Source organism: Desulfovibrio oxyclinae DSM 11498 (assembly GCF_000375485.1).
GTDB lineage: Bacteria > Desulfobacterota > Desulfovibrionia > Desulfovibrionales > Desulfovibrionaceae > Pseudodesulfovibrio > Pseudodesulfovibrio oxyclinae.
Genome location: NZ_AQXE01000003.1, coordinates 227327 through 268064, shown reverse-complemented (window position 1 = coordinate 268064; position 40738 = coordinate 227327). Strand labels below are relative to the sequence as shown.

37 protein-coding genes (1 of these 37 only partly in view) are annotated in these 40738 nt (G+C 57.2%); 28 read left to right on the top strand and 9 right to left on the bottom strand.

What is annotated here, in order from left to right:
* A partial coding sequence (locus B149_RS0105320; protein WP_018124138.1) for an integrase core domain-containing protein occupies positions 1 to 235 on the top strand: 235 nt, incomplete at its 5' end.
* A 53-nt stretch (positions 236 to 288) separates the two neighbouring features.
* Here the strand turns inward: B149_RS0105320 and B149_RS0105315 are convergent.
* The 4 genes from B149_RS0105315 to B149_RS0105300 all read right to left on the bottom strand — a co-directional run bounded on the left by B149_RS0105315 (position 289) and on the right by B149_RS0105300 (position 4712).
* Complete coding sequence (locus B149_RS0105315; protein ID WP_018124137.1) at positions 289 to 798, bottom strand: hypothetical protein; 510 nt, start codon at positions 796 to 798, stop codon at positions 289 to 291.
* A gap of 477 nt (positions 799 to 1275) precedes the next feature.
* Complete coding sequence (locus B149_RS0105310; protein ID WP_018124136.1) at positions 1276 to 2847, bottom strand: 4Fe-4S binding protein; 1572 nt, start codon at positions 2845 to 2847, stop codon at positions 1276 to 1278.
* Between the two features lies 1 nt (position 2848).
* A complete protein-coding gene (locus B149_RS0105305) occupies positions 2849 to 3781 on the bottom strand; it encodes a DUF362 domain-containing protein (RefSeq protein ID WP_018124135.1) in 933 nt (310 codons plus the stop codon).
* 46 nt (positions 3782 to 3827) lie between these two features.
* Positions 3828 to 4712 (bottom strand): AraC family transcriptional regulator, encoded by an 885-nt coding sequence (locus B149_RS0105300; RefSeq protein ID WP_026167464.1) that lies wholly within the window; start codon positions 4710 to 4712, stop codon positions 3828 to 3830.
* Between the two features lie 175 nt (positions 4713 to 4887).
* On the opposite strand from B149_RS0105300, the gene B149_RS0105295 reads away from it, so the two are divergent.
* The 10 genes from B149_RS0105295 to B149_RS0105245 all read left to right on the top strand — a co-directional run bounded on the left by B149_RS0105295 (position 4888) and on the right by B149_RS0105245 (position 13064).
* Positions 4888 to 6075 carry an iron-containing alcohol dehydrogenase gene (locus B149_RS0105295; protein ID WP_018124133.1) on the top strand — a complete coding sequence of 396 codons (1188 nt, stop codon included), beginning with the start codon at positions 4888 to 4890 and terminating at the stop codon, positions 6073 to 6075.
* 38 nt (positions 6076 to 6113) lie between these two features.
* Positions 6114 to 7151, top strand: coding sequence for an alpha/beta hydrolase (locus tag B149_RS0105290; protein ID WP_018124132.1), 1038 nt, complete (start codon positions 6114 to 6116; stop codon positions 7149 to 7151).
* Positions 7152 to 7251: 100 nt separating this feature from the next.
* Positions 7252 to 7659 carry a cupin domain-containing protein gene (locus B149_RS0105280; protein ID WP_018124130.1) on the top strand — a complete coding sequence of 136 codons (408 nt, stop codon included), beginning with the start codon at positions 7252 to 7254 and terminating at the stop codon, positions 7657 to 7659.
* Positions 7660 to 7699: 40 nt separating this feature from the next.
* The gene (locus B149_RS0105275) at positions 7700 to 8182 is read left to right on the top strand and encodes a (R)-mandelonitrile lyase (protein WP_018124129.1); all 483 of its coding nucleotides are present in this window, start codon (positions 7700 to 7702) and stop codon (positions 8180 to 8182) included.
* A gap of 10 nt (positions 8183 to 8192) precedes the next feature.
* Positions 8193 to 8930, top strand: coding sequence for a carboxymuconolactone decarboxylase family protein (locus B149_RS0105270; RefSeq protein WP_018124128.1), 738 nt, complete (start codon positions 8193 to 8195; stop codon positions 8928 to 8930).
* A 109-nt stretch (positions 8931 to 9039) separates the two neighbouring features.
* Positions 9040 to 9576 (top strand): flavodoxin family protein, encoded by a 537-nt coding sequence (locus B149_RS0105265; RefSeq protein ID WP_018124127.1) that lies wholly within the window; start codon positions 9040 to 9042, stop codon positions 9574 to 9576.
* Positions 9577 to 9593: 17 nt separating this feature from the next.
* The gene (locus B149_RS17810) at positions 9594 to 10451 is read left to right on the top strand and encodes a cyclophilin-like fold protein (RefSeq protein ID WP_018124126.1); all 858 of its coding nucleotides are present in this window, start codon (positions 9594 to 9596) and stop codon (positions 10449 to 10451) included.
* A 112-nt stretch (positions 10452 to 10563) separates the two neighbouring features.
* On the top strand, positions 10564 to 11655 hold the full coding sequence (locus tag B149_RS0105255; RefSeq protein WP_018124125.1) for an MBL fold metallo-hydrolase: 1092 nt from the start codon (positions 10564 to 10566) through the stop codon (positions 11653 to 11655).
* 206 nt (positions 11656 to 11861) lie between these two features.
* On the top strand, positions 11862 to 12581 hold the full coding sequence (locus B149_RS17805; protein ID WP_018124124.1) for a class I SAM-dependent methyltransferase: 720 nt from the start codon (positions 11862 to 11864) through the stop codon (positions 12579 to 12581).
* Between the two features lie 147 nt (positions 12582 to 12728).
* Positions 12729 to 13064: a zinc ribbon domain-containing protein YjdM gene (locus B149_RS0105245; RefSeq protein ID WP_018124123.1), complete on the top strand. Its 336-nt coding sequence runs from the start codon at positions 12729 to 12731 to the stop codon at positions 13062 to 13064.
* Between the two features lie 120 nt (positions 13065 to 13184).
* Here the strand turns inward: B149_RS0105245 and B149_RS17800 are convergent, their stop codons facing one another.
* On the bottom strand, positions 13185 to 14078 hold the full coding sequence (locus B149_RS17800; RefSeq protein ID WP_018124122.1) for a glycosyltransferase family 2 protein: 894 nt from the start codon (positions 14076 to 14078) through the stop codon (positions 13185 to 13187).
* Positions 14079 to 14677: 599 nt separating this feature from the next.
* On the opposite strand from B149_RS17800, the gene B149_RS0105235 reads away from it, so the two are divergent.
* The 14 genes from B149_RS0105235 to B149_RS0105170 all read left to right on the top strand — a co-directional run bounded on the left by B149_RS0105235 (position 14678) and on the right by B149_RS0105170 (position 32607).
* Positions 14678 to 15544 (top strand): exosortase/archaeosortase family protein, encoded by an 867-nt coding sequence (locus B149_RS0105235; RefSeq protein WP_018124121.1) that lies wholly within the window; start codon positions 14678 to 14680, stop codon positions 15542 to 15544.
* 87 nt (positions 15545 to 15631) lie between these two features.
* On the top strand, positions 15632 to 17044 hold the full coding sequence (locus B149_RS0105230; RefSeq protein ID WP_040372197.1) for a mannose-1-phosphate guanylyltransferase/mannose-6-phosphate isomerase: 1413 nt from the start codon (positions 15632 to 15634) through the stop codon (positions 17042 to 17044).
* A 19-nt stretch (positions 17045 to 17063) separates the two neighbouring features.
* Positions 17064 to 18275: a glycosyltransferase gene (locus B149_RS0105225; protein ID WP_018124119.1), complete on the top strand. Its 1212-nt coding sequence runs from the start codon at positions 17064 to 17066 to the stop codon at positions 18273 to 18275.
* Entirely contained in the window at positions 18272 to 19573 is a 1302-nt protein-coding gene (locus tag B149_RS0105220) for an O-antigen ligase family protein (protein ID WP_018124118.1), read from the top strand. Before B149_RS0105225 ends, B149_RS0105220 begins: the two co-directional genes overlap by 4 nt.
* Positions 19570 to 20790 (top strand): glycosyltransferase family 4 protein, encoded by a 1221-nt coding sequence (locus tag B149_RS0105215; RefSeq protein ID WP_018124117.1) that lies wholly within the window; start codon positions 19570 to 19572, stop codon positions 20788 to 20790. Before B149_RS0105220 ends, B149_RS0105215 begins: the two co-directional genes overlap by 4 nt.
* Positions 20787 to 22043: a glycosyltransferase family 4 protein gene (locus B149_RS0105210; protein WP_018124116.1), complete on the top strand. Its 1257-nt coding sequence runs from the start codon at positions 20787 to 20789 to the stop codon at positions 22041 to 22043. Before B149_RS0105215 ends, B149_RS0105210 begins: the two co-directional genes overlap by 4 nt.
* A complete protein-coding gene (locus B149_RS0105205) occupies positions 22030 to 23064 on the top strand; it encodes a glycosyltransferase (RefSeq protein WP_018124115.1) in 1035 nt (344 codons plus the stop codon). The genes B149_RS0105210 and B149_RS0105205 overlap by 14 nt, the downstream gene beginning before the upstream one ends.
* Complete coding sequence (locus B149_RS0105200; protein WP_018124114.1) at positions 23061 to 24227, top strand: glycosyltransferase family 4 protein; 1167 nt, start codon at positions 23061 to 23063, stop codon at positions 24225 to 24227. The genes B149_RS0105205 and B149_RS0105200 overlap by 4 nt, the downstream gene beginning before the upstream one ends.
* Positions 24228 to 24232: 5 nt before the next feature.
* The gene (locus B149_RS0105195; protein WP_245533191.1) at positions 24233 to 25675 is read left to right on the top strand and encodes a lipopolysaccharide biosynthesis protein; all 1443 of its coding nucleotides are present in this window, start codon (positions 24233 to 24235) and stop codon (positions 25673 to 25675) included.
* Between the two features lie 81 nt (positions 25676 to 25756).
* Positions 25757 to 28195 carry a DUF4091 domain-containing protein gene (locus B149_RS0105190; protein WP_018124112.1) on the top strand — a complete coding sequence of 813 codons (2439 nt, stop codon included), beginning with the start codon at positions 25757 to 25759 and terminating at the stop codon, positions 28193 to 28195.
* Positions 28196 to 28231: 36 nt separating this feature from the next.
* The gene (locus B149_RS16495; RefSeq protein ID WP_169332905.1) at positions 28232 to 29215 is read left to right on the top strand and encodes an acyltransferase family protein; all 984 of its coding nucleotides are present in this window, start codon (positions 28232 to 28234) and stop codon (positions 29213 to 29215) included.
* 65 nt (positions 29216 to 29280) lie between these two features.
* Entirely contained in the window at positions 29281 to 30120 is an 840-nt protein-coding gene (locus B149_RS0105180) for an acyltransferase family protein (RefSeq protein WP_018124110.1), read from the top strand.
* A 453-nt stretch (positions 30121 to 30573) separates the two neighbouring features.
* Positions 30574 to 32097 carry a sigma-54-dependent transcriptional regulator gene (locus B149_RS0105175; protein WP_040372195.1) on the top strand — a complete coding sequence of 508 codons (1524 nt, stop codon included), beginning with the start codon at positions 30574 to 30576 and terminating at the stop codon, positions 32095 to 32097.
* Between the two features lie 39 nt (positions 32098 to 32136).
* The gene (locus tag B149_RS0105170; RefSeq protein ID WP_156816748.1) at positions 32137 to 32607 is read left to right on the top strand and encodes a hypothetical protein; all 471 of its coding nucleotides are present in this window, start codon (positions 32137 to 32139) and stop codon (positions 32605 to 32607) included.
* A gap of 1 nt (position 32608) precedes the next feature.
* Here B149_RS0105170 and B149_RS17795 read toward each other — a convergent pair whose 3' ends face one another.
* Positions 32609 to 34216 (bottom strand): GGDEF domain-containing protein, encoded by a 1608-nt coding sequence (locus B149_RS17795; protein ID WP_169332904.1) that lies wholly within the window; start codon positions 34214 to 34216, stop codon positions 32609 to 32611.
* 332 nt (positions 34217 to 34548) lie between these two features.
* Here B149_RS17795 and B149_RS0105160 point away from each other — a divergent pair, with 332 nt between their 5' ends.
* From B149_RS0105160 to B149_RS0105150, 3 genes are read left to right on the top strand one after another with little or no spacing between them, the layout of a single operon-like run.
* The gene (locus B149_RS0105160) at positions 34549 to 34908 is read left to right on the top strand and encodes a PilZ domain-containing protein (protein WP_169332903.1); all 360 of its coding nucleotides are present in this window, start codon (positions 34549 to 34551) and stop codon (positions 34906 to 34908) included.
* 32 nt (positions 34909 to 34940) lie between these two features.
* Positions 34941 to 35843, top strand: coding sequence for an N-acyl amino acid synthase FeeM domain-containing protein (locus tag B149_RS0105155; protein ID WP_156816747.1), 903 nt, complete (start codon positions 34941 to 34943; stop codon positions 35841 to 35843).
* 27 nt (positions 35844 to 35870) lie between these two features.
* Positions 35871 to 37889: a ThiF family adenylyltransferase gene (locus B149_RS0105150; RefSeq protein WP_018124104.1), complete on the top strand. Its 2019-nt coding sequence runs from the start codon at positions 35871 to 35873 to the stop codon at positions 37887 to 37889.
* Between the two features lie 285 nt (positions 37890 to 38174).
* Here the strand turns inward: B149_RS0105150 and B149_RS0105145 are convergent, their stop codons facing one another.
* The 3 genes from B149_RS0105145 to B149_RS0105135 form a co-directional block, all read right to left on the bottom strand.
* Positions 38175 to 39029: a PEP-CTERM sorting domain-containing protein gene (locus tag B149_RS0105145; protein ID WP_018124103.1), complete on the bottom strand. Its 855-nt coding sequence runs from the start codon at positions 39027 to 39029 to the stop codon at positions 38175 to 38177.
* Positions 39030 to 39186: 157 nt separating this feature from the next.
* Complete coding sequence (locus B149_RS0105140; protein ID WP_018124102.1) at positions 39187 to 39855, bottom strand: CAAX prenyl protease-related protein; 669 nt, start codon at positions 39853 to 39855, stop codon at positions 39187 to 39189.
* A gap of 22 nt (positions 39856 to 39877) precedes the next feature.
* On the bottom strand, positions 39878 to 40738 hold the 3' portion of the coding sequence (locus tag B149_RS0105135) for an HlyD family secretion protein (RefSeq protein ID WP_018124101.1). It continues 213 nt past the right edge of the window; the window shows 861 of its 1074 coding nt (coding positions 214–1074); its start codon lies off the right edge, out of view — the gene reads right to left on this strand; it ends in the stop codon at positions 39878 to 39880.

Sequence of the window (40738 nt, the reverse complement as noted above, 5' to 3'; positions counted from 1 at the left end):
CTCCCCGTCATTCGTCCGTGAGCCCCAAGGCAATGGCATCGCGGAACGATTCGTTCGCATCCTCAAGGAAAATCTGCTTTGGGTCAGGCGATTCAACACGGTCGAAGAGTTGAGGAAGGCCCTGCTGAAATTCAAGGAAACCTACAACCGGCAATGGATCATCGGCAGGCACGGCTACAAGACGCCGAGCCAGGTCCGCGAAAGGCAGATCGTGCTCACTGAGTGCGCGGCGTGATTAAGGACAAAATTGTGTCCAGAAAACCCTGGACCGCTACACTTCGTCTTAACTCAACTGCCGTCCGTAAACACGGCAGTCTCCACCTTGTCAGCGCAGATTTGCCGAGCAGCTTCAAAGGCTGCTTCTTTCGTTTTCTTGGTTATGATGATTCCTTCGTCTCCACGGAAGTTGTCCCTGGTGGGATCAGCGCTCTCGATGAGTATCTCCTTGGCCATTATTTGCACATGCTGAATGAGGAATTTACAATCATCAACCATAAATGGAGTTTCTTCGGTTGAGTCATAAACCTGCTTCACGCGCTTCTGAGCTTCCTTCGTCAGGTAGATTATGATTGGATAGTGATACCCATCTCTGCTGCCTCCATCGTTGGGTGGACAACGCCAAGCCCTTCCTCGGAAACGCCACACCTCGATTTTGGTGATATCGCCACACGAAAGCTTCAGTACAGATTGCGCCCAAGTGTTCGTGGGTACGAGTGAGGCGACAAGCAGAATAGCAATTGCGAACTTCAATTCAACCTCGAATAAAATATTGAATATTCGAATTTTCGGCTCCGTCATACATGATCATTACTTTCCATGGCAACGGTATTTCTCCGAATTTCGTGAACTCAAAAGACCTGGACTGCCCAGGGAACATATGCCCCGTGCTTTCCCATACGTCTCCGACAACTTGAATTCTGGCTTCAGCAGCAAAGGGGCCAAGGTTCCTCACTTCGACAGTGATCTTCTAATACCCTTTCGAGTCTTCACTGCCTGACGAGAAATAAGCCACGGATACCCCCTAGTGCTCAATACTGGTGCCGTGTCACAGCTTCAGTTTCGCTTCAGATGACACGAAGTTCTTCAGGCACACCTTCCAGCTTGTGCGGGGGCTTTCACTCGTTCCCTTGCCCTGCAAGTGGTGTCCGAACAGACGGAATTACGTTTTTCTGCGCGGTAGTGTGCCTTTCTTTCTTCCTAAAAATATTCCTGTGGTTCAGTAGGGAGTAGGAAAATAGGTTTTTCCCTATTCATCGAAAGCATGTGCTTCAAGCATCAGAAGGGAAAATCTTCTTCCATGTGAGGTGCTGGTTCCAGCTTTTTGATGACGGGTTTTTCCGCGCGTTTGTGTACAGGGTTTCCATCCACGTAAATGGCCCTGTAGGGCCGGGTGGGGCAGGCGTGTTCGCAGCCTCCGCAGCCGACGCATATCTTCTGGTTCACTTCGGGAATGACGAGTTTGCGGCCCTTGGTGTTTTCATAAGGCACCATGCGTACCGCTTTGGTGGGGCAGTGCTCGGAGCAGGCGCCGCAGTTGGTGTTGTCGGTATATACCACGCAGTTTTTCTTGATGAAGTGCGCCTTGCCGATCTGAGTGCGGTGCTTTTGCTTTTTCGTCAGGGGCAGAATGGCGCCGCTGGGGCAGATTTGTGAGCAGACGGTGCAGTCGAAATTGCAATGGGCGGAGGCAAAGCCCATTTTAGGCTGCATGATGCCGGACGGCCCGTAGTCGAACAGTGAAGGGACCAGTACCCGCGATGGGCAGGCGGAAACGCAAAGGTGGCACGCCGTGCATTTGGCGGTGAAGTGGTCTATTGATACCGAACCGGGCGGCGAGGCCGGGCTGGTTCGGTTCTCGGGGATTGTCGTGGGGCGGCTCGGGACAAAGCCGGGCGGCAGGGCGGCTTTTGCGTTGGTGGCGGCAAGTCCCAGCCCGCCGGTCGCCAGTGTTATGATGAATTTCCTTCTGCCGGAATCCGCCTTGCCTGCCCGACCTTTGGGGAGCGTGGTTCTCAGGTGAAGGATGCTGTCCGGACAGGCGCTGAGGCAGTTGTAACAGGCGACGCAACGGCTGACGTCTACCTTCTTTCTCTTGAAATCAATACAGCTTGCCTTGCAGACGCGCTCACAGCGTCCGCACTCTCGGCATGTGTCCGCGTCAAAGCGGATGCGAACCGGTGAAAGATTTGAGATCAGCCCCAACAACGTGCCGACAGGGCAGAGCGTGTTGCAGTATAGGCGCCCGTGCCGGAGGCTGAGCCATGCCACCAGCAAAAGCATCGCCATGGCTGCTCCGATGGAAACCGGCGCGATGACCGGCCACTGGACCCTGTACAGAGCGTGAGACCCGAAAGCTTCGAAAATGGGGGCCACGGCATTGTTGGCTGCGATGAGAGCGGGGCGGGCGAGGTTGGATAGAATGCGTCCGAGATTGCTGAAAGGATCCAGAAGATTGACCAGTAGCCCGCTTCCGCCGAGAAACACCAGCAGGGTCACGGCCAGCACGGAATACCGCAAAACATTGTGCGGTTTGGTGAAGGCGAATCTGCGACGCTTCCGGCTGGCAGCACGACTGATTGCATCCTGCAGGGTCCCGAACGGGCAGACCGTGGAGCAGTATATGCGTCCGAAAAGGATTGTGACGAGCAGTACCGCGAGAAAGCCCCCTGTCGCCAACGTCGCCTGTTCAAGGAAACTGAATAGCGACGGGACGAATTGCAGGTACAGGACGGCGTCGGCAAGCTTTATGGCCCCTGCTTCCCTGAAATCCAGGAAAAGAAGCGAGGTCGAGACCAGAAAGACGAGGGCGGCTGCAACCCGCAGCGTTTTCAGGTTGCGCTGTCGCATTCTACCCGAGTTTGATGCGATTGATGGACAGGTTCTTGAGATCCATCCTGCCAAGCTGCATCTGGGAAGCGAGCTTGATGTGGCGCACCTCGTCGGGGTCCACCCCGTAAAGGCGTGCACCGGCGGCGTCCGCGGCCACGAAATCCGTCGAGAGCACCTGTGCCTTCATCTGCACCACATCTTCCACCGAGACTCCGCGTGGACCGTTTCGCATCATGACGTGGTACGCATCCAGAATGGTGAGGTCGGGCCTGCGGAAGGAAGCCATGTCCGCGATGCACTGGTGCAGGTCGTTGCGGTGGAAGTACCAGCGATCCCAGACCACGCCCATGAGATTTTTCATGCTGGCCGTGATCAGCGATGAACTGTGATCCTTCAGGACCGGAACGTTAAAGAACACGTCCGCGTCCAGCAGCGCCTTGTGCACCTGAGCCGTTTTCAGGCGACGGCCTTCGGGTATCGAGACCTCCCTGTAGTAGCCTTCGCTGTCCGCCGAGACCATCTTGCCGCCGACGGCCTCCACGGCGTTTTCAATGCCGCTGTTCAGGTAGCACTGCCGCCAGTTGTCGCAGGAGTGGTCGAAGACGATCACCTCCGCGGCCCCGGCGTCGAAGCAGTGTTCAACGATGCGTCCGACTAGCTTGGGGTTGGTGTTGCCGCCACGTTCGGGGGAAACGTCCCAGCCGATGTTCGGTTTGACGACGACCCTGTCGCCTCGGGATACGAAAGATTTCATGCCGTTATAGGCACTGATGGCGCTATCGAACATTTCATCCGGCTCGCCGCCTCGAATGGCCACCAGGTCCCATGGGTTTTCCGGGCCTGCGGCAATGGCGGGCGTGCTCCAGAATGCGCGCACGCCGCCGAAAGCGAGGATGGATCCCGCAACGATTCCGCCCCTGATGGTTTGTTTCAGAAAATCACGGCGATCCATGGCTCTCCCTCCAGTGTTAGATGGTATTCCATGTTGCTCGACTGCGTTATGCCGACCGTATCTCCCGCATGACGTCCGCAGGACTCTGGCCGAAGTGGCGCTTGAACTCGCGGCTGAACTGCGAGGTGCTCTCATACCCCACGGCATCGGCGGCGAGGTAGGCCTTCATGTTTTTCTGGATGATGAGGTCGCGTGCGCGTGCCAGTCGGATCTTCTTGAGATACTGCAGGGGAGAGTCCGCGGTGATTTCCTTGAAGGCCTTGTGAAAGGCCGAAACGCTCATGTGGGCCGAATCCGCCATCTGCTGCACGTCGAACCGTTCGGAATAGTTTCCTTCCAGCAGACTGATGACGCGGGCCACCTGCGAGAAGGAGCTTTTTCCTCTTGCCAGTGAATATAGCACCGGCGCCTGCGAGCCGCAAAGGGCGCGGTAATAAATTTCACGTACCAACCCCGGAGCCAGAATTCTGGTTTCCTTTTCCGAACGTAGGGCCTTCAGCAGCTTGACTGCCGCGTCCTCCATGTCTTCGCCCATGGCGGACGGGCCTATGCCCAGAGGATAATCCTTGCCATCCAGTTCCGCCAGTTCTGATTGCAGATCCATGTCGTTGATGAGCGAATTCAGCTGGCCCATGTCTATGTCGATGTACATGCCCAGCAGCGGGCAGTTCTCGCCCGGAAACGATTCGCATTCAAAGGGCATGGCAACGGAAGTGACCAGATAATTGTTCGCATCGTAGCGAAAGGACTGGCCGCCCAGCGAGCCTTCCTTGTGGCCCGAGGCAACGATGCAGATTCCAGGATTATACAACATCGGCCTGCGCCGAACATGTTTGGTGTCCTTGAAGAAACGTACGCCCTTGAGTCTCGATTCGACGGCATCGCCGTCTATGGTTGCGAGATCAGTAAGTAAATCAGTCATTTTAGACATTCGTGCGCCTCCAGAATGTTCAACCTTATTATGGACACTATTCTCGCGTATATTTCAATAGCGGAACGATCTGTTTGGAGGAATGGGCAAGGTTTTGAGAGAAATGTGTGTTCAAGCCCGTCCGCGAACTCCTTAAAAAGGTTTCATCGACGAATGAAAACTAAAGGAGTGCATAATGAACTTCGAATTTCAGAACCCGACCCGGATCGTATTTGGCGCCGGGAATCTTTCCCGGCTCGGTGAACTGACGGGAGAATACGGCCGCAAGGCTCTGCTCGTTACCGGCGGCGGCAGCGTCAAGCGCAACGGGATCTTTGACCGGGCCGTGGAAAGTCTGAAGGCTGCGGGGATCTCTTATGTGGAATGCGACGGCATAGAGCCGAACCCGCGCATCGCTTCCGTGGCACGCGGGGCGGAAATCGTCGAAAGGGAATCCTGCGATGTGATCGTCGCCCTTGGCGGCGGCAGTGTCATGGACGCTTCCAAGGTCATCTCCGCCGCGGCGCTCTATGACGGCGACCCCTGGGACATGATTCATCACGGTCAGGAAAATGTCTACGTTCCGACCGAGGCGTTGCCCGTGATCACGGTCCCCACGCTGGCCGCCACCGGCTCGGAAAGCAACTGCGGCGCGGTCATCACCAAGGAGAACGACAAGGTCAAATCCTTCATTCAGATTCCGCTGCTCTATCCCAAGACCGCGTTGGTCGATCCCGAGCTGACCGTAAGCGTCCCACAAGACCAGACTGCCTACGGCGTCTGCGATCTCATTACCCACGTGACCGAAGCCTATTTCAACGGCATTGACACGACTCCGGTGCAGGACCGGTTCGCCGAGGGCGTCATTTTGACTGCCATGGAGTGGGGACCGAAAGCCATTGCCGATGGTACGGACCTGACGGCGCGTGCCCAGGTGCAATGGGCTGCCCTCGTGGCCCTCAACGGCTGGCTACAGGCGGGCACCGACGCACCGTATCCCGTGCACATGATGGAGCACACTCTCTCCGGCCACCACGACGTGACCCATGCGGCGGGTCTTTCGGTCATCAATCCCGCGTGGATGCGATTTGCCGCCAGAAGCAACACCGCCAAGTTCGTGCAGTTCGCCGAACGCGTCTTCGGTCTCAAGGCTGATTCTCCGGAGGACCTGAATTGCGCTCTGGCGGGGATTGACCGCTTTGAGACCTTCCTGCGCTCCATAGGCTGTCCGACACGTTTCTCAGAGCTGGGCATAGGCGACGAACTGTTCGAGACCTATGCAAAGGATACGCTGAAGATCGTCAGCGATGGAAATGGCAACCTGCCCGGACGACCGTCCATGAGCGTCGAGGATATGGTCGGGATATTCCGTTCCGCGCTTTAGCGCGGAGAAACGTAAACGCCTTCTCACTGGAGGTCGCAATGAAAAATAGCGTTTCGATGATCAAGATGATGAAGACCATTATGTCGACCCTGACTCTGGTCCTGATTGCAACCATAGCCTGCGCGGAGAACGATATGTACTGGGATAAGACATACCCACTGAGCGATAAGGTGATTCACGAGAAAGTCGAGTTTCACAACAGGTTCGGAATCTATATTTCGGCCGACATGTTCAAACCCAAGGACTTTGATGCGTCCAAGGACTATGCCGCGCTCATCGTGGGGACGCCCTATGGCGGCGTCAAGGAGCAGGGCGCCGGCATTTATGCGCAGGCCATGGCGGAAAGAGGCTTCGTCACCATCGCCTTTGACGAGTCCTATAACGGCGAGAGCGGCGGTTTTCCGCGCCAGATTTCGTCGGTAGAGGGATTCGTGGAGGACTTCCACGCAGCCGTGGACTACATGGGGACCCGCCCTTACGTGAACCGTGAAAAGATCGGGATCATCGGCATTTGCGGCAGCGGCGGTTTCTCCCTGAGCGCGGCGCAGGTGGACCCCCGCATCAAGGCCGTGGCCACGGTGAGCATGTACGACATGAGCCGGGTCAAGGCCAATGGCTGGAAGGATTCCTGGACCGAGGAAGAGCGCAACGCCTACCTCGAACAGCTGGGTGAACAGCGTTGGAAGGAATACGCCGGGGCCGAAACCAAAACGCTCGGCCTGCCTGAAACCATTGACGAGGACACCGACCCCATCACCCGCGAGTTTTACGGGTACTACAAGACGGATCGCGGCCATCATCCCCGCTCCACGACCCACTTCACCATGACCAGCGACATGGCCTTCATGAACTACAAGCTGCTGGACCGCATCGAGTCAATCTCTCCGCGTCCCATCCTGTTTATCATGGGTGAGAACGCTCACTCACGTTACTTCACCGAGGATGCGTATGAGGCGGCGGCCGAGCCGAAGGAGCTGGTGGTCGTTCCCGGAGCGAATCACGTGGATCTTTACGATCGCGTGGACCTGATCCCTTGGGACAAGCTGGACGGCTTCTTTACCAAGGCGCTGAAATAGTCCCCCCTAGCGTCGTTTGCCGTCCCTGGTGTTGCCGGGGGCGGCAAGCGGCATTTCGTGGCAGTCTCTGAAATATGAAAACCGGTCCGGGAGAATGGACATGAGTAATACGTTCGATGGAGAAGGACTTTTTCCCAAAGGCGAAAAGAATGAGGCCTTTGCAAAATATTTTACCGGCACCAGCTACCTTGAAATGCTCTCCACCGAGGGCGTTTTCATAGCCAATGTCACCTTTGAGCCGGGGTGCCGCAACTGGTGGCATATCCATCATGAAGGCGGACAGATACTTTTGGTGACCGGGGGGCGCGGCTGGTATCAGGAGGCCGGAAAACCTGCCCGGGAGCTTCATCCCGGGAACGTGGTCAACATCCCGCCTGAAACCAAGCACTGGCATGGTGCTGCAAAGGATTCGTGGTTCGCGCACGTGGCCGTCGAGGTCCCGGCCGAGGACCGCTCCAACGAATGGGTGGCCCCGGTCACGGACGAAGAATACGACGCGCTGGATTGATCCTGTGCGATACGAAAACGGCAATACCAAGGAGTCTTCGATGAAAAGAGTGTTCTTTATGCTGGTCGTTCTGACGCTGGTCGCATCCGCCGCCTACGCGGGACAGGAGGCTGATTCAAAATCTCAGGTGCTTTACGGCCAAGGGACGCAGAAATCCTTCAAGGGCCCTGCGGAGTACTTCACCGGTGACGTTCAGGTGGACATGCTTTTCCCGAAGAACGATACGGCCTCGTACTCCGGTGCGTATGTCACTTTTCAGCCCGGTGCTCGCACCGCATGGCACTGGCATCCGGCGGGGCAACATATGATCGTCACCGAAGGCACGGCCCTGACCGGAACGCGCAACGGAAAGGTCATCAAGTTCAATGAAGGCGAGACCGTCTGGTGTCCGGTGGGCGTGGACCACTGGCACGGGGCGACTCCCGATGCCCCCATGACCCATCTCGTGGTTACCGGGGTCAAGGACGGCAAGGCCGTTGTCTGGAAGGAAAAGGTCACGGATGAACAATACATGAAGCGCTAGGAGGCCGAGCATGCATCTGAAGAAATGCACCGCGATCCTTATCGCACTCGTTATGTCCCTCGGTCTTGCTGCGGCATCGGAGGCAGCTGATATGCAAAAGAAAACCACACTCGACGTCCGGCAGCGGTCAATTGTCACCATTGCCGCCTTTACGGCAAGCGGAGAAATCGAACGCCTGAAGCCAGAATTGGCTGAAGGGCTGGATTCCGGGTTGACCGTCAATGAAGTCAAGGAAGTCCTAGTCCAGATGTACGCATACGCGGGATTCCCCCGCAGTCTCGGTGGCATATGGGCTTTCATGGATGTCATGGAACAGCGCAGGGCCCAAGGCATCGAAGATGAAGTCGGCAGGGAAGCGTCGCCGATTCCCGAGGATCTGGACCGGGACACATACGGCGCCCGAGTGCGCGCCGACCTGGCGGGGCTGGACGAAGTCCCCGAGAACCCGGCTCCGTATCAGGAGTTCTCGCCGATCATCGACGAATTCCTCAAGGAGCATCTGTTCGCGGACATCTTCGCCCGCGACATTCTGACCCATCAGGAGCGCGAGCTGGCCACCATTGCCGCGCTGGCGAACATGACCGGCGTAAACGGGCCGCTGACTTTCCACTTCAGCGCGGCCATGAATACCGGGCTGACCGAAGGCCAACTGCACGACTTCATCACGGTGCTTGCCGATCAAGTGGACGAAGAGCGCGCCGAAAACGCCGGAGAGGTTCTCACCAAGGTTCTGGCGGATCGTCAGTAGCCGGAAAGAATGAAAAGCCTCATTTGACGCACGGCTGCCCGGAACGGAATCTCTGCGTTCCGGGCGGGCGTGCGCGGTTATCAATGCGGCAGGCGTAAACGAGTTTTCCATGAGCAAAAACATACTGATAATATCGGCAAGTCCCAGAGCGCAGGGTAATTCCGACATCCTCTGCAACGAATTCATGCGCGGGGCACAGGAAGCGGGGCATGTCGTTGAAAAGATCCGCCTTGCGGAAAGTGACATCAGCTACTGTACCGGATGCTGTTCCTGCATCGGCAATCCCGGGGCATGTGTTCAGGACGATGACATGCGTGATATCCTTGCCGGATTGCTCGCTGCCGATGTCCTCGTTCTTGCCAGCCCGGTCTATTTTCGTTCTTTCAATGGCCAGATGAAGACTTTCATGGACAGGGTCTGTCCCGTGTATACGATGATCCATCACAAGGAAGTGTATTATCTTCTTGCCGCCGCCGGGGGCAGTCTTCCGGTGGAAAGTGCCGTTGAAAGCTTCAGAGTCTTCACGGGATGCCTGAGTGGAATCGAGGAAAAGGGCATCATCGCTGCCACCGGCGTGTGGGGTGAGGGCGGTGTCAAAGGGATGCGCGTTCTCAACGAGGCATATGAAGCGGGGGGGAATGCATGAGCTTTGGGAGGTCTTTCATGAATCGTGTTATGATCTGGCTGTTTTTTGCCCTCATTCTTTCAGGTTTCATGCATTTCCTCCCGTTGAATGCCGTGGCGGGAGAATCCACAGCCACGGAAGGTCGGCAGCATGGTCTTTCATTTTCCGACATGAAGGTTGAGATCAGTTCTCATGGAAAACGTGCCACGTTTCGACTTTATGACACCGTCGCTGCAGAAGAATTTCACGAACAGCTTCCACTTGAATTGGAGCTAAGCAACTTTCGCGACGCGCAGTGGATGTTCTATCCGCCTGAAAAGCTGAACGTGAAGCCGGAAGAGGCCTATCATGACGGCAGGAAAGGCGAGTTGAGCTACTACGAGCCCTGGGGCGACGTGTTCATGCTCTACAGGGATTTTCATGCAGGGGACGAGATGCACCGCCTTGGCGTGGTGTTGAGCGGTGTTGAAGAGATTGCCGCGATGTCTGGAAAAGCCGTCATCCGGCAGGTGCAATCATCCAGTTCGGAAAAGGAGAACGTCATGCGGATAGCAGTGACAGCAGGTGGCAAGACGGTCATCTATGAGCTTAATGACAGTCAGGCCGCAAAAGAATTGTACGGGCAGCTGCCATTGAACATCGCAGTGGAAGACTACGGTAGCAACGAAAAGATTTTTTATCCTCCGCAAAAGCTGAGCACTTCCAATACGCCGCTTGCGGAAAACGTACGAAAGGGAACTCTGGCCTACTACGCCCCTTGGGGGGATGTGGTCCTGTTCCATGATGACTTCCGCTCTGCTCCGGGACTCTATGGACTGGGGCACGCCGTCGAAGGAGCCGAACATATCGGATCCCTCTCCGGTCAAATTCGGGTCACTCCCGACAGCTCACAGTAGACCGGGACCATACAGATGACCAACTTTCGGCGTGTCGTAACAGGCTGCATACGCCATTGCCGTGTTTCAGGCTTACGACACCCAACGGGCCAAGAGAATGTTTCGTAAAAAAATGATGATTCCCATTTCGCTCCTTGCGTTGCTTGTTGTCTCCGGCTGTCTCTATCTGGGACATGAAAAGTTCGGCCGACTGCCCGAGGGAAAGCGGTTGGAGCGGATATCCCGATCTCCCAACTATGAAAACGGCACGTTTCGCAACCGTGTCCCCATTGAACACATCGTTGAAGGCGGCATCGGCATCAGCGGGATGCTGAAATTCCTTTTCCGTGATGGTGACAGCTTGAAGCCTTCCGGACAACTGCCGGTGGTCAAGACGGATCTCAGATCGCTTGATCCGGATGCAGACGTGGTCATCTGGCTGGGCCATTCCTCGTACTTCGTGCAGTTGGGAGGCAAAAGCATCCTGATTGATCCCGTCTTCAGCGACCACGCTTCACCGGTTTTCTTTTCCACGCGCGCGTTTGAAGGGTCGAATCTCTATACGGCCGCTGACATGCCGCCCATTGATTATCTGCTCATATCGCATGACCATTGGGACCATCTGGATCATGCGACGGTCACATCCCTCCTGCCCAAGGTGCGGCATGTGGTCACGGGGCTTGGCGTTGGCGAACATTTTGCTCGCTGGGGCTTTCCCGAGGACAAGGTGCACGAGCTGGACTGGGATGACGAACTCCGTCTGGAGGACGGTCTCTCCATCCATGTTCTGACCGCCAGACACTTTTCCGGACGCCTGTTCGACCGCAATCGGACCCTGTGGGTTTCCTTTGCGCTGGAGACCCCGTCCCGTCGGGTCTTCTACAGCGGCGACAGCGGATACGGCCCGCATTTCAAGGAAATCGGGGAGCGGTTCGGAGGCTTCGATCTCGTCATGCTGGACAGCGGACAGTACAACGAGGCGTGGAAATATGTGCACATGATGCCGGAGCAGGCGGCTCGTGCGGCCGAGGACCTGCAGGCCGAGGCGGCGATGCCATCCCATGCGGGCAGGTTCAGCATCGCCTACCATGCATGGGATGATCCGTTTCAGCGATTTGCCAAGGCGAGCGAGGGCAGATCCTATCGCCTCGTAACACCCCGCATCGGTGAAACGGTAGATCTGGAAAACCGCAGGCAGGCATTCGCCAATTGGTGGGAGAGGTGAGTTCGGTTTAGAGCCACAGGATGTTAACCTGCATCCAGACGGGAAATGCTTTTCCTTGATAGATAAGATAAAGGCCGCATCTGATGCGGCCTTTATCTTATCTTCATGTTCTTTACATGCAACGATCAAGCTGGAACCTTGCTATCGTATCATTTCCTCAGTAAAGAATTTTGCTTTGGCGTTCTTTTGCATAATCAGGAGAAGTGATGCGATTCAAGAAGATTCCCGAGATTGACTGCACAGGGGTCTCGGAGAGGGAGGCCCGTACGGTCAGGAAGACGTGTGCGGCATATGAAACCTGCCTCAAACCGAAGCTTCCGAATAAACTGCGGTCTCTGTTTCGTGCTATTTCACGACATCCCAAAGGCTCGGTGCTGGACGTTGGCTGTGGAGGCGGTGCGTATTCATGCTATTTTGCGCAGCTTGGATTCGACGTGACCGGCATCGACATCTCGGAACCGTCAATACAAAGTGCGGCTCTTTTTGCCGAGGCGCTGGAATTGGACAACGTGACGTTCAAGACGGTGGATGCCGGGGGATTTGACGTCGGACGCTTTGACATCGCCTACAGCTTCGACGTTGTGGAGCACATACCGTGGGAACACCATGAGACATTTCTCAAAGGGGTTTACAAGAACCTGAAACCGGGCGGAGTCTTTTATATCAGAGCTCCGCACTCCTATAACATTCGCCAATACGTTGCCGGGCACATCGGACTGCCCACCTATGAAGAGCTTATGCAGGCCGCAGAGAATACCGGCTACAAGGCACAGGTGCTGCTTGGACATACGGGAAAGGCCTCGCCGGTCAACTACGCGGTTGCGCTGGAGCGGATGATCTACCGAGTCGCACCGAACGAATATTGGCGATACACGTTCCTCAAGTATTTCAGTCTTGCCAACGTGGTCTTGAAGCTTACCAAGTAGACGCGCCGGAGCATTCCGTTGCCTGAATGGATTGCGTTGTGTTCAGAGTCCGGGACAACTTTCATCCTGAGCCGGATTTGATCGCTTGCGCCTTTTGGGGCTCTCCATTAATGGAAGGGGGCAACATCAAACCAATGGTTGGAAATTATGGAAAAATTACCTGATTGTCCGCAGTGCGGTTCCGAGTATGTCTACTCTGACGGCAGTATTCTCAATTGTCCCGAGTGTGGGCACGAGTTTCAGGCCGGGGACACCGAAGAACGCGTCTATACCGATATGAACGGCAACGTCCTCACCGATGGAGACACCGTTATCGTCACCCAGAACCTGAAAGTGAAAGGGGCTTCGACTCCCATCAAGAAGGGGACGAAGGTGAAGAATATCAAATTGGTCGAACCGGAAGACGGAGTGCACGACATCTCCTGCAAAATTACCGGATTCGGCTCCATGATGCTGAAAACATCGGTCGTCAAGAAAGGCTGATCCTTGACGCGAGGACTCTGCGAAAGCAGGGGTTCGGATCGGTACAAAAGCCCCGGCTATGAAAGTCGGGGCTTTTTTCGTTGCCAGAATGAGTGGCCGTGTATGATTGCCTTCCTGCCGTCAGCTGCTTCGTTGCAGCACCAGTTCGCCAAGGATGTGTTTGTATGCACTGATGTTAAGCGGATTCCACGGTATGGCCCGCAGGGCGTGTGACCATGCCTTGCCGGTCATTTTCGACTGGTATCGTTTGGAAAAACGCACGTGCTGGTGCGACATGGAGCGGCATTTAGCCGCCACCCCCAACCCATGGTTGCGGATGAACTCTGAAATGAGGGCTTTTTCACTGCTGTACATGTGGCGTGCTCGACGTCTGGTGATGGATTCATGCCCTCGTGTCAGGGTGGCGCAGTAACCGTTATCCGGTGCGTGGAGTCCGCGCGAGGCCATTTCCAGTATGAATTTGAAGTCCTGTCCGAGCTTGAGCTTTGTGTCGAACCTCAGGCTGCCGACGCTCTCCATTCGGTAGGTTGCCGAATCCAGCCGATAGAACATCCCCGCCCGCAGCATGAAATTCACGAAATCCGCAGGGGCGGTTCCTTCCGCGGGAAAGGGATTATTCACATGGAAGGTTTGTCCATCGCTCTGGTCCCGAACCCTGAAACGACCGTAAACCGCCACCAAATTTGGTGCTGATTCAAGCCGTTGTATGTGTGCCTCAAACCGGTTCGGCAGGAATTCGTCGTCAGCATCCAGAAAGGTAACGTACTTCCCCTTGGCATGCTCAAGACCCAGATTGCGGGCACTCCCGGCCCCACCGTTTTCCTTTTGCAGCAATCGGATGCGCGGGTCGCGTCGTGAAAGATCCTGAGTCAGATCGTGGGTCCCATCGGTTGAACCGTCATCGACGAGAATGAGCTCAAGGTCTTCAAAAGACTGGCTGACAATCGTCTCGACCATTTGCTCCAGTGTAGCTTCTGCATTGTACACGGGTGAAATAACGGAAACGGACACCATGGGCGAACTCCTTTGTGAAGCGTTGCCAGCCGTGTGTTCAACAGGAGGAACTCTGTGGACACTCCAAAATCAAAAGCAACAAACGGTCCATTCTCATCGTAGGGAGGGTTATTTTTGAAGAGGGGTAAAAGTTCTACCTTATTGGGTGGGGAATATGGCTGCGTTGCTTCCATTCCATTTTTCCTTTGCAACGGGATTCCGAAAAAACCGGACAGTCGTCAGAGCTGAAGATACCCGTGGTGAGAATGCGATTGCACCTGAGCAGCCAGTTGGAGGCGTGGCAGCTCAGGAGCGGGTTGAAGGAACGCGACATATTGTTCCGGAACAAAGCCGTTGGGCTATAATCGCCGCTGTCCGGTTTTTCAGGAGTCCAGTGTTCGCTTCCTTTGAAGAATATACTGCTCATGCTCTTTAACTAACTGATATAGTGTTGTTTTCTCACGTTGTCTCCGTTTGGCATGTTTTTGGCTCTCAATGACGAGGGACATAGAAACACGAAAAGCTCGAACGACTCGAAGCGGACGGGGAAACCGCTTTTTCCGAATGGGCGCGCGGGGCGTCTGTGACGGTGTCGTTCAAAGCATCATGCCGGGGGCAAAGTGACGTTTTCCGAATCGCTCTACAAATACCGGTTCCAGCTCGCGGGGCTGCTGGTCGTATTGGCGGCGGCCTATAGTTCCATCATCCAGAGGATGGTCCATAACTGGTACATAGACGACAACTACTCGCACGGGTTTCTCATCCCGTTCATAGCGGGGTGGTTCGTTTATCGCGACTGGCCGCGATTGCGCGAGACTCGCGCCACGCCTTCCAATATCGGGCTCCTCGTCATCGCCGCCGGAGTTGTGCAGCTCATTTTCGCGTGGCTTGCCACGGAATATTTCAACATGCGGCTTTCGCTCGTGGTTATTCTTGCCGGGTCGGTCCTGTTCTTTTTTGGTAAGGAAACCTTCAACAGACTGCGTCTTCCGCTCGGTTATCTGGTGCTCATGGTGCCGCTTCCTTACATCATCTATGATGCCATTGCCTTTCCCCTCAAACTTTTCGTGACCAAGGTCTCGGTTCTCGCGCTCAAGATCATGAATTTCGCGGTGTGGCGCGAGGGAAACATTATCTCGTTTCCCAATATCGTGCTGGAAGTGGCGGACGCGTGCAGCGGGATGCGTTCACTCATGTCGCTTATCGCCATTGCCGTCACACTGGCCTTTCTGATGCTCGGCAAAACGTGGACCCGCTGGCTGCTCGTGCTCAGCGCAATACCATTCGCAGTCATGACCAACGCCTTCCGGGTGATCATGACCGGCGTGCTTTCACGGTATTACGGCAGGGCTGCTGCCGAAGGATTTTTCCATGAATTCGCTGGAATGGCCGTGTTCATCATGGCCATGGTGCTGCTCGGGGGAGCAGCCATTGTGTTGAAGAAAATAGAGGACCGCTCCCGGAATGCTTCGGAGAGTCGGGACTAAGGGGCCCATGCGTGTCCCGCTGGGGAGAGCGGGGCGCGAAGTTGGCGCATAACGTGCCGCTGCTGCGGCGCAACATCGGGGGAAATCATGACCGCAGGCACTGCCTTGCAGCCCGTCATACTTTGCGGTGGAAAGGGAACCCGGCTCTGGCCGTTGTCCAGAACGCTGTATCCTAAGCAGTTCATCGAGGTGTCTAGGGATCGCTATCTTTTCTCGGACGTTCTGGCTCGGTGTGGGATGATCACCGGTTCGCAAGGGCCGATGGTGGTCTGCAACGACGAACACCGCTTTCTCGTGGCTGAACAGCTGCGAAACAGCGATGTCGCAGGGCAGGTGCTGCTTGAGCCATCGGGCAGAAACACCGCACCGGCCGCGGCCGTGGCCGCCATGCTCTGCGAGGATGAAGACCCAGTGATGCTGGTCATGCCTGCCGATCATTCCATTCCAGACTTTGCGATGTTCGCGAAGATGGTTGCCGTCGGCGCGGAACGCGCCAGAGAGGGCGGGGTGGTCTGCTTCGGCGTTGTCCCGGACAACCCGGAAACGGGCTACGGCTACATCCGGCGCGGCTCGGAGCTCGCCCCGGACGTCTATCAGGTGGATGCATTCGTGGAAAAGCCCGCCTTGGACACGGCCCGCGAATACTTCGAATCCGGCGAGTTCTACTGGAACAGCGGCATCTTTCTTTTCCGGGCATCGCGGTATCTCGATGAGTTGGGCCGTCATGCCCCGCAGATCCTTGAAGCGTGCAGGGCTGCGGTGGACGGCTGTTACCGCGATCTTGATTTCATTCGCCTTTCCGCAGAGGACTTCGCGCGCTGCCCGGCCGATTCCATCGATTGTGCCGTCATGGAGCGGATCAAGGGCATTGAGGTGGTCCCCATGAACATCGAATGGCGTGATCTCGGCTCATGGAAAAGCCTGCATGACATGCACCCCCGTGACGAATCCGGAAACAGTGCACTGGGTGACGTGGTTCTGGAGCAGAGCCGCAACTGCTACGTGCGTTCGTCCGGAAGGCTCGTGGTGACCCTCGGTCTGGAAGACACCACGGTGGTGGAAACCCCGGATGCGGTCTTTGTGGCACCGCATGACAGGCTGGACGGTATGAAGACGGTGGTGGACCGCCTCAAGGCCGCCAGGCGGCCCGAGACCGAGGCGCACAAGACGGTCTATCGCCCATGGGGCAGCTTCGAGTCCATTACTGTGGACGACCGTTTTCAGGTCAAGCGCATCGTGGTCAAACCCGGTGAGGTCCTCTCGTTGCAGAAGCATTTTCACCGCGCGGAGCATTGGGTCGTGGTCAAGGGGACGGCCCGCATCGTCAATGGCGACGAAGAGTTCGTGCTCTGCGAGGACGAGTCCACCTACATCCCGCTCGGTAATGTTCACCGGCTGGAGAATCCCGGCAGGATTCCGCTTGAACTGATCGAGGTGCAGACCGGCAGTTACCTCGGCGAGGACGATATTGTGCGTCTCGAAGACAAATACAAACGCTGAGGGCGGCAAAGGAGCTTCCTTGAACACGACCAGCCAGAATCCGACGCCCAGCGTGGCCCACTTCAGTTTCTCCGGCGATTTCGGCGGAAGGGAGAAGGTGGCAGTCGGCCTGTGCCGCAGCATGCGGTCCATGGGCTTGGACTGTCGTCTGTTCATGGTGGTCGAGACGCGGGCGGGCGAGCAGCGCAACGGCAATCTCATGCGTTCGCTGGGGGATATCGAGGTCTTTGCCGAGATCTTTCGCACGAGCAGTCGGTTTTCATTCCCCCTTTTGCGCAGTGTGGCGAATAGACTGCACGAGCTGCATATCTCCGTGGTGCACTGCCACTGCTACAAGTCGCTTTATTACGCCGAGCTGATGCGGATGTTCGGACTCTACAGGGGCGTAGTCGTCTACACGCTGCATGGCCTGATTCTTCCCAAAGGCGGCATGGCCGCCATGATCAAGAGTTTTCAGCGCATGGGGCTTCGATTGGCGGACGGCGTCATCGGCTGCTCGCGCGAGGTGCTGGAAAGCTCTCTCCCGCCGCGTTGCAGAGGATTATCCACCGCCATCATCAATGCCATCGAGCTGCCGGAGCCTGACCCTTCCGCATTGCTTTCAGGCCGCGACAAGGCCCGCGAGGAACTGGCTGCGCGTTTCGGGCTGGACCCTTCGCTGCCGGTGGTCATCAATGTGGGCAGGCTTTGCACCCAGAAGAACTATCCGCTGTATCTTGAGATGATACGCCGCAACATTTCCGAAAACGGCGCCGCGCCGGTGAACTACCTGCTGGTGGGCAACGGCGAGTTGCAGGCGAATCTGGAGGACGCTGCCCGGCGTATGGGCATCCGCGACAACGTTGTGTTCACGGGATTCGTCTCCGACATGGACGCCGTGTATCGCGGAGCCGATCTGCTGGTGCAGACATCCATCTGGGAAGGCACCCCCATGTGCCTGCTGGAGGCCCGTTCGTACGCACTGCCGGTGGTGGCGCCGGCGGTCGGCGGGAATGTGGATGTGGTGCGAAGCGGCGACGACGGCGTGCTGTATCCCGTCAACGATCTTTCCGCGCTTCGCGAAGGGTTTGATATGTACATGGATGACTCGCTGATCCGCAGTCGCCACGGCAGGCGCGCCTATGAGCGTGTTCAAAGCGATTTCGGCACTGGCGAGTGGAGCCGCAGGCACCTTCAGTTCTACGACGAGGTCATCCGTGACGCTCAGCCCTTCGTCGAGGAGGCAACATGAGCAATGTGGAGGTCGCCATAAGACGTTCTCCGGGCCTTCTGGCCAATCTGATGCTGTTTGGCACCATGATTACCCTCGGTCGTGTGCAGGAGGTCTTCGTCTTCCTGTGGCCGTTGCGACTCGTGCTGGTGATGTTTCTTATCATGGGCATATCTCTGCTGATGAAGGGCGGGACCAGCCGGTACAGGCTGAATATGCTTTGGCTTTCCCCGACCTTCCGCAAGTTCGTGCTGTTCGTGGGGATAATGATCGCCAGCGTGGCATTCAGCGTTTACGGCAGCAAGTCGCTGGGGTTTCTCAAGGAGTTCATTCTCTATTGCGGAATATTCCTGCTGGCGCTCAACTGTCAGGTGGATCGGCGCGAAGATCTCAACTACGTCATCGGCGGCGCCGTGCTGACATTGATCGTTCTTGGGTTGATCTGTTTTCTGCATCCGCGCGTCGTCGGGGGGCGGGTGGCCGCCAACTGGACGTATGACCCCAACGATACTGCGCTGCTCTTCGTCATGATTCTCGCGCTGGTCCTGCCAGCCATGAAGCATGTGAAGCCGCTCTACAAATGGGCGCTTCGCTCCGCCGCAGTGCTTGGGCTGGGGGCCATCGTCCTGACCCAGTCCCGGGGCGGGCTCGTGGCTCTCGTGGGCACCGTGACGGTCTGGGCCTTGTCACATGGTGTGAAGGGCGTGGTCAGGCTGGCCATGTTCGGCGGGCTGGCGCTTATGCTGGTGCTCGCCTTTGCGCCGCCGGGAAAACTGAGCCGCTTTACGTCCATGGTGAACCTGGAGGACGACTACAACATGACGGCCAAACACGGTCGTATAGAAGTCTGGAAGAACGGGCTGGAGCTGTTCCAGAAAAACATGCTTACCGGCACCGGCCTTTCCACCTTCATCGTGGCCGAGGGCCAGACGCATAGTGGCGGCAAGTGGAGCGAAGCGCATAACGCGTTCATCGAGATCGGCGCGGAGCTGGGCATCTTCGGTCTCGCGGCGTTTCTGGCCATGCTGTTTTCCGCATGGCGAAGGGCTGCGCCGAAGGATGAGAACGACTGGCTGGGCAAGGGTATACGGCTTTCACTGACCGCGTATGTATTCGGGGGAATGTTTCTTTCGTGGGGGTATATTTTCGTTCTGTATTTCGTGCTGTTCATCGCCATGGTCCGCGAGCGGGTGCTGGCACTTGAACCGGCTCAGGCTCCGGTCATGGCTGATTCTCCTCCCGTTTCCCGGTCGGCGGCGCAGGCCGAATCGGTTCGCGCCGCACCCCGCCGCCGGTACAAGATGAAGGAGCGCAAATGAGTTCATATCATGACTTGAACGATGTGGGCCTCATGGGACCGCCCAAGTCGCGCATTGCTCCTTCCCTTCTTGTTCTGGACCAGTGGGCCGGACCTGACGTGCAGGCCGGGACGAGCAAGAACTGGCTCTACGAAGGATTGGGGCGTTCCTTCCATACGAATGTGCTCAATGCCGACGACGAGACCGCCGCGCGGCGCAGCCGCCTGTATTGCCTCTTCAAAGCCATGCTCTGCCGTCCGTTTGACGCCAGACGAGAATTCCATCGCCGCATGGAGTGGGCGGCAAAGCATCCACGGGCGTTCGAGGCGCGCACCAGTAGGTTCCGCAGGGCGGTTGAAATGTACAGTCAGCCGCAGGATGCGCTCTTTCAGGTGGGGTGTCTTTTCGGCCCGGTCACCAGCAACGGAGCCAAGAGCTTTTCCTACCACGACCAGACCGTTTCCATGGTCGAACGCCACTGGCCGCAGTGGTTGCCTAAAAACTTTTCCTCGTACCGGGAGCGGTTCTTTGAACTGGAGCGTGCTTCGATGCAGGACAAGGACCTTGTTTTTACCTACAGCGAGAGCGCAAGGCGTTCCATGATCGAAGATTACGGGCTGAGTCCGGAGAAGGTGACGGTTGCTCCCACGGCCTGCAAGATCGCGTTTCCCGAGCTGCATCAGGCCCTTGGAAAACGCCGTCAGAAGTTGCTTTTCGTCAGCACGGATTTCCACCGCAAGGGCGGGGATATCGTTTTCCGCGCTTTCGAGATTGTGCGGCGCACGTTTCCCGAGCTTGAGCTGATCGTCCTTGGAGGCCCTGCCGAACAGCGACTGCCCAAGGGCGCAAGGCACCTGGGTCTTGTCTCGCACGGGCGGCTTCGGGCTGAGTATCTTTCCTCGGCCCTGCTGCTGCATCCCGCGCGCTACGATGCGTATCCGAACGTCATCAAGGAAGCCATGGCCTGCGGGTTGCCGGCGGTTGCCTCGGCCAGTGCCGGTATTCCGGAAATGGTGGAGCACGGTGAGACCGGACTGGTCATGGAAGAACCGGACGCCGTCTCGGTTGCGGACGCTGTTTCCCTGCTGCTTGAAGATGAAGAGCGTCTGCGCGTCATGCGCGAGAACTGTCTGTTGAGTCGCGAACGGTATCGCCCGGAAACCTGCTCGGCGACCATTGCCAAAGCCATGCTTGAGAAGATTGGTCGTACGGAGAAGCCGGAAGGGGAGGTCGCATGAGCAGGCAGCGGGTCCTTTTTGCGGTGGCGAGGCCGCCTTACCCCTGTGACACCGGAGCCAGAATCCGTTCATGGAACACGCTGGCAGGGTTTGCGAAACGCTATGATGTGGACGTCATCAGTTATTGCGACCCGTCCATGGACCTCTCTGAAACGCAGGCTTGGGTGGACGGAGCGCTTGAGCTCGGCGTCAGCAGGGTGGAACAGATTCCGAATCCCGCTCTCGGGCACGGGACCACGGTCTCGCAACTGATCTCCGCAGCCGTGCGCGGACTGCCGGTTTCCACCATGAAGTACCGTAACGACGATTTCTCCAGGAGATTCCGGGACCGGCTCGGGCAGGGGTATGACCTTGTGCACATCGAAACCGTTCATCTGGCGGGGGAAGCTGCGAGCATTGTCGGCGAGTTCCGGCCGTTCGTGACCCTGAACGCCCATAACGTGGAATGTCAGATAGCGGATCGAATGCGCGATCTGGAGCGCTTCGGACCTCGGTGGGCCGCACTTTCGCTGCATGCCCGCAACATGCGTCGCTTCGAGTGCGATGCGTTTCGCGCCTGTGATGCGGTGCTGGCCGTTTCCCGCGAGGATTGCGACCAGATCGACCGCATGTGCGGCGTTTCCGGCCGTGCGGTGCTGGTGGAAAACGGCGTGGACGACCGCTACTTCACTCCGGGAGGGGCCGAAAGGGAGTGTGCCGACGAACTGGTCTTCGTCGGGTCCATGGACTGGCTCCCCAACGTGGACGGCGTGATCGGCTTTGTCCGGGATGTCCTGCCGCGCATCCGCCAGCGCCGTCCCGCAGCGCATCTGAGCGTCGTAGGGCGCAAGCCTCATCCGGACGTGCTCGCCCTGCACGATCCCGCAAACGGCGTGACCGTGACAGGAACCGTGGATGACGTTCGTCCCTATGTTCATGGCGCGGCGGTCGCCGTGGTGCCGCTTCGCTACGGCGGCGGGACGCGGCTCAAGATTTTGGAAGCCTTTTCCATGTCCACCGCGGTCGTCTCCACCTCGCTCGGGTGTGAGGGCATCCTCTGCAAGGACGAAGAGCATCTTATGATACGCGATGATGCGGAGTCTTTTGCGTCGGCCTGTCTTGATCTCATGGACGACGGTCCCAAGCGGCAAAAGGTCGGCGAAAAGGGGCGGAAGCTGGCGCTTTCAGAATACGTCTGGCCATCGGTCATCGGGCGTATGCATGACGAGATCGACCGCCGCAGGAACGGGGGAGGGGCCGATGCGCGAAACTGATCGTCCCACCAGAATAGGCTTCGGTCCAGTGACCGACGCCAACTCCTTCGAGCAGTCCGGCCGCAAGGTGGCACGGGAGTTGGAGTCCTACCACGGCTTTGAGTGCGGTTTCTTCTCATGGAACCCGTTTCGCATTGACGAACTTCAGGAATTCGATGCGCTTGTTTTCATCAAATACCTTCCGGAACTGCGGACCATGCGCGCTCTTGGGGATGCGGGAAAAGTCATGCTGCTGGACTATCAGGATACCTTCCTGTGTCCCTCGGTTTACGAGGACGCGACATGGCGGCGCATGTTGAAGCATGTCCGCTACTATCCTTGGGAGCGCCGGGACCTGAAGCGGTTCTCGCTGCTCGATGGCTGCCTCGTGTGCTCGCCGTTGCTCGAAAAAGTCGTGCGCAGGGCAGGGACCGAGCCTGTTCACCTTCCCCGGCAGATCTACAATGACGCCAACGAAGGATCCTTCAAGCAGGCGAGTGATGCCGTTAACGGGGTAACGCTTTACTGGACCGGCGTCTGGCTGAATCAGCCTCAGAATGATCCCGTGCTGCCGGTGCTTCGCAGGCTTCACGACAATCACGGCTGCCGCATTCTCTACGACACCGACCGGGTGGGCGAACATGACTGGATAGAGTACCGCATGTTCGACAACGACACATGGGCCGAGGATATCCTCGACGCCGACATTGCATTTCGCTGGCGTGATACCTCGAACCTTCAGCGGTTCAAGGATGCCAACAAGGTTCAGGGCTACATGGCCGCCGGACTGCCCGCCGTGGTCTGCCCCACCCACTCCGAACGCGCCGTGATCCGTCATGGTGAAACGGGTTTTTTTGCCGAAACCGTGGACGAATTCGAAGAGATCATGCTGCGTCTGGTGAAGGACCCGCAGTTGCGGTCCCGAGTGGGGACGGCAGCGCATGAGCATGTCTGGCGGCACAGTTCGCTCAAGGTGCACGTGGAGCACATCCGCGACTGTCTGCACCGGCTGCTGGCAGAAAGGAAGGGAGTTACGCCGTGAGGATACTGAGCATTCTTCCGCCGGGGCTGGCCCTTCATGCAGAGCAGTTTCGTTCGCGCTTCGAGGCCATGCCCCGTGAGTGGGAATTCGACATTCTTGCTTCTGGCGATGAGTCGCTGAACGGCGACCGTTTCGCCAATGCCGTGTTGCATGTGCATCCCGCCGAGCGTCGTTGGACGCGCTGGCGCATGATCCGCAGAACTGCGGGGATGATTTGGCGAGCCATTCGCATCGCAAGGCAGCGCCGCCCGGACGTCATCGCCGTATACGATCCCTTGACGCTGGGCGTCATGGGCGTCTTTGCCAAGCTCGCTTCCGGGGCGAAACTGGTGGTGGAAATCAACGGACACATCCGCGACGCCGAAGCGGCCCGCCTTGCGGGAAAGCCGGTCAGCAGAGTGCGGCGCACACTTTTCAATCTGGTGGGCAGCCTCACCCTGCGCATGGCGGATTGCGTCAAGATTCTCAACTCCGACCAGTACCGTGAGTGGGCCGACGTGCTCCAGGGCAAGCCGGTGGTCATGTTTCATAACTACGTTCCCACGGATCATTTTTCAGACCGCGGCGATGCCGGGTATCTGCTGTGCCTCGGGCATCCGTTCCATGTGAAAGGGGTGGATATACTGCTCAAGGCGTTTGCCGAGGTCCGCAGCAGGCATCCCGACATCCTGCTGAAGGTCGTGGGGTACCGCCGCGCTTCGGAGAGGGCCATGTGGGATGCGCTCGCGTCCGGCATTCCGGGCGTGGAACTGCTTGATCCCGTTCCCTACGATCAGGTGCAACAGTACCTCTCACGCTGCAAGGCGTTGGTGACGCCTTCGCGCTCCGAAGGCATGGGGCGGGTTTTCATCGAGGCCATGGCCTGCGGCAAACCCTGCATCGGAAGTCGTACGGGCGGCATTCCGAACATTGTGGAGGACGGGCGCACCGGACTGCTTGCGGCGCCTGAGGATCCCGAAGATCTGGCCCGCAAGCTGGATATGTTGCTTTCGGACCCGGATATGCGCAGACGCATGGGCGAAGCCGGAAGGGAGCGCGCCATGTCTCTGCTCTCGGGGAGCAGCTACGCCGAGAATTACCGGGAAATGATGGAAATGGTGACCAACGGCATTTGCGAAAAGGGCATCGTCTTCAACGGCTATGAAGCGAGGGAAGCGCGATGAGCGGCATGGGCGTGAAAAAAAGTCTGGCCTGGATGGGCGGAACGAGCCTTTTCGGGCAGGTCATCACGTGGACCGTCACCATCGTGGTCGCACGGCTGCTGAGTCCGGAAGACTACGGTATCGTGGCCATTTCAGGACTCTATACCGTCTTTGCCCACACGGTCTGCCTCATGGGCGTGAGCGCGGCGGTGGTGCAGGCGGATGAAATATCGGACTATCAGATACGCGCGCTCTACGGCTTTTCGATTCTCACGGGTGTCATCATGTTCGGCATTGGCCTGCTGGCGGCTCCGCTCATGGCCTGGGCCTTCAATGATCCACGGTTAACCGCACTGGTTTCCTTCCAGAACATCGTCTTTCTTGTGGGCGCGCCTAAATCCTTGCAATGGAGTCTGCTGGCTCGCGAAACGCGGTTTGATGCCATCGCCAAGATCGAAACCGGTTCGCGCATCATTACGTCCTTCTGCGCCTTGTCCATGGCCGCCGCAGGGTTCGGGTACTGGACGCTTGCCTCGCAGTGGATACTCATCGAATTCTTTCAGCTCATCGGCTTCAGTTACTACAGGCCCGTGCGGCCCACATTTCTCATCCGCTGGGCCGAAGTCAGCGAACTGCTCCTTTTCGGCCTCAAGATTCTGGCGCGCAAATCCATCGCGCAGCTGTATTCCAAGGTGGACGTATTCATCTTTGGAAAGCTCGCGTCACCGGCGTTTCTGGGGGGCTATACCTTCGCCAAGCAACTGACAAACATGCCCTTTGAAAAGATCATCAACATCATCAACAGGGTGTTGCTGCCGTATCTGGCCAAAGACAAGTCGGACCACGAACGCATGCGGGAGTGGACGCTGAAGGTTTCCTATCTTCAGGTGCTGTTTCTGGTGCCGTTCTATTACGTACTCTTTTTCTGTGCGGAAGAGGCCATCCTCATCCTGCTCGGCGAGAGCTGGGCTGCCGCGGTGCTGCCGCTTCGCATATTCTGCCTCATGAATATCTTCAAACTGGCGGAGAGCTACGTGATGGTCGCGCTTACAGCGCTCGGGCGAATCACGGAGCAGGTCAAGTTCGTGTTCATGCAGCTGGTTCTCGTGGGCGGAGCCATACTGGGCATTTCGCTCTGGCAGGGCATTGAAGCGTCGTTGTATGTCTGGATTACGGTTTACCCGGTGCTGTGTCTGCTGTTCAGCGGGATTCTTCTCAAGGCCATCGGACTGGGCATCGGCACCGTGTTCAAGCGGGTGCGCAGGACGCTGGCGGCTCAGGCGTTTCTCATCGCGGCGCTGGTATACATGCAATACGTGGTGGAAGGGCCCATGTGGCAGACCCTCATCGTGAAGCTGGCGGTGGCGGGCGGTGTGTACCTGACCGGGCTTGCGCTGCTGGATCGCCGCAGAATCATGCAGACTCTCGATTTCGTGCCCGCTTTCCGGAAAGCGGGCATAGGCGGATGAAACCCGGTTACCCAACAAGGCAGGAGCGATATGTGGAAATGGTATGATTGTTTGGTTGTTCTCAGGCGCGGGGCAGGGCCTGTGCAGTCGCTCGTCATGCTGGCGGTGTTGCTGACGGCTCTGGTGCTGGCCATAGCCGTGCACGACGTCAGGGCGGATTCGTCCGAAAGCATCGAGTTCGATGTGCCGCTGGACAAGGGCGAATATGCCGACCGACTCTGGGTCACCGTCTATGCCAATCCGGTCACGTTCAAGGGCGAGCGGCCCGATTTGCCGGGGAGCACCGCCGAGGTCCGCTCCGGAACGTTGAGCGTCTTCTACCGCTATGAACCGGACTGGACCGACGTGGAACTGCGGTTCAGTGTGCTGACCCTGTCCGGCAGGGAGCTTTTTTCCGAGCCATGGTACGGGGCGCGGCATCCGCAGGCGACCAAGTGGGATCGTCGCTATGACATTTCCATTCCCGAGGATGTGCTGGAAGACTGGGTTTCCGGGGACGAACCCATCGGCGTGACGCTCAAGCGCAAGTATATCGGCGGCGGACGCAACTCCAGTCACCCGCTCGTTTTCGGCGGTCCCGGTGGCGATGACGAGATACGCATAAAGCTGACCATGGATGTGGTCTTTACGGGCAACGCGGCACCTTCGGCACCGAGCGTCACCACCATTCCTTCCACAAGGCCCGTGGCCGGAAACGTCCTTCTGGAATGGAGCCATGATGAGCCGCGGGATTTCAACCCCGGTGACAAGGTCTTTTATGAAGTCCAGACCTCGCTCGACGGCGGGGCATGGCAGTCGCTCAAAGGCGGCAGCAAGATATCCGGCGATGTGCGCAATGTGGAAATTCCGGTGCCCTCGGCCCCCGGCAGTCGGCTGAAAATGCGGCTGCGTGCCGTGGATTCCGGTAATGCCGCGAGCGCGTGGGTCGAGGTCCCCGGCGCCTATACCGTGGCTGAAAACGACAATGCCGGCTTCAGAATGTTTCTGGAATCTCCGCTGCGGAAGATCAAGCGTTTCAGCGAGCCTGCGTATCCGAAACGTTCTCCTCGTTGGATGGCGGCTGGTGGCGAAGTGGAATCCATACAGCTGGTGGTGACTTCGGCGAGCGCGCACAAAGCCATGGAAGTGGATCTTGGCTCCCTGCGAAGCGATGACGGCAGCCGCATTCCCGAGGAGCGGGTTGTTGTGTACCGGCAGGAATACATGGACATCGTGAAGCCGTCGCGAAACGTGGGACAGACCGGCTGGTGGCCGGACGCGCTCGTGCCGCTTGTGGACCCGTATTACGGGGAAGTCAGACGCAAGAGGCCCATGAACCTGAATGCCGGGGAAAACGAATCGTTCTGGATCGAAGTGTCCGTCCCGCCGGGGCAAAAGCCGGGGATTTACCGAAGCAACCTTACGGTGAGCATGGAGGGGCAGGAGTCGCAGACGATCCCCGTTGCACTGGAAGTGTTGCCGTTCGACCTGCCAGTTCAGCCTACATTGCGGACCGCCTTTGGATTCGATCCGTCCAACGTGTCGGAGAAGGGGATGTATTCGCTCTGCAAGAAAGAGGCGGCCAAGCATAGAATTGCTTTTTATACCGGCTTCTTCACCATCACCGGAGATTATGACGCGGCTACGGATTCGTGCACCCTCAGCACCAACCAGACCAAGCGTTTCTTCGGAGACGCCCTGAGCGGCGACGGTATGCCCGACGGTCGGCGCTTCACGTCCATCAACGTTACCGGCAGTCCCGATATCAAGACGGATAAAGCATGGATCGCTTACTGGCGTGCGGTGCAGGAGTTTCTTGAGAGCAAGGGGTGGCTCGAAAAATCCTACGTCTACGTCTGGGACGAGCCCAGAAAGCGGCACATGGCCGATGTGGAGAAGAAGTGCAGGCTCATCAAGCAGGGAGCGCCGAAACTCAAGACGCTGGTGACGACAGAATGCCGTCCCGCGTTGCGCGGTCTCGTGGATATCTGGTGTCCTGTCATCAATTTCTTTGACAAGGAGGACCGCCACGGCGGAGCCGAGCTTTATCGCTCGCGTCAGGCCAAGGGTGAAGAGGTCTGGTGGTACACGTCAATGATGTCGGAAGAGACCGTCAAGCTGCCGAGCTATTTTATCGACGCCGGCGCAGTTTCTCCGAGGATCGTCGGTGCGCTCTCGTGGCTGCGGGATATCGAAGGCGTCCTCTACTACCAGATGGGCTACAAATGGGGGAAGCAGCCATGGGTCACCCAGTATGCTTTCCATGCCAACGGCGACGGAACGCTCTGGTATCCCGGAAAGCCCGAATTGATAGGTGGCACCAAAGGTGTGCCGATCCCGTCCATTCGGCTCAATTCCATTCGCGATGGCTTTGAGGATTACGAATATCTTGCCCTGCTCGAACGTCTCGGCGGCGGGGAAGAGGGCAGGGCCATCATCACCAAGGCGGCCAGGGAAGAGTACGACTGGTCCACCGACCCGGAAGATCTGATCGTGGCACGTGAAAAGCTCGCAGGAGCGATAATGGACCGTATGCAATAGCTCTAACGTTGGTATGAATCCGGCGGGGAGGCGATGATGAGCCCGAGCGACGTCAAGACCGGTTACAATCCGTTTGTCCAGTACGTGAAGCTGCTGTTTCTGGCGCTTGTCGTCTGGGGCCATGTCTATCACGGGTCACGCGGGGTCATCATGTATAACTTCTGGATACCGGTGGATACGGGCCTGTGCTTCTTCGCCATCACCTCCGGTTTTTTCATAGCGCGGCGGTACCCGCCCGGTGCGGATATGCGAATATACTGGAGAAACAAGGTGCGGCGACTGTTCGTGGTATATCTGATCGTGAACCTCTTTCTTGCCGCCCTGTTTGTGGTGCAGGGGCGACCGGATATTCTGGGCTGGCATTCGCTGGTAAGCTGGCTGGGCATGAGCGGTTTTCTGAACTGGTTTCACATCAACAATCAGAGTCCTTTCGGTCTCGGAGTGTGGTTCCTGACGCTGCTCCTTATTTTCTATGTGCTCTTTCCGCTGTTCAATGGAATGCTGACCCACCCCGGTGTCCTCGACACGCTGCTGGTGGGAGGTTTTGCGGCCACGCTCATCCTTCCGGAGACCAATCCCTACGGGGTTGCTCTATGGTCAACCGCGTACGGGTACGTTGTCGGTATCTACATGGCCCGAAGGGGGCTGCAACTCCGGCCGGGAGTCGGGGTTGCTTTGCTTGCAGCGGGGGTGCTTGCGGGAGTTGTGATCAAGGGGCTGTCGCTCGGATACGGAGCGTATGGGGTCATAAGTCTGCTCGGTGCAGGGATCGCACTGTTCGTGCTCGGAACCGCAAAGAGCTATCGTATGCCCTGGCTTGACGCCGTCGGCGATGTGTTGCTGCCTGTTTATATCATTCACCAGTATTTTCAGGTGACTTGGTGGGACAGTCCCGTGGTGAACGGTCTCTTTGCACTCACGGCGAGTTTTCTGGTCGGCAAGGGACTGGCTGTTGCCGGGAAAAAGTGCGGTGAGTTGCTGGATGGGATCGGTACCGGCCGGGCTTCCGTCCGTCCCTGATGCGGGTGATGCGAAAAATAGGGCCAAGGAGAATTGGTGCATGAAACGCCGGGAGAAATCGGGTAATGTCCACTATGAGTGTTGAATGCAAGGGAGAGCTTTCTGTGCGTGAAATGACCTCCGCAGTGAATTCCGTGTTGCGGATCACGGCCACCGTGCTGGTGTTCGTGTTCCATTGCAATGCGCTCTACGGCCTTGGCAGTGACAGGCCGCTCTTCTATGCGTTTTCCTTTTTCCTCTTTTTGTCAGGATTCTATGCGGCTTCCGCGCGCAGCAACCCGGTCGGATGGCTCATGCGCAGGCTTCGCCGCATCTACATTCCGTACTGGATCGTGGTAGTGGGAGTCGTGGCCGCCAATATGATGTACGGATACAAGGACGTCGGTGTGTTCGAGATTGGCGTGCTCCTGGCCGGGGGCAACCTGTTCATCGACAACAGTCTGTACGTCATCGCGTGGTTCGTCTCCGCCATCCTCTGCTTCTATCTCTATGTTTTCGTCATCGCCGTTCTCAGAAGCGTTGTGTTGCGTGTAGGCGTAACCGTCGTGTGGGCGTGGTTTCTGCTTGTTTTCGACATTCCACCGTATTTCTTCGTGGCCTTTGCGCTTGGGTTCCTGTTGCGACGCCTGATGGCGAGTACCGGGTTGGACAAGGAGAGTTTTCGTTCGGGCGGAGCATTTCACGCATCTCTCAGCACTTCTTCGGGGCTGCTGTTTACGGTGCAGAATTATTCTTATGAATTCTTCCTTCTGCACGGCGGGGTGCTGATACTGTTCACCAAGGTTTTTCACGCCGGATACGCCGTTTCCTTTCTTGCCGGGTTTCTTCTCACAGCAGCCGGGGCCGTCCTGCTGAAACGTCTGTCCAACCGTATCGACGAGCTTGTCGTCAGTCTTGCCTCCTGATTTCCGGCTTCGCTATAGGTAATGCAGGAGGCCTTCTTGTTAGCCGTAAAGGTTGATGGTTTCAAAGATGGTTTCTCGCAAAAGTCTAGAAAATCGATCGAAGATTGGTTTCACGTGTTTTTTTGAAATGGTGAATTGTTAATGATTAGTGGTGTTGTGTGGGTGGTTTCAAAAAGTGAATAGTCTTTTACTTTGTGAATCTGATATTGATTTTGGTTTTAATGCGGTGTCGATGGTTTTTACAATGTGCAGTTTAAAAATAATATGATGGTGACTTTTTCGTTGTAATGCGTATATAGTAGTAGTTCGCATGTTTCATATGGAAGGAAAATAGGGAAATGTCCTATGGACTTTGGGGGATAGAAGCCTGTAGGTGAGATCGGTCAGCTTTTTTGCGCACGGAACGGTGATCAATTCGCCAGACCGTTAATTGTTTTCGAGAGGGGGAACGGTTTGGGTCGCATCCTTGTAATCGACGATGACCCGTCGATCAGACGACTCGTTTCACACTGGTCTGAATCGATGGGACACATCTGTGAGGCTTTCGGTTCCATTACCTCGGGGATCAAACATATCCGTCAATATCCGGTGGATATCGTGTTTCTCGACGTGATGCTTCCGGAGGGGAACGGAGTGGATCACGTTCCCATGGTTTTGGAGGCCAACCCCGAGTGCGCCATCGTGATTCTCAGCGGTCACTCCGACCCGCGGTGTATCGAGAAGGCGTTCGACTCTGGGGTGCAGGACTACATTCTCAAACCCATTGAGAAAGGGCGGCTCTATGAAGTCATAGACAGCCTGCTCCGCCAGAAGGATAAAGCCGCCATTCGTCCGGCCATTGAGCACAGCGGCATTATCGGTGAAAGCAGCAGGCTCAACCGCTGCATCGAGCAGATGGGGCTTGCCGCCCGTATGGAAGGCAACCTGCTCATTACCGGTGAAACCGGAACGGGCAAGGAACTTTTCGCCCGGGCTCTGCATCGCAACAGCGCACGTGCGGAAAACCGCTACGTGGTGGTGGACTGCACCAATCTGCCGGACAATCTGGCCGAAAGCCTGCTCTTCGGTCATGACAGGGGCGCTTTTACCGGCGCGGACAGGACCAAGAAAGGCCTTTTCGAACATGCTCACAAGGGCACCCTTTTCCTTGATGAGATCGGTGACCTGTCCCTGAATGTTCAGAAGTCCCTTCTGCGGGTGCTTCAGGAGAAGACGTTCCGTCCTCTCAGTTCCTCGAAAGAGGTCAATGTGGACTTCCGTCTTGTGGCTGCAACGAACTGTAATCTTTATGAAATGGTTGAGAAGGGCCTGTTCAGGCGTGACCTGTATTACAGACTCAAGACGTTTTCCATAGAGCTTCCGCCGCTTCGCAGCCGAAACGGCGACATCAAACTGCTTGCCAAGAATTACGTCAAGAGTATCTGCAAGGAGCTTGGCAGGAAGCCGCTCAAGATAGGCAGTTCCTTCATGGAGGCCCTTTACTACTATGAGTGGCCGGGGAACGTGCGTGAATTCGTGAATGTGATTCGCGTCTCGGTCTACAAGGCAGTCTATGAGGATGAACTGACGTTCTTCCATCTGCCGCAGAACCTGCGGTCAAGAAAGGTTGTCGTGGAGGCGGAAGACAAGGGCGGCATGATTGCCGGGATGCCTCAGGCCGAGATGGTCGCCGATGAAGCTCCGGAAGCTGCCGAATCCGGTGACAACGGCAACGGCAACGGTAACGGAAACATCGGCGGTTGGAATGGCGAGGTCGAAAGCCTTGAACTGCAGGCCTTGCCGGTGGATAACGCTCCGGATTTTCCGGATTTGAAGCATTACAGGAAAAACGCCATCAACCAGGTGGAGGAAACCTACCTCAGGCACCTTGCGGTGGTGAGCGAAAACTCGGTGAAGAAGGCCTGCCGCATCTCGGGACTTTCGCGGACAAGGCTTTATGAGCTTTTGCAGAAGCACAATCTGTCGCTTCGGGCGTAACAATCAGCATGGCAGGAGTCCGGACGGGGCTCTGCAGAGGTGAAGATGCCCATCTCCGGAACGGAAAAACGCTATAGTCAACTACTGGATATTGCCCTTGACGCAAAGGGTGATGCTGGTCGCAATGTGTCTGACGCAGTCTTGCGGCTGATACGATCAGTGATGCGGGAAGATCCTTCGTTCGACAACGAGGGCCGGCGGCAGGGAACTCGCTATGAGGTTTCTCAGCAGGCGGTTGTGCAGATCTTCAGCAGCGAGGGAGAAATCGTGTGCCTGCCGGCCATGATAAAAAATATCTCGCTTTCGGGCGTGCTCCTTGAGATTCGTGACAAGGGCCACGTGTATCTCGACATGCTTGAGTCAATAGAGCATTTCAACCTGATTTTCGTTATCCCCGGTGAAAAAAATCCGGTGGTACTCGATTGCAGCCCCGCACGCATGGAGCTGAGTTCGCAGGTCATCGTGGGTGCCGTCTTCGACGGAAAGCAGGCCGGGCGATACATAATGTAGCTCAGTTGGAGCGCTTGTTGAAATACATCTCCGAGTCCGCACGGTCCATGAGCGTGCGGAAATCCACTCCGTCATCCGGGTAAATCGCTGTGCCTATCGAGGCGCTGATGGTGACCCTTTCCTCGCCAAGCACCACGGGCTGCTCCACGGCTCTCATCAGTTTTGCCGCGACCTTTTCCGCGCTCCCCCTGTCCGTGACTTCCGGGAAAAGGAACATGAACTCGTCACCGCCGAAGCGGGCTACGGTGTCGGACTCGCGAACGGTGTCCAGCATCCGCAATCCCTGTTCACGCAACAGCGTGTCGCCTGCGAAGTGTCCGAACCGGTCATTGATATCCTTGAATCCGTTCAGGTCCATCATCATCACCGCCAGCTTGGTTCCGTGACGCTGGGCCTTGTTCAGCTCGGAAACGAACCGTTCCTCGAAAAGATGCCTGTTCGGCAGACTGGTCAGGCTGTCGTAATATGCCAACTTTCTGATGTTTGTTTCCGTGTTGTGCCGTGAAGTGATGTCCTGGACCGCAAGCACGTACCCTATGGTCCGGTGGGTTATCCGAACCGCGTTTATTCGGCACTGCATGAGCCGCTGGCTTCCGTTCTGCTCGCGCCACGAGGTGAATATCTGCTCATCGCCGTTTCTTGCCCGTTCGATCATGGTCAAGACCTTGTGCCTTGAACTGCCGCAGCATCGGGATATCGCCTCCACGTCGGCCCCGACCCGGATGCGGTTGGACTTGTCCAACAGGTGTTGCAGTGTCGCATTGTAGTACACCACGCGAAGCCGGTCGTTGAGTCCGATTATTCCGGTTTGCATGGATTGGCTCAGTACGGTGTCCATGAATGCCGCTTCATAAAGGCCCGGGCTGGTGATGGATTCGCCGTCCGCATTTTGCGGAATCTGGGCGCGGATGCCGAGAGCGTTCACGATGTCACCCAGTGTGGCTGTGCCCATAGGGGTGCCGTCGGCGTCGCTGACGATAACCCTGTCGGTGTCGTTTCTCATGCAGGCGGTATAGGCATCCTTGAGCAGCACCCACGATCCCAGTACGGGAACCTCGCGCATGGCCTTGCGAATCTTGAGATTCCAGATGTCCCTTCCGTCCTGCACCAGCTTGCTGATGTCGCGATCCAATATGATCCCCCGCACGTAACGGCCACCGGTTACGATGGCGCTTTCGGCATGGTTCATGAGCAGCTTGCGATGTGCCTCGTAGACAGAATCCGTTTCCGAAACGATGACCCCCTTATGGGGCGAGAAAACTTCATCAAGACGGGGACTTGACCACAGTAGCGTGTTCACGAGCACGCGTTTCAGGTTTGTCCAGCCCACGGGGCGTCGGCCGTCTTCCACCACGAACAGTTCGGGCAACTGGGATCCTTCCGTGAGATGGCTCTCCACCAGGTCGGCCGGCCGGACTTTTTTCACATGAGGCTTGAGGGCCTGCTCAATGTCCAGCGGCGCATTGCAGATTGCCAGCGCTGCCAATTGGGATGCGCACAGGCACTGAAAGTCTCCCCCGGCGGTAGGATAGGGAATGTGGTTGGACTCAAACCGCTTGAAAAGCGAAAATATTCTACTGAGATCGAGCTGCGCGATCGTCTTCGGCATTGGTTTGAGAGCTATGTCCTGAAAGGTGATCTGCATGATTGTCCTTGTAGTCTTTCCCTTGAAAAAACGCTGCTGTTTATTGGCATGTTAATAGCAATAACCATGACAATCCGGTGGCGGAATACGGGAAAAGACAACAATGCAGGCTGGCGCATCCCCGGGTGCTGTGACGGTCAGGGGATCAAGGGTAAAGGAGGTTCTTCGTGAAAGTGTGTTTTGATATGAACCCTACGGAATATCAGGCTTTGCAGGCTGTCGCACAGGGGAATAAACGCCCTCCCGAAGACTGTGTAAGAGAAATAGTTCTCAGCTACCTCAGGGACAAGGGGGAGATGAAGGACAAAGTGGGCGACGAAAGACGGGCGTATCCAAGGTTGGAAGTGTCAATTCCTGCGGTATCCTGTGTAAATATCCCCGACAGGGGAGTGCACAGTCTGCCGGTCACCATCAAGGATATTTCCAAGGGGGGCATGAGAATTTCCTTTCATAACCTCGATATGGGGTTTGCGGACAGGCTGTCGGGCGTATCGTATTTTGAAGTGGTGTTCACCATTCCGGAGACCTATCAGACAGTCTCCTTCTACTGCCGAAAGACATGGAGCAACGTGTCCAACGGCGTAAGCATGGGCGGAGGATTCGACACCTCCGACTCAAGGCCGATCGAAATGCTGGCAAACTATATGGAAGGGTGAAACATGATCAGTACAGGTGGGTGGCAATGGTAATGGCAGCAAAGGAAGGAAAGGTCGGGAAGCCGCCGTTCAACGGACTTGAGCAACGACGTACCATCCGGATCAGACGTTCGGCGCTGGTCAGGGACAACCTTGATAGCATCGACCGCCCGAGTATCAAGATCGGGGAAACTCTGGACGAGCTGAAACAGGCCTTCCGGATCGTTTACACGGAGTATAATGATGCCGGTTATGTGCCCAACCCGGAGCCGACAGGGATGCTCTACAGTGTGCACAGCCTGCTGCCTACCACTTCCGTTTTCATTTTCAAGACCTACCTGAAGGTCATATCCACCATGAGCCTGTACAAGGATACGCGAGTGTTCGGTCTGCCCATGGACGCTGTCTACAAGCCTGAGATCGACGCTTTGCGCGCCAAGGGACGTCAGGTTGCCGAAGTAGGTGCCCTGGCCACCCCCAAAAGTCGCCGGGGCGCCAATCTGGTCGTATATCTCGCAAAGGCGCTGTTCAATTACGCTCACCTTGTTGAGCTTGATGACGTGTGCATCATGGTCAACCCGAAGCACGTCCGGTTCTATAAGGAGATTTTCCTTTTCGACCAACTGGCGGAAGAGCGGATGTATGCCGGAGTGGGAGCGCCCGCCGTGGCCCTTCACGCCGACGTGCACACGTATGACCAGAGGATGCGCGACGCATACGGTGATGCCGACTTCGACACGGACCTTCTGTCTTTCTTCGTCAAAATGAAGAACGCGGTCATGGATCCGAGCATGAAGTATTCAGTGGGCAACGATAAGCCGCTGGAACAATCCACCGTGCAGTATTTTCTGGATCAACGTCCCCATGTCCTGAGCGGGTTGAACGAAGAGCAGCTGCAGGTCCTTGCGTATCTGTATCCTCAGGCCATCGGAGGAAAGGGGAAAATCGGGCATTAATGCAGAACCGAACGTCGGGGGACGATCGTGAACCGTGAAGAATTGCTGCGGAAAATATCCGGCTACGGGCTGAAGAATCGCGAAGAATTCCATGCGGCGGCCTTTGCCCGGAATCTTGGCCTCGTGAACGCCAACGAGCTGGACCGACTCATGCGCTCGCGCGTGGCGGTGGCAGGGCTTGGTGGCGTGGGCGGCAGTCATCTCATGTCCATGGTCCGTTGCGGGGTGGGAGCTTTCAGCATTGCGGACATGGACGAATTCAACCCGGTGAATGTCAACCGCCAGTATGGCGCAAGCGCCGCATCCTTCGGTTCGGAAAAACTGGACACCATGGTGAAGATAGCCACGGACGTGAATCCTCATCTGGATTTCCGGACATTCCCTGAAGGGGTAACCACCCAAAACCTTGATGATTTTCTCGATGGCGCAGATGTCGTTCTGGATGGACTGGACTTTTTCGTTTTCGATGTGCGCCGCATGGTTTTCAAGCGGGCTCAGGAACTCGGGATACCTGTTATCACGGCCGGTCCCATGGGGTTCAGTTCGGCGGTGCTGGTTTTCATGCCCGGAGGCATGGGGTTCGACGAATACTTCGATATTTCAGACGAGACCCCGGTGCGGGACAGGCTGCTCAAATTTGCCATGGGACTTTCTCCTCGGGCCACCCACGCCGGGTATATCGACCTGAACGCAGTGGATATAGACGCCGAGCGTGGACCGTCATCCGCACTGGCCTGCGGACTATGTTCGGCTCTGGCCTCCATGGAAGCCATGCGCGTCATCCTCGGACGCAAGGGCGTGAAGACCGTTCCCTATTATCTTCAGTTCGATGCGTACAAGCGTAAACTGGTGCGCGGAAGGCTTTTCAAGGGGAATCGGGGGGCGCTCCAGAAGGCCAAGCTCTGGGCTTTCAAGAAATTTCTGCTATCTCCCCGTCCCACCGGCAACCGTCCCGTCGCTTCGCCACCCCCCGACAGCGGCGACGGGACGGTGCTGGACTACCTGATCCGCGCCGGGGTCCGTGCGCCGTCTGGCGACAATGTCCAGCCATGGCGGTTCCGCAAGACTCCCGGGCGGATCGATCTTTTCGTGGACAGGGATGCCGACCATAGTTTCTTCAATGTCGCCCAGACCGCGTCTCTCATGTCCTGCGGGGCCGTTGCCGAGAATATGACCGTTGCCGCCCGCGCCTGCGGCCGCAAACTGGAGTTGGAGCATTTCCCCTACAATGATGCGGACTGCGTGTACGGCATGGATCTGCATCATTCGGATGAGCCCGCGGACGACTCCTTTCTCGACGCCATCTGGCTGCGAACCACGAACCGAAGGGATTATTCCAGCGAACCCGTTTCGGACGGCGTCTGGCAGGCCGTCGCAGAGACGTTGAACGGTTTTTCCGGACTTCGCCTTGGCTGGGTCAATGATCGCAAAGGAATAGAGACCTTTGCGAAATCCGTAATGCAGCTGGACATGCTGCGCAGCGAGAACCGTTCATTGCATGAGCATCTTGTCTCCATGATTCGTTTCACTCCGCAGGAAGAGCGCATCACGCGTGACGGTCTTCCTCTGAAGAACCTGGAGGCTGGGAAGCCCGGCGAATTGTTCCTGAGGGCCACCAAGAGCTGGTCCGTCATGCGTGCGGCCAACCTGCTGGGCACATCACGGGCGGTGGCCGCACATTCCGCCCGGGGAATCCGCAAATCCGGCGGTGTGGGATTCATTTCCATGGCTGCCCGGAGTCCCGAGAATTTTTTGGATGCTGGCCGCGCCTTGCAGCGTGTCTGGCTTCGTTTCGCGCATTACGGGGTACAGTTTCAGCCCGCAGCGGCTCCGGCGCTGTTCCGGCTGCGCGTGCTGCTTGAAGGAGAGAGTTCTTTTGGCAGCAACAGGCATCAGGATATCCTGTCCCGGTCGTGGCCGCTTGTGGAAGAGGTCTTTCCCGGCTTTCTGGCCTCGGTTCCCGTTATGTTCTTCCGCGTGGGCTTTGGCCCGGCCATCAGGCATGGAACCCTCAGACGGCCCGAGGAAAGCTTTCTGCACACCTGACTTCCAGTAGAACAATACGCATAACAACAAACCGGTTCATCTTGAGCCGGTTTTTCTTGTGCTTATGTGGCTGATTTTGGCTTCCGGACATCATGGTTGAGGCAGGTTCTTGCGGTTGGCAATATGTTGTCGAAGAGTTGTTCATTGTCCAGAGAAAGCGAGGTGCGTTGAATAGAGGGAGACTGTGTAGCGGTTTCCGACAGTGGGTTGTCAGTCTCGGAAAAGAGTGAAGGGAGCCTCCTTGCGGAGACTCCCTTGATTTTGTGAGGAATCAGGCTAGCCGATTTAGTTCTGGAACTTCCTTCTGAAGCCGAGGAGTCCGAGGAGTCCGAGGCCCAGGATCAGGAAGGTGCTCGGTTCCGGGGTCGCGATGACCGCGGGGTCGGCGATGTCGAGCAGCCAGGGGATCAGCGGGTTGGCGTTGGCGCTGATGTCGGCTTCGCCGAAGAGGGCCACGTCGTAGTCAAAGAGGCTTTCGGTCGGGTCGTTGATCAGGGCGTTGCCCCAGGGAGCCGGACCGTAGGACTGGAAGCCGTACAGGTTGGTTCCGAAGCCTTCAGGAGCGAGCTGGGTATACCAGTAGCTGTCACCGGGAGTCAGAGCCATGGTTGCCCATTCTTCGCCGTTGGTGTGGGTGGCGATACTGGTGGCCAGATCGGGAGAGTTCACGTCTCCGGTAAGGTCGCTGAAGAGCTTCATTACGGAATAGCCGGCCAGTTCATCGGCGCTGAAGATGCTGCCCATGATGCTGCCGAGGCCCGCGTCGTTCCAGGTTACTGCGCCGTCGGTGACGGTGTAGTAATTGTACGTATCATTGGTGGCCTGAAGCGAGTTGAGGGTCAGCAGGCCATCAACATACTGTGCCGAAGCGGCGAAGAAGCCGGTCAGTTCCGAACCCATGGGCTGGGTGACGACGCTGCCGGTTTCGGTCTTGATGTTGCCTGCCTGCAGCACGCCGTAGATGACGTCGCCGTCAACCAGCGGATCCGTGATGGTTTCAGCGGTACGGCCGTAAACGTTTTCAAAGCCGTCGAAGCTGATGTAGTTGTAGCCGCCGGTAAGGATGGGGGCTGCGGCCGCAAGGCTGGCCGTAAAGGCCAAGGTGACGACTGCCAGGGTAAGGGTCTTGATGATTCTCATGACATTCCTCCAAAAAAAGTTGCAAGTTGCTCTTGTGTAAGCAACCGGTGTGCCAAAGTTGTTTGTTGTTTGTTTTCGATGGTTTAAAAGCTGAGGGCCGGTGCACTTTCGGGCTGTTTGTAAACTTGCCCGACAGAATGTTCGGAAGCTCTTGACACTACCAGAAACGCCAGTCTCCGGTTCCGAGTACGTATGCCGCAAGCGCGCCGTTCGTGATCGCGTGGCAAAGGATGGTCTGGGCCAGACTGCCGGTGCGCATGTATATGAAGGTGAACACAAGACCGGCCAGTATCCCGGCCAGCCAGAGGTTGTGCTCCAGCCCGAAGAGGACGGAGGTCGCGACCACGGCGACCATGGTGATCGCCCCGGGGCGGACCTTCGGGAAATCCCTGTTTACGAGATAGCGGGCAAGGAAAGAGCGCCAGAAGAGTTCTTCCATGACGGGAACCACCAGCACCGCACCCGCGACACGGGCAGTCAGCATCAGGACCATTGCCGTGCCGGTGGTTCCGGGATCGTACGGGGTGAGTTCGCCCTGTATGGCAAATGCCCAGTCCATATTCACCCACGCGCCGCAAAGCAGGACGCCGACTGCGATGGTGACCGGGGTCACCCGTGCGTCGGCGAGTTCATTCCAGCGGATTTCGGTGTAGTGTTTTCTGAAAAACCAGAGGAGCAGCCCGGTCAGCCCGGCCCGGAGTGGATAGAACGTATCGAAAAAGTCAGGTGCGAGCGTCTCTTCGGGAAGAAAAGCGGCCAGTTCTGCCAGGGCAATGAAGGCCATGTAAACGGCGAAAGGGATGATTCGTACTGCTGCGGGAGACATGATGCGTCCTTGAGCTTGCTCGTTAGCGGTTCTTGGCTGACTGTCCCGTTTTGATGAAGACGTCCCCGGTGAGGCCGGTGATGAGTTCTCTGTCCTCGTCCATGGAAACGATCACTTCCAGCACTTCGGTATCCGCCTTGTCGCCGGGCGTATCCAGCGGAAGCTTCTTCTTGCCGGTCATCCTGCCGAGGCGCACGACGCTTCCTGCGAAACGCCTCTTGCCGAAGGCGTCCGAGACGAAGAAGGCTGGCTGGCCGAGCTTCACCCCGGCCGCGAATTTCTCGTCCACCTCGGCGCGGATGTTGTATTCCGTGGTGTCGCCGACGGTGAGTACGGGACTTTCGAAGAATATGGAGACGTTTTCCCCGGCGCGGCGATGTGTTCGCAGCACCACGCCGTCTATGGGGGAGCGGAGCAGGGTCTTTTCGAGGTTCGCTTCGCGTTCCCGGGCCTGCATTCTGGCCGCGTCGAATTCGGCGTAGGCCGAGGCGATGTCTTCCTTTCGGGATTGGTCCTTGGCGATGAGGTGGCGCTGAACCGCCTCTTCATACTGTTTCTGGGCGACCCGGAAATCCTTGGTGGCCCGGTCCACCTCTTCCTTGGCGATGAGATTTTTTTCCAACAGCTCCCTTCTGCGCTGCATCTCGACTCGGGCATTCTGCATCACCAGCCGTGCGCGCTCCACCGCGGCCCACGCTTCGCTTTTTTCTTCCTTTCGTGCGCCTGCGACCAGCTTCTCGTAGGTGGCCCTGCGTGCTTCCTGAATGGCGCGGGCCGAAGCGAGCTGTGCTTGATAATCCTCGTTGCGCAGGGTGGCCAGAATCTGCCCCTTTCGCACCGGGTCTCCTTCCTTCACGGAGACGGAATCGATGAGACCGCTGAT

Excerpts from the sequence above, each read along its gene's own strand:
- B149_RS0105315 (WP_018124137.1), bottom strand. The coding sequence starts at position 798 with ATGACGGAGCCGAAAATTCGAATATTCAATATTTTATTCGAGGTTGAA.
- B149_RS0105310 (WP_018124136.1), bottom strand. The coding sequence starts at position 2,847 with ATGCGACAGCGCAACCTGAAAACGCTGCGGGTTGCAGCCGCCCTCGTC.
- B149_RS0105305 (WP_018124135.1), bottom strand. The coding sequence starts at position 3,781 with ATGGATCGCCGTGATTTTCTGAAACAAACCATCAGGGGCGGAATCGTT.
- B149_RS0105300 (WP_026167464.1), bottom strand. The coding sequence starts at position 4,712 with ATGTCTAAAATGACTGATTTACTTACTGATCTCGCAACCATAGACGGC.
- B149_RS0105295 (WP_018124133.1), top strand. The coding sequence starts at position 4,888 with ATGAACTTCGAATTTCAGAACCCGACCCGGATCGTATTTGGCGCCGGG.
- B149_RS0105290 (WP_018124132.1), top strand. The coding sequence starts at position 6,114 with ATGAAAAATAGCGTTTCGATGATCAAGATGATGAAGACCATTATGTCG.
- B149_RS0105280 (WP_018124130.1), top strand. The coding sequence starts at position 7,252 with ATGAGTAATACGTTCGATGGAGAAGGACTTTTTCCCAAAGGCGAAAAG.
- B149_RS0105275 (WP_018124129.1), top strand. The coding sequence starts at position 7,700 with ATGAAAAGAGTGTTCTTTATGCTGGTCGTTCTGACGCTGGTCGCATCC.
- B149_RS0105270 (WP_018124128.1), top strand. The coding sequence starts at position 8,193 with ATGCATCTGAAGAAATGCACCGCGATCCTTATCGCACTCGTTATGTCC.
- B149_RS0105265 (WP_018124127.1), top strand. The coding sequence starts at position 9,040 with ATGAGCAAAAACATACTGATAATATCGGCAAGTCCCAGAGCGCAGGGT.
- B149_RS17810 (WP_018124126.1), top strand. The coding sequence starts at position 9,594 with ATGAATCGTGTTATGATCTGGCTGTTTTTTGCCCTCATTCTTTCAGGT.
- B149_RS0105255 (WP_018124125.1), top strand. The coding sequence starts at position 10,564 with ATGATGATTCCCATTTCGCTCCTTGCGTTGCTTGTTGTCTCCGGCTGT.
- B149_RS17805 (WP_018124124.1), top strand. The coding sequence starts at position 11,862 with ATGCGATTCAAGAAGATTCCCGAGATTGACTGCACAGGGGTCTCGGAG.
- B149_RS0105245 (WP_018124123.1), top strand. The coding sequence starts at position 12,729 with ATGGAAAAATTACCTGATTGTCCGCAGTGCGGTTCCGAGTATGTCTAC.
- B149_RS17800 (WP_018124122.1), bottom strand. The coding sequence starts at position 14,078 with ATGGTGTCCGTTTCCGTTATTTCACCCGTGTACAATGCAGAAGCTACA.
- B149_RS0105230 (WP_040372197.1), top strand. The coding sequence starts at position 15,632 with ATGACCGCAGGCACTGCCTTGCAGCCCGTCATACTTTGCGGTGGAAAG.
- B149_RS0105220 (WP_018124118.1), top strand. The coding sequence starts at position 18,272 with ATGAGCAATGTGGAGGTCGCCATAAGACGTTCTCCGGGCCTTCTGGCC.
- B149_RS0105215 (WP_018124117.1), top strand. The coding sequence starts at position 19,570 with ATGAGTTCATATCATGACTTGAACGATGTGGGCCTCATGGGACCGCCC.
- B149_RS0105210 (WP_018124116.1), top strand. The coding sequence starts at position 20,787 with ATGAGCAGGCAGCGGGTCCTTTTTGCGGTGGCGAGGCCGCCTTACCCC.
- B149_RS0105205 (WP_018124115.1), top strand. The coding sequence starts at position 22,030 with ATGCGCGAAACTGATCGTCCCACCAGAATAGGCTTCGGTCCAGTGACC.
- B149_RS0105195 (WP_245533191.1), top strand. The coding sequence starts at position 24,233 with ATGGGCGTGAAAAAAAGTCTGGCCTGGATGGGCGGAACGAGCCTTTTC.
- B149_RS16495 (WP_169332905.1), top strand. The coding sequence starts at position 28,232 with ATGAGCCCGAGCGACGTCAAGACCGGTTACAATCCGTTTGTCCAGTAC.
- B149_RS0105180 (WP_018124110.1), top strand. The coding sequence starts at position 29,281 with ATGTCCACTATGAGTGTTGAATGCAAGGGAGAGCTTTCTGTGCGTGAA.
- B149_RS17795 (WP_169332904.1), bottom strand. The coding sequence starts at position 34,216 with ATGCCGAAGACGATCGCGCAGCTCGATCTCAGTAGAATATTTTCGCTT.
- B149_RS0105160 (WP_169332903.1), top strand. The coding sequence starts at position 34,549 with ATGAAGGACAAAGTGGGCGACGAAAGACGGGCGTATCCAAGGTTGGAA.
- B149_RS0105155 (WP_156816747.1), top strand. The coding sequence starts at position 34,941 with ATGGCAGCAAAGGAAGGAAAGGTCGGGAAGCCGCCGTTCAACGGACTT.
- B149_RS0105145 (WP_018124103.1), bottom strand. The coding sequence starts at position 39,029 with ATGAGAATCATCAAGACCCTTACCCTGGCAGTCGTCACCTTGGCCTTT.
- B149_RS0105140 (WP_018124102.1), bottom strand. The coding sequence starts at position 39,855 with ATGTCTCCCGCAGCAGTACGAATCATCCCTTTCGCCGTTTACATGGCC.